This is a genomic window from Streptococcus periodonticum (assembly GCF_003963555.1).
Classification (GTDB): Bacteria; Bacillota; Bacilli; order Lactobacillales; family Streptococcaceae; genus Streptococcus; species Streptococcus anginosus.
This window is the reverse complement of the sequence record NZ_CP034543.1, coordinates 1,780,762-1,837,557: the sequence shown is the minus strand read 5'-3', so window position 1 is coordinate 1,837,557 and position 56,796 is coordinate 1,780,762. Positions and strand designations below refer to the sequence as shown.

General features: G+C 37.9%; 61 protein-coding genes and 2 pseudogenes (2 of these 63 cut by a window edge). 34 read left to right on the top strand and 29 right to left on the bottom strand.

What is annotated here, in order from left to right; translation table 11 throughout:
* Positions 1 to 275, bottom strand: partial view of a hypothetical protein gene (locus tag EHW89_RS09020; RefSeq protein WP_000388454.1) — the 5' portion only. The gene continues 22 nt to the left of window position 1, outside the view; 275 of the gene's 297 nt are visible here — the first part of the coding sequence; it begins with the start codon at positions 273 to 275; the stop codon falls past the left edge of the window.
* A gap of 400 nt (positions 276 to 675) precedes the next feature.
* Between EHW89_RS09020 and EHW89_RS09015 the strand changes: the two genes are divergently transcribed.
* Positions 676 to 1,452 carry a hypothetical protein gene (locus tag EHW89_RS09015; protein WP_000790956.1) on the top strand — a complete coding sequence of 259 codons (777 nt, stop codon included), beginning with the start codon at positions 676 to 678 and terminating at the stop codon, positions 1,450 to 1,452.
* 34 nt (positions 1,453 to 1,486) lie between these two features.
* On the opposite strand, the gene EHW89_RS09010 is transcribed toward EHW89_RS09015, so the two are convergent.
* On the bottom strand, positions 1,487 to 1,822 hold the full coding sequence (locus EHW89_RS09010) for a helix-turn-helix domain-containing protein (RefSeq protein WP_000164875.1): 336 nt from the start codon (positions 1,820 to 1,822) through the stop codon (positions 1,487 to 1,489).
* Positions 1,823 to 1,981: 159 nt separating this feature from the next.
* Here EHW89_RS09010 and EHW89_RS09005 point away from each other — a divergent pair, with 159 nt between their 5' ends.
* The gene (locus EHW89_RS09005; protein WP_126467938.1) at positions 1,982 to 4,852 is read left to right on the top strand and encodes an SEC10/PgrA surface exclusion domain-containing protein; all 2,871 of its coding nucleotides are present in this window, start codon (positions 1,982 to 1,984) and stop codon (positions 4,850 to 4,852) included.
* Between the two features lie 4 nt (positions 4,853 to 4,856).
* Positions 4,857 to 5,324 (top strand): hypothetical protein, encoded by a 468-nt coding sequence (locus tag EHW89_RS09000; RefSeq protein ID WP_000852727.1) that lies wholly within the window; start codon positions 4,857 to 4,859, stop codon positions 5,322 to 5,324.
* Positions 5,325 to 5,605: 281 nt separating this feature from the next.
* Here EHW89_RS09000 and rpmG read toward each other — a convergent pair whose 3' ends face one another.
* Both rpmG and rpmF read right to left on the bottom strand, forming a co-directional pair.
* The gene (rpmG, locus tag EHW89_RS08995; protein ID WP_003026692.1) at positions 5,606 to 5,755 is read right to left on the bottom strand and encodes a 50S ribosomal protein L33; all 150 of its coding nucleotides are present in this window, start codon (positions 5,753 to 5,755) and stop codon (positions 5,606 to 5,608) included.
* A 15-nt stretch (positions 5,756 to 5,770) separates the two neighbouring features.
* Complete coding sequence (gene rpmF, locus EHW89_RS08990; RefSeq protein ID WP_049533400.1) at positions 5,771 to 5,950, bottom strand: 50S ribosomal protein L32; 180 nt, start codon at positions 5,948 to 5,950, stop codon at positions 5,771 to 5,773.
* A 228-nt stretch (positions 5,951 to 6,178) separates the two neighbouring features.
* Here rpmF and hisS point away from each other — a divergent pair, with 228 nt between their 5' ends.
* The 4 genes from hisS to EHW89_RS08970 all read left to right on the top strand — a co-directional run bounded on the left by hisS (position 6,179) and on the right by EHW89_RS08970 (position 10,542).
* Entirely contained in the window at positions 6,179 to 7,459 is a 1,281-nt protein-coding gene (gene hisS, locus EHW89_RS08985; protein WP_126467936.1) for a histidine--tRNA ligase, read from the top strand.
* An 80-nt stretch (positions 7,460 to 7,539) separates the two neighbouring features.
* A complete protein-coding gene (locus EHW89_RS08980; protein ID WP_003027825.1) occupies positions 7,540 to 7,746 on the top strand; it encodes a hypothetical protein in 207 nt (68 codons plus the stop codon).
* A 119-nt stretch (positions 7,747 to 7,865) separates the two neighbouring features.
* The gene (gene aspS, locus EHW89_RS08975; RefSeq protein ID WP_126467934.1) at positions 7,866 to 9,620 is read left to right on the top strand and encodes an aspartate--tRNA ligase; all 1,755 of its coding nucleotides are present in this window, start codon (positions 7,866 to 7,868) and stop codon (positions 9,618 to 9,620) included.
* Positions 9,607 to 10,542 (top strand): YitT family protein, encoded by a 936-nt coding sequence (locus EHW89_RS08970; RefSeq protein WP_126467932.1) that lies wholly within the window; start codon positions 9,607 to 9,609, stop codon positions 10,540 to 10,542. The genes aspS and EHW89_RS08970 overlap by 14 nt, the downstream gene beginning before the upstream one ends.
* Before the next feature lie 219 nt (positions 10,543 to 10,761).
* Here EHW89_RS08970 and pulA read toward each other — a convergent pair whose 3' ends face one another.
* The 6 genes from pulA to EHW89_RS08940 form a co-directional block, all read right to left on the bottom strand.
* Positions 10,762 to 12,843: a type I pullulanase gene (pulA, locus tag EHW89_RS08965; protein WP_126467930.1), complete on the bottom strand. Its 2,082-nt coding sequence runs from the start codon at positions 12,841 to 12,843 to the stop codon at positions 10,762 to 10,764.
* Between the two features lie 13 nt (positions 12,844 to 12,856).
* Positions 12,857 to 13,843, bottom strand: coding sequence for a LacI family DNA-binding transcriptional regulator (locus EHW89_RS08960; RefSeq protein ID WP_022526082.1), 987 nt, complete (start codon positions 13,841 to 13,843; stop codon positions 12,857 to 12,859).
* 10 nt (positions 13,844 to 13,853) lie between these two features.
* On the bottom strand, positions 13,854 to 14,666 hold the full coding sequence (locus EHW89_RS08955) for a DUF1189 domain-containing protein (RefSeq protein ID WP_126467928.1): 813 nt from the start codon (positions 14,664 to 14,666) through the stop codon (positions 13,854 to 13,856).
* 215 nt (positions 14,667 to 14,881) lie between these two features.
* The gene (locus EHW89_RS08950; RefSeq protein ID WP_003026676.1) at positions 14,882 to 15,724 is read right to left on the bottom strand and encodes a sugar ABC transporter permease; all 843 of its coding nucleotides are present in this window, start codon (positions 15,722 to 15,724) and stop codon (positions 14,882 to 14,884) included.
* Between the two features lies 1 nt (position 15,725).
* Positions 15,726 to 17,021, bottom strand: coding sequence for a sugar ABC transporter permease (locus EHW89_RS08945; RefSeq protein ID WP_125442719.1), 1,296 nt, complete (start codon positions 17,019 to 17,021; stop codon positions 15,726 to 15,728).
* Between the two features lie 73 nt (positions 17,022 to 17,094).
* Positions 17,095 to 18,357: an extracellular solute-binding protein gene (locus EHW89_RS08940; protein WP_022526079.1), complete on the bottom strand. Its 1,263-nt coding sequence runs from the start codon at positions 18,355 to 18,357 to the stop codon at positions 17,095 to 17,097.
* A gap of 329 nt (positions 18,358 to 18,686) precedes the next feature.
* Here EHW89_RS08940 and malQ point away from each other — a divergent pair, with 329 nt between their 5' ends.
* The 4 genes from malQ to nrdI all read left to right on the top strand — a co-directional run bounded on the left by malQ (position 18,687) and on the right by nrdI (position 23,695).
* The gene (gene malQ / locus EHW89_RS08930; protein ID WP_126467926.1) at positions 18,687 to 20,210 is read left to right on the top strand and encodes a 4-alpha-glucanotransferase; all 1,524 of its coding nucleotides are present in this window, start codon (positions 18,687 to 18,689) and stop codon (positions 20,208 to 20,210) included.
* A 27-nt stretch (positions 20,211 to 20,237) separates the two neighbouring features.
* Positions 20,238 to 22,496: a glycogen/starch/alpha-glucan family phosphorylase gene (gene glgP, locus EHW89_RS08925; protein WP_126467924.1), complete on the top strand. Its 2,259-nt coding sequence runs from the start codon at positions 20,238 to 20,240 to the stop codon at positions 22,494 to 22,496.
* Positions 22,497 to 22,654: 158 nt separating this feature from the next.
* Complete coding sequence (locus EHW89_RS08920) at positions 22,655 to 23,164, top strand: ABC transporter permease (RefSeq protein ID WP_126467922.1); 510 nt, start codon at positions 22,655 to 22,657, stop codon at positions 23,162 to 23,164.
* A 75-nt stretch (positions 23,165 to 23,239) separates the two neighbouring features.
* Positions 23,240 to 23,695 carry a class Ib ribonucleoside-diphosphate reductase assembly flavoprotein NrdI gene (gene nrdI, locus EHW89_RS08915; RefSeq protein WP_003032317.1) on the top strand — a complete coding sequence of 152 codons (456 nt, stop codon included), beginning with the start codon at positions 23,240 to 23,242 and terminating at the stop codon, positions 23,693 to 23,695.
* A gap of 54 nt (positions 23,696 to 23,749) precedes the next feature.
* Here the strand turns inward: nrdI and argS are convergent, their stop codons facing one another.
* Positions 23,750 to 25,438, bottom strand: a complete 1,689-nt coding sequence (gene argS, locus EHW89_RS08910; protein ID WP_126467920.1) for an arginine--tRNA ligase — start codon at positions 25,436 to 25,438, stop codon at positions 23,750 to 23,752.
* Between the two features lie 103 nt (positions 25,439 to 25,541).
* Here argS and argR point away from each other — a divergent pair, with 103 nt between their 5' ends.
* Complete coding sequence (argR, locus tag EHW89_RS08905; protein ID WP_126467918.1) at positions 25,542 to 25,982, top strand: arginine repressor; 441 nt, start codon at positions 25,542 to 25,544, stop codon at positions 25,980 to 25,982.
* A 162-nt stretch (positions 25,983 to 26,144) separates the two neighbouring features.
* Positions 26,145 to 28,703, top strand: coding sequence for a DNA mismatch repair protein MutS (gene mutS, locus EHW89_RS08900; RefSeq protein ID WP_126467916.1), 2,559 nt, complete (start codon positions 26,145 to 26,147; stop codon positions 28,701 to 28,703).
* A gap of 179 nt (positions 28,704 to 28,882) precedes the next feature.
* Here mutS and EHW89_RS08895 read toward each other — a convergent pair whose 3' ends face one another.
* The 16 genes and pseudogenes from EHW89_RS08895 to EHW89_RS08830 all read right to left on the bottom strand — a co-directional run bounded on the left by EHW89_RS08895 (position 28,883) and on the right by EHW89_RS08830 (position 36,585).
* On the bottom strand, positions 28,883 to 29,341 hold the full coding sequence (locus tag EHW89_RS08895) for a DUF3021 domain-containing protein (protein ID WP_126467914.1): 459 nt from the start codon (positions 29,339 to 29,341) through the stop codon (positions 28,883 to 28,885).
* A complete protein-coding gene (locus EHW89_RS08890) occupies positions 29,338 to 29,778 on the bottom strand; it encodes a LytTR family DNA-binding domain-containing protein (protein WP_003032335.1) in 441 nt (146 codons plus the stop codon). Before EHW89_RS08890 ends, EHW89_RS08895 begins: the two co-directional genes overlap by 4 nt.
* A gap of 550 nt (positions 29,779 to 30,328) precedes the next feature.
* Positions 30,329 to 30,709 carry a type II toxin-antitoxin system HicB family antitoxin gene (locus EHW89_RS08885; RefSeq protein WP_003038371.1) on the bottom strand — a complete coding sequence of 127 codons (381 nt, stop codon included), beginning with the start codon at positions 30,707 to 30,709 and terminating at the stop codon, positions 30,329 to 30,331.
* A gap of 36 nt (positions 30,710 to 30,745) precedes the next feature.
* Complete coding sequence (locus EHW89_RS08880) at positions 30,746 to 30,937, bottom strand: type II toxin-antitoxin system HicA family toxin (protein WP_003038349.1); 192 nt, start codon at positions 30,935 to 30,937, stop codon at positions 30,746 to 30,748.
* Positions 30,938 to 31,071: 134 nt separating this feature from the next.
* Positions 31,072 to 31,185 (bottom strand): annotated as a pseudogene (locus EHW89_RS09560) (phage terminase small subunit P27 family); the annotation flags it as partial.
* A gap of 291 nt (positions 31,186 to 31,476) precedes the next feature.
* Positions 31,477 to 31,905: an ArpU family phage packaging/lysis transcriptional regulator gene (locus EHW89_RS08870; RefSeq protein ID WP_126467912.1), complete on the bottom strand. Its 429-nt coding sequence runs from the start codon at positions 31,903 to 31,905 to the stop codon at positions 31,477 to 31,479.
* Between the two features lie 248 nt (positions 31,906 to 32,153).
* Positions 32,154 to 33,005: an ATP-binding protein gene (locus EHW89_RS08865; protein ID WP_126467910.1), complete on the bottom strand. Its 852-nt coding sequence runs from the start codon at positions 33,003 to 33,005 to the stop codon at positions 32,154 to 32,156.
* A gap of 14 nt (positions 33,006 to 33,019) precedes the next feature.
* Entirely contained in the window at positions 33,020 to 33,811 is a 792-nt protein-coding gene (locus EHW89_RS08860) for a phage replisome organizer N-terminal domain-containing protein (RefSeq protein ID WP_126467908.1), read from the bottom strand.
* Between the two features lie 8 nt (positions 33,812 to 33,819).
* Positions 33,820 to 34,089: a MerR family transcriptional regulator gene (locus EHW89_RS08855; RefSeq protein ID WP_003027800.1), complete on the bottom strand. Its 270-nt coding sequence runs from the start codon at positions 34,087 to 34,089 to the stop codon at positions 33,820 to 33,822.
* 1 nt (position 34,090) lies between these two features.
* Positions 34,091 to 34,426, bottom strand: a complete 336-nt coding sequence (locus EHW89_RS08850) for a hypothetical protein (RefSeq protein ID WP_039677791.1) — start codon at positions 34,424 to 34,426, stop codon at positions 34,091 to 34,093.
* Positions 34,423 to 34,659 (bottom strand): hypothetical protein, encoded by a 237-nt coding sequence (locus EHW89_RS08845; protein ID WP_003027797.1) that lies wholly within the window; start codon positions 34,657 to 34,659, stop codon positions 34,423 to 34,425. The genes EHW89_RS08850 and EHW89_RS08845 overlap by 4 nt, the downstream gene beginning before the upstream one ends.
* On the bottom strand, positions 34,649 to 34,825 hold the full coding sequence (locus tag EHW89_RS09440) for a hypothetical protein (RefSeq protein ID WP_003027795.1): 177 nt from the start codon (positions 34,823 to 34,825) through the stop codon (positions 34,649 to 34,651). The genes EHW89_RS08845 and EHW89_RS09440 overlap by 11 nt, the downstream gene beginning before the upstream one ends.
* Positions 34,822 to 35,100: a hypothetical protein gene (locus EHW89_RS08840; RefSeq protein WP_003027794.1), complete on the bottom strand. Its 279-nt coding sequence runs from the start codon at positions 35,098 to 35,100 to the stop codon at positions 34,822 to 34,824. Before EHW89_RS08840 ends, EHW89_RS09440 begins: the two co-directional genes overlap by 4 nt.
* 342 nt (positions 35,101 to 35,442) lie before the next feature.
* Positions 35,443 to 35,610, bottom strand: a complete 168-nt coding sequence (locus tag EHW89_RS09435; protein ID WP_003075312.1) for a hypothetical protein — start codon at positions 35,608 to 35,610, stop codon at positions 35,443 to 35,445.
* A gap of 4 nt (positions 35,611 to 35,614) precedes the next feature.
* Positions 35,615 to 36,232, bottom strand: a complete 618-nt coding sequence (locus EHW89_RS08835; protein ID WP_126467906.1) for a Rha family transcriptional regulator — start codon at positions 36,230 to 36,232, stop codon at positions 35,615 to 35,617.
* A 152-nt stretch (positions 36,233 to 36,384) separates the two neighbouring features.
* A complete protein-coding gene (locus EHW89_RS08830) occupies positions 36,385 to 36,585 on the bottom strand; it encodes a helix-turn-helix transcriptional regulator (protein WP_003027791.1) in 201 nt (66 codons plus the stop codon).
* A gap of 115 nt (positions 36,586 to 36,700) precedes the next feature.
* Here EHW89_RS08830 and EHW89_RS08825 point away from each other — a divergent pair, with 115 nt between their 5' ends.
* The 8 genes and pseudogenes from EHW89_RS08825 (at position 36,701) to mutL (ending at position 44,654) form a co-directional block, all read left to right on the top strand.
* Entirely contained in the window at positions 36,701 to 37,327 is a 627-nt protein-coding gene (locus EHW89_RS08825; protein ID WP_003027789.1) for a helix-turn-helix domain-containing protein, read from the top strand.
* A gap of 284 nt (positions 37,328 to 37,611) precedes the next feature.
* Positions 37,612 to 38,601 carry an Abi family protein gene (locus EHW89_RS08820; protein ID WP_126467904.1) on the top strand — a complete coding sequence of 330 codons (990 nt, stop codon included), beginning with the start codon at positions 37,612 to 37,614 and terminating at the stop codon, positions 38,599 to 38,601.
* Positions 38,602 to 38,621: 20 nt separating this feature from the next.
* Positions 38,622 to 39,098, top strand: a pseudogene (locus tag EHW89_RS08815) (virulence RhuM family protein); the annotation flags it as partial.
* 75 nt (positions 39,099 to 39,173) lie between these two features.
* The gene (locus EHW89_RS08810; protein WP_106388230.1) at positions 39,174 to 40,097 is read left to right on the top strand and encodes a hypothetical protein; all 924 of its coding nucleotides are present in this window, start codon (positions 39,174 to 39,176) and stop codon (positions 40,095 to 40,097) included.
* Between the two features lie 9 nt (positions 40,098 to 40,106).
* The gene (locus EHW89_RS08805) at positions 40,107 to 40,451 is read left to right on the top strand and encodes an STAS-like domain-containing protein (RefSeq protein WP_070670778.1); all 345 of its coding nucleotides are present in this window, start codon (positions 40,107 to 40,109) and stop codon (positions 40,449 to 40,451) included.
* Entirely contained in the window at positions 40,441 to 40,965 is a 525-nt protein-coding gene (locus EHW89_RS08800; RefSeq protein ID WP_070670780.1) for a type II toxin-antitoxin system VapC family toxin, read from the top strand. Before EHW89_RS08805 ends, EHW89_RS08800 begins: the two co-directional genes overlap by 11 nt.
* Before the next feature lie 502 nt (positions 40,966 to 41,467).
* Entirely contained in the window at positions 41,468 to 42,613 is a 1,146-nt protein-coding gene (locus tag EHW89_RS08795) for a tyrosine-type recombinase/integrase (RefSeq protein WP_126467902.1), read from the top strand.
* 94 nt (positions 42,614 to 42,707) lie between these two features.
* Positions 42,708 to 44,654 carry a DNA mismatch repair endonuclease MutL gene (mutL, locus tag EHW89_RS08790; RefSeq protein WP_126467900.1) on the top strand — a complete coding sequence of 649 codons (1,947 nt, stop codon included), beginning with the start codon at positions 42,708 to 42,710 and terminating at the stop codon, positions 44,652 to 44,654.
* 472 nt (positions 44,655 to 45,126) lie between these two features.
* Here mutL and EHW89_RS08785 read toward each other — a convergent pair whose 3' ends face one another.
* Complete coding sequence (locus tag EHW89_RS08785; RefSeq protein ID WP_126467898.1) at positions 45,127 to 45,636, bottom strand: helix-turn-helix domain-containing protein; 510 nt, start codon at positions 45,634 to 45,636, stop codon at positions 45,127 to 45,129.
* Positions 45,637 to 45,797: 161 nt separating this feature from the next.
* Here EHW89_RS08785 and ruvA point away from each other — a divergent pair, with 161 nt between their 5' ends.
* Both ruvA and EHW89_RS08775 read left to right on the top strand, forming a co-directional pair.
* Positions 45,798 to 46,388: a Holliday junction branch migration protein RuvA gene (gene ruvA / locus EHW89_RS08780; RefSeq protein ID WP_126467896.1), complete on the top strand. Its 591-nt coding sequence runs from the start codon at positions 45,798 to 45,800 to the stop codon at positions 46,386 to 46,388.
* A 10-nt stretch (positions 46,389 to 46,398) separates the two neighbouring features.
* Entirely contained in the window at positions 46,399 to 46,977 is a 579-nt protein-coding gene (locus EHW89_RS08775; protein WP_049517293.1) for a DNA-3-methyladenine glycosylase I, read from the top strand.
* A 102-nt stretch (positions 46,978 to 47,079) separates the two neighbouring features.
* Here the strand turns inward: EHW89_RS08775 and EHW89_RS08770 are convergent, their stop codons facing one another.
* A complete protein-coding gene (locus EHW89_RS08770) occupies positions 47,080 to 47,493 on the bottom strand; it encodes an EamA family transporter (RefSeq protein WP_193552992.1) in 414 nt (137 codons plus the stop codon).
* A gap of 600 nt (positions 47,494 to 48,093) precedes the next feature.
* Here EHW89_RS08770 and EHW89_RS08760 point away from each other — a divergent pair.
* The 11 genes from EHW89_RS08760 to cls form a co-directional block, all read left to right on the top strand.
* On the top strand, positions 48,094 to 49,362 hold the full coding sequence (locus EHW89_RS08760; RefSeq protein ID WP_126467892.1) for a competence/damage-inducible protein A: 1,269 nt from the start codon (positions 48,094 to 48,096) through the stop codon (positions 49,360 to 49,362).
* Positions 49,363 to 49,408: 46 nt separating this feature from the next.
* Positions 49,409 to 50,554, top strand: a complete 1,146-nt coding sequence (gene recA, locus EHW89_RS08755; protein ID WP_126467890.1) for a recombinase RecA — start codon at positions 49,409 to 49,411, stop codon at positions 50,552 to 50,554.
* 86 nt (positions 50,555 to 50,640) lie between these two features.
* Positions 50,641 to 51,039: a transcriptional regulator Spx gene (gene spx, locus EHW89_RS08750; RefSeq protein ID WP_003026638.1), complete on the top strand. Its 399-nt coding sequence runs from the start codon at positions 50,641 to 50,643 to the stop codon at positions 51,037 to 51,039.
* Positions 51,040 to 51,124: 85 nt separating this feature from the next.
* The gene (locus tag EHW89_RS08745) at positions 51,125 to 51,694 is read left to right on the top strand and encodes an SP0191 family lipoprotein (protein ID WP_003026634.1); all 570 of its coding nucleotides are present in this window, start codon (positions 51,125 to 51,127) and stop codon (positions 51,692 to 51,694) included.
* 103 nt (positions 51,695 to 51,797) lie between these two features.
* A complete protein-coding gene (locus tag EHW89_RS08740) occupies positions 51,798 to 52,355 on the top strand; it encodes an SP0191 family lipoprotein (RefSeq protein WP_003026633.1) in 558 nt (185 codons plus the stop codon).
* A 280-nt stretch (positions 52,356 to 52,635) separates the two neighbouring features.
* Positions 52,636 to 52,902, top strand: a complete 267-nt coding sequence (locus EHW89_RS08735; RefSeq protein WP_009569646.1) for an IreB family regulatory phosphoprotein — start codon at positions 52,636 to 52,638, stop codon at positions 52,900 to 52,902.
* On the top strand, positions 52,902 to 53,321 hold the full coding sequence (ruvX, locus tag EHW89_RS08730; protein ID WP_003026628.1) for a Holliday junction resolvase RuvX: 420 nt from the start codon (positions 52,902 to 52,904) through the stop codon (positions 53,319 to 53,321). Before EHW89_RS08735 ends, ruvX begins: the two co-directional genes overlap by 1 nt.
* A 17-nt stretch (positions 53,322 to 53,338) precedes the next feature.
* The gene (locus EHW89_RS08725) at positions 53,339 to 53,650 is read left to right on the top strand and encodes a DUF1292 domain-containing protein (RefSeq protein ID WP_003027765.1); all 312 of its coding nucleotides are present in this window, start codon (positions 53,339 to 53,341) and stop codon (positions 53,648 to 53,650) included.
* A 199-nt stretch (positions 53,651 to 53,849) separates the two neighbouring features.
* Positions 53,850 to 55,091, top strand: a complete 1,242-nt coding sequence (locus tag EHW89_RS08720; RefSeq protein WP_126467888.1) for a bifunctional folylpolyglutamate synthase/dihydrofolate synthase — start codon at positions 53,850 to 53,852, stop codon at positions 55,089 to 55,091.
* Between the two features lie 47 nt (positions 55,092 to 55,138).
* Positions 55,139 to 55,576: an SP_0198 family lipoprotein gene (locus tag EHW89_RS08715; protein WP_126467886.1), complete on the top strand. Its 438-nt coding sequence runs from the start codon at positions 55,139 to 55,141 to the stop codon at positions 55,574 to 55,576.
* 394 nt (positions 55,577 to 55,970) lie between these two features.
* Positions 55,971 to 56,796, top strand: partial view of a cardiolipin synthase gene (cls, locus tag EHW89_RS08710; protein WP_126467884.1) — the 5' portion only. 707 nt of this gene lie beyond the right edge of the window; 826 of the gene's 1,533 nt are visible here — the first part of the coding sequence; it begins with the start codon at positions 55,971 to 55,973; the stop codon falls past the right edge of the window.

Here is a 56,796-nt window from a genome sequence, read left to right as displayed (position 1 = left end):
GATTTAGCTTTTACTGAAAGTGCAGCACGATTTCCGCTTGAGTAAGCATTGATAGAAACATCGTCAAGAATAATTTCTACCAATTCGTCAAATAAAGATGTAAAATCGGTAACATTAACTGCATCAGCTTTGACATTAGTTTGATTAAATCGTCCATCTTTAGTACGTAATCCGATAGACAATTGGGTTTGCCCCGTACGGAGACCAGACGTAAAGTCTTTAACTTCCGCAGCGCCAATAAGGCGACCTTTTATAGTAATTTGTGTAGCTTCCATAGACTACCTCTTTTCTAACCGTTTTATTAAATACATCAAAAAATCCACGGCTTTTCAAATTTATTGAAGATATGTACTAGTGTGTGATAGCTATCTCACATAATTATTGTATAAAAACTAAAAAAATATGTTTACCTAAGAAATGCTATATTTTTGATATAATCTTTTTTGTTTAAAAATTAGGAAACTGTGGAATTTTTGATGAACTCATAACCCCTTGTAAATACTGGATTATAAAGACTATTATTTAGAGATTAAAAAAACTATAATTTAGCATGATAGAGTTTAATCAGGCATCATTATTTTTTGAAAACGCTTTACCCTAAAAGCTTTCTCCCTTCTTGAAATCTCTATATTTTATGTGATAAAATAAGATACTTTAACTTTAGGAGATGTTTCTATGAAAAACAAAATTAAAATAGAAGAACGTATGTTAGTTACAGTGACTCTCAATTTGATGCACAAAATGCAAGATTTTCAAGATTTTAAGAAAGAACAAGGTATTAGCGGAGCTTATGAAGCCAAAGTCGCTTATCTAGTAGAGAACTTGCACGTACATGAAAAAACGGCTGAAAATTTGTTGTCTGGAAAGGTTGTGTCTCATAATAATTATTTAGAAATTTTCCCTTCGTTTGGTTCTGAATCAAATGGTGATACGCAAACAAAATTAGAAAAATTTGCCGAAATAATCTCGAAAGAAATTGAGAACGGAGATGACAATACTGTCAAAGAGGTAAATAGGATACTTTCTGATAAGTTAGATAAGTTAGATTTAAAAAAAATAGTCAATGCGACATTTATCCAATCACTGGAAAAATCCAGTCAGTCTAGTTTAAAAAGCCTAAAAAATCCAAGCAAAAGGACAAAAACTTTGGATTATGCTTGGGTTATCTGGAATAGCTTTTTTTATGACTATATTTCTAAAAGAGATGATCAATATCAAATATTTACTAAATTTAATGTAATAGAAAAAGCAATGGACTACCTCCCTTTAATCGAAAAGATTTTTGAATCAGAAGAAAATCTAGAGGTATTTTGTCAAGTAGCTGAACGAATAGAGTTATTTAAAGAAATACTTCCAGTAGTCAATGAATGGGATGATTGGGAGAATGTGGAAAAGTTTATTAAATCGGTTCAATCACGAAATGGATTTGATAATTATATAGATATAAAATAAGCATGTAAAAAACCAAGTCGTTTTTCGACTTGGCTTATTTTATCTGTTTCAACAATATTCTGAGGGCTTTAATAGTAGGCTCTCTTTTTTCTTTTGGGAGATTTTCAATATCTTCAATGAGTTGCACAAATTCCTTGCCTTTATTCTGATTTTCAATATTGAAAAAGGTATTCACATCAACTTCAAGTGCTTGCATGATTTTTTCAATGGTTTCTATTTTAACGTTTAACTGTTTATTTTCTAAACGGTAAATGTAATTGAAACCTAAATCAGCCTTTTCTGCTAGGTATTCTTGAGTCATTCCATTCTTCAGTCTTAAATGTCTGATTTGTTTAGCAACAAACTCTCTTAAATTCATATTTTTAGTCATGATAGCACCTCTTAACTATCATACAAGTTTCTTTTGATTAAAATACCACCCATTAAAGACTGAATTTCTAAAAATAATATAATACTAAAGACTGTAAATGTGATATAATATTTATAAAACAGTCTTTTGAGACTTATTTATTTAACAAAGGAGAACATTATGTCAAATTTCAAAACTAGTGGTCATGGTACTATTAAGAAGTTACGCACGGGTGCTGTGGTATCTGTATTGGCTTTGTCGTCTGTATATGGGGTATCTACAACGGTAAGTGCGGATGAGGTAGGGGCGACTACTAATAATAGCATTATTAAAACTGTAGAGAAGCCAGACGGTACGGCTACTAAGACGGAGTCAGCTAAGACTGATGCCCCTGTTGCTAAAGTAACAGAACATCAAGTAGCAGAAGCAAAAACACAAGCGGATACTGCTAATCAGGCTGTTGAGGCTCAACAAGGAGTAGTGAATAAGGCAGAGACAGTGGTGAGTGATGCTGATAAAGTTGTTAATGGCACTACAAATCAAATTAAAGAAGTAGAAACAGTTACACCTGCTAAGGTTGATGAAGCTAAACAGGCAGCTCAAACTAAATCAGATGAGCTTGCTAAGGCTGAGGACTCCGTTAAGTCTGCTGAACAGAGTCAGGCTGATACTGCTAAAAAGGTAGCAGACCAAACAACTGTTGTTAATCAGGCTGAGGCTAATGCTAATAAAACTGCAAGTGCTGTGGCTGATGCTCAGAAGAAGGTAGATGACCTTTCTAAATCAACAACTGATACTACTAAGTTGCAAAAAGATGTTGATGACCTTACTAAGAAGGTAGCTGATGACCAAAAAGCCCTAGAAACAGCTAAGCAGTCTTTGGATACTGCTAAGTCTGCTGAAGCTAATAAAGCTAAAGCTATTGAAGATGCTAAGAAAGTTGTAAACGGTGCAACTCAGGTAGCAGAGTCTGCTAAACAGGCATTAGGTGTTGCTAAATCCACTGAAGCTAATTCTACTAAGAAAGTAGAAGACGCTAAAAAAGCTCTTAATGTAGCTAAGGCAGGTACAACTAAACAGGTTCAGGTTGGTACTAAAACTGTAACAACTGGTGGCAAGGCAACCCTTAAGGACGGAGTAGCTAAATCTGAATTCTTTGAATCAAATGGGGTAGTAACTTCTGATGCTTACTTAAAAGCTATTAAGGCTCTGGCAGAGGGTACAGGCTCCTATGCTGATGTTCGTAAAGCTATTACTGATGGTGTAGAGAATGTCCCAGGAAGTTCTTTAGCTGATATTGCAGCACCTAATCGTTCAGTATTTAAAAGTTGGAAAAGTAATTACAATCCGCAATTCTCTAATACAGATTCCACTACTAAGGTATCAGTTCATGATTTAACAGACGAACAATTGACTGACTTAGCTTTGTTCTATACTGCTTTGGTTAATGATTTGCGTTCTAAGGTTGGTACAGAACCACTTAAAGTAACTAAAGAGAGTATAGCAGCTACTAAACAAGCACTAAAAGATTTGTTTAATAAAACATTCCCCGCATATAACAATATGTCTGAAGCAGAGCTCAAGGCTAATGGTTTCTGGGGACCAGAGTCTATTAAAAAAGTAACAGAATCAAATCAAACCCAAGAACACTTAAATTCTGTTCAAGGTTCAGGAAAACTTTTAAATGGTGTAGTAGCTAATCAAGTACAGTACCAAGGACATAATGGTGCTTATCAGACTATGGCTGATTTAAAGGCTAATTTGCTTGCTTTTGTAGGAAATATGCTCTACGGTTCCACTGGTACAGGTTCTAATGTATCAACAGCAGGTACTTCACGTGATAATTTTTCAGATGCTCTTGCTTTGCTTGGTCTTAGTGGTAACTACAACTCAGCTGGGGTAGGTGTAGACTTCTATACAACATTTAATGGTCTGGGGTACTCTGCACCAGCAACTTATGCTTTGATGCTAAACACTAATGGAGAGGCTATCGACAATCCTTACCAGACTTTAACAGGTGGAAAAACAGAGGTTGTTCCTGTTTATGAAACAAAAACCATTGTAGATGAAAAAGCAGTAGCAGATGCTCAAACTAAGTACGATACTGCTGTTAAAGCAGACCAAGATGCTAAAGCTAAACTTGCAGATGCTCAAACTAAGTACGATACTGCTATGAAGGCTTTGGCAGATGCTCAAAAACAACTATCTGACTTGCAATCGGGTAGTGTAGATATTCCTGCTCTTGAAAAAGCGGTAGTAGATGCACAAGCACAGTTAGATGCGGATAAGGCATCATTGCAATCTGCTAAGGAAACACTTGCAGTAGCTAAGGCTAGTGCGGTTGATAAAGCTAATGCTCTTTCTAAGGCTCAGGCTGAACTTGTAAAAGCTAAAGCAGAAAATACTAAAGCTCAACAAGCTCTTACACAAGCTAAGGAAGAACTAGAAGTACTTACCAAAGCTAATGGGGTAGCTAAACAGGCTGTTGAGTCTGCGACAGCTAACCGTGACAAGGTAAAAGTTCTTGCTGATGAAGCTAATAAAAAGTCTCAAGACCTTGAAACGGCTTTAACTAACAAACCAGCTGTACTTAAAGAACTCAATTCTAAACTTGCAGAAGCTCAAACTAAGGCAGCAGCAGCTCGTGCAGAGCTTGAAACTGCTAAAGAAGCACTTTCTAAGTTGCAGGTAACAGCTAAAGAAAAGGTTGCTAAGTACAATGAATTAGCTAAACTTAAAGCTGAACAAGATAAGGCTGAAGCTGATGCTAAGCGTTTGCAAGATTTGAAAAATAAGGCTAATGAAATCCGTAAAAACGGCGGTCAACCTAAAGAAGTTCTTGATGCTAAAGGTAATGTTGTAGATGTTGTTGATGCAGCGGTTAAAGAAGTGCCTACTAACTCTAAGGTAGTTCCTGTAACTTATTCACGGGTTGAAAGAGGCAAGCAACTACCAAACACAGGCTCAAAAGGATCTATGCTTGGTTTACTAGGACTTAGCCTGCTAGTAGGTCTAGGATTGGGATATAAGGGAAAACATAGAAGAGGATAGGAAAATGGCAGAAGTAACAACAATAGTATATCGTCTAGGTAGTCAATATGACGAAAAAATGTCTGCAATTAGCGTCTTTGATGCTCACTTATTCCATGCAAAGTGTCATGGTGATAAAGTATTATTCACTGTGCCAACACAAAATAATACAAAAGTTGGGAAAAAAGTTGAAAAAATCGATAATATTATCCTTACTTTAAAAGACGGTTCAAAATCTTTATTTGCAAAAGTAGATAATCATGGAGTTTTTTCTGAGAAAGACAAAGAAGGAGAACTAAATCCCTATAAACTCCCATCTCAGTGGACTTTATCCGAAGAGATAGAACAAGGTTATACTTGGTTTACTTTAAAGGGGGTAAAAGAAATATCGGAAGAAGAACTAAATTCCTATAAAAGTACGAACGAAAGGGAATATCCACTTTTACAAAGTATATCAGGGGCTTCGTGTCGTATTTATGTAACTGAAAAATAGAATAAGATTCAAAAATCTTCTTACATGGTGTAGGAAGATTTTTATATTCCACAAAGGATTGAAAAGACTATGCTATTTCACTCATTTTTAGGAATGAAAAAAAGCCCTAGGAATCTTCTAGGACTTCTCATTCTTCGATTGTTGACTTTCTTTTTTATTTCAAAAAAGGTTGCCAAAAAGGTTGCCATAGAACTAATTTCAAATGATTTGTAATGAAATTCAAAATTTCAAAAATCGCATGAAATCAAGGCTTTCAGCATGTACTGAAATGTAATGAAACCTTATTTAACCTCTGTAAACACTACATGTTTACGTAATTTTGGTGAGTATTTCTTCAATTGAAGACGGTCTGGAGTGTTGCGTTTGTTTTTAGAAGTAAGGTACAAGCGTTCACCAGATGCTTTGTGTTCAAGTGTGATATTTACGCGCATGATAGCTCCCTTCTATTATTCTGCTGCAGCTTTGGCGATTTTACGTCCTTTGTAGTATCCTTTGAGGGATACACGGTGAGAACGTGAGTAATCTCCAGTAGTTTCGTCAAAATGTACAGATGGAGCTGTAATTTTGTAGTGAGTGCGGCGTTTGTTTTTCTTCGCTTTTGAAGTGCGACGTGCAGGTACTGCCATTTTCTTTATTCTCCTTTTAATATAAGTTCGATTCAATCTCTTTGATTTTCATCAACTGTAATAGTATATCAAAAAAATTTTGTAAAGTAAAGTTACTTGACAGATTTTCTTTTACTTTTTGTAAAATAGCAGAGCGTGCTAGCTTTTCAGAGAAAATATACCGAAACTGTCCTCAAAATCTGCTACTTGTGGTAAAATAATTATATTATATGAATGAAGAGGAAAGCTATGAAATTACAAAAACCGAAAGGGACTCAGGATATTCTCCCTCAAGAGTCTGTCAAATGGCAATATGTAGAAGAATTTGCTCGCAAAACATTTAAAAAATATCATTACGCAGAAATTCGTACCCCACTATTTGAGCATTATGAAGTGATTAGTCGTTCTGTTGGCGACACGACTGACATTGTGACCAAAGAAATGTATGATTTTTATGACAAAGGCGACCGTCATATTACTTTGCGTCCAGAAGGAACAGCACCAGTTGTACGTTCTTATGTGGAAAATAAGCTCTTTGCACCAGAAGTCCAAAAACCGGTGAAACTTTATTATATGGGCTCTATGTTTCGTTATGAGCGTCCTCAGGCAGGGCGTTTGCGTGAGTTTCATCAGATTGGTGTAGAGTGTTTTGGCTCCAACAATCCTGCGACAGATGTGGAGACAATCGCTATGGCAGCTCAATTTTTCAATGAAATTGGTATTCAAGGTGTAACGTTGCAGTTGAATAGTTTGGGAAATGCGGAGAGTCGCGCCGCTTATCGTCAAGCATTGATTGATTATTTGACGCCGTTGAAAGACAGTCTTTCTAAAGATAGCCAGCGTCGTCTGGAAGAAAATCCTCTCCGTGTGCTAGACAGTAAGGAAAAAGAAGATAAACTCGCTGTTGAAAATGCACCCTCTATCCTAGATTATCTAGATGAAGAAAGCCAAACTCATTTTCAAGCTGTGCGTTCGATGTTGGAAGCACTAAAAATTTCTTATGTTATCAATACCAACATGGTTCGCGGATTGGATTATTACAATCATACGATTTTTGAATTTACTGCAGATGTGGCAGGTAATGAATTGACAATCTGTGCAGGCGGTCGCTATGATAGCCTCGTTGCTTATTTTGGTGGACCAGAGACGGCTGGTTTTGGCTTTGGAATGGGCGTGGAGCGCCTGCTTCTCGTTCTTGAAAAGCAGGGTGTAGCCTTGCCGCTGGAGGATAGCTTAGACGTTTATGTTGCAGTTTTGGGAGACGGTGCTAATAACAAAGCTTTGGAAATTGTACAAGCACTTCGTAAGCAAGGATTTATAGCTGAGCGTGATTATTTAAATCGTAAGTTGAAAGCCCAATTCAAGTCAGCAGATACTTTCTCTGCTAAGACTTTGATAACTCTTGGTGAAAGTGAGATTGAAAGCAATCAAGTTACTGTCAAAAACAATCAAACTCGTGAAGAATTGACAGTCAGTTTAAATCAGATTCAAAAAGATTTTCAAACAATTTTTGAACAACTGGGGTTTTAATTTAAAAAGGGAGAAAGCCAGTCGAATGGCTTTTTTCTCTCATAACATAGTAGAATGTTGAAGTAGAAGTGGAGAGAACAATGAAAAAAATAATCATTCCGTCTGTAATTCAGTTTCTAATTGTTTTTTTGATTATAGGAGGAATTGCCTATTTTGTAAGAGGGGATTTCTTTTTTCGGTTTTTAGCACCGATTTTTGGCTTGGCAGCAGGGCTATTGCGCTTAGCATCAAGTTATGTGGTCAAGGTTTTGCATCCTGAATTATATGACAAAGAAAGTAAGAGGTGAGTCGTCATCTTCTTTTGTAAAAATATTACGTTAAGATATGAAGATTTTGAAAAGCATGTCTTCTTTTTCATCGCTTTTGTGGTAAAATAGTAAAAGAATTAAAAGTTTGGAGAATAAAAATGAAACGTTCAATGTATGCCGGGCGTGTTCGTAGTGAACATGTTGGTCAAAAAATCACTTTGAAAGGTTGGGTGTCCCGTCGTCGTGACTTGGGAGGACTGATTTTCATTGATTTGCGTGACCGTGAAGGCATAATGCAGCTAGTTATCAATCCTGAAAATGTGGATAAAGAAGTCATGGAAACCGCTGAAAGTTTGCGAAGCGAATATGTGATTGAAGTGACTGGAAAAGTAGAAGCTCGTACGCAGGCGAATGATAAATTGGCAACGGGAGCTGTTGAACTACACGTGGAGAATCTGACAGTTCTCAATACGGCCCAAACGACTCCATTTGAAATCAAAGACGGTATTGAAGCGAATGATGATACCCGTCTCCGTTACCGTTATTTAGACCTTCGTCGTCCTGAAATGTTGGCAAATTTGAAATTGCGGGCTAAGGTAACACATTCTATTCGCAATTACTTAGATGAGCTTGAATTTATTGATGTGGAAACGCCGTTTCTTACTAAGTCAACTCCAGAAGGGGCGCGTGATTATTTGGTACCAAGTCGAGTGAACCAAGGTCATTTTTATGCTCTGCCACAAAGTCCTCAAATTACCAAGCAACTGTTGATGAATGCTGGATTTGATCGGTATTATCAAATTGTAAAATGCTTTCGTGATGAGGATTTACGTGGAGACCGTCAACCAGAGTTTACACAGGTTGACTTAGAAACTTCTTTCCTATCTGATCAAGAAATCCAGGATATTACAGAAGGCTTGATTGCTCGAGTGATGAAAGAAACGAAGGGGATTGAGGTTACACTGCCATTCCCACGAATGAAATATGATGATGCAATGGCTTTGTATGGAAGTGATAAGCCAGATACACGTTTTGAGATGCTATTGCAAGACTTGACAGAACTTGTCAAGGGAATTGACTTTAAAGTTTTCTCAGAAGCACCAGCCGTTAAAGCGATTGTTGTGAAAAATGCTGCTGATAAATATTCTCGCAAAGATATTGATAAGTTGACAGAGCAAGCAAAACAGTATGGAGCAAAAGGACTTGCTTGGGTGAAAGTGGTATCAGGTGAACTAAATGGACCAGTTGCTAAGTTTTTGAAAGACTTGACAAGTGACTTGACAGATGCTTTACAGCTTGAAGACAATGATTTGGTTCTTTTTGTAGCGGATACGCTTGAAGTTGCCAATGCATCCTTGGGAGCTCTTCGTGTTCGTCTTGCAAAAGATCTAGACTTGATTGATGAATCGAAATTTAATTACCTTTGGGTTGTGGATTGGCCAATGTTTGAATGGTCGGAAGAAGAAGGTCGCTATATGAGTGCGCACCATCCATTCACTCTTCCACAAGCAGACACAGCTCATGAATTAGAAGGTGATTTGAGCAAGGTTCGTGCTATTGCTTATGATATTGTCTTGAATGGTTATGAATTGGGTGGTGGAAGTCTTCGTATTAACCACAAAGATTTGCAAGAACGAATGTTTAAAGCCCTTGGTTTTTCTGAAGAAGAAGCTACTGATCAATTTGGTTTCTTGCTAGAAGCAATGGATTATGGTTTTCCACCGCATGGTGGACTGGCAATTGGGCTAGATCGTTTTGTCATGTTGCTGGCTGGCGAGGAAAATATCCGTGAAGTGATTGCTTTCCCTAAAAACAACAAAGCAAGTGATCCAATGACTCAGGCGCCAAGCATAGTCGACGCTAAACAACTTGAAGAATTAAGTTTACAAGTAGAAACTCATGAAGAAAAGTAAGATTTACAAACGATTGCGTTATTATTTGCGCCGTCTAGCCTATGATTTTAAGTTGATACGAGTACTTAAGAGTATTTCTCGTGAGAAGTACGATGAAAAGATTTCTGCTTCGCTCATTTATGGTTTTCTATCTGCGGTTGCAGTGAATCTTTTCTTTCAACCGGGGCATGTTTATTCAAGCGGTGCGACTGGATTGGCACAGATTTTAGCTGCTTTAAGTACGCGTTTTTTAGGATTTACTATTCCGGTTTCTGTGACTTTCTACCTCATCAATATCCCGCTGATGATTTTGGCTTGGTATCAAATTGGGCACAAGTTTACGGTATTTACTTTTATAACCGTTTCCATGAGCTCGCTGTTTATCCAGTTTGTTCCTGAAGTGACTTTAACGAATGACCCGATTATCAATGCCTTGTTTGGTGGGGTTATCATGGGAATGGGAATCGGCTTTGCCTTGCGTTCCAATATTTCCAGTGGTGGGACGGATATTGTCAGCTTGACGGTTCGGAAGAAAACCGGCAGAAATGTGGGAAATATTTCCTTTATGGTCAATGGCATGATTATGATTATTGCCGGTGTGACTTTCGGCTGGAAATACGCACTATATTCGATGATTACGATTTTTGTGTCAAGCCGTGTGACAGATGCAGTCTTTACTAAGCAAAAGAAGATGCAGGCGATGATTATTACCAGTCATCCCAGAGAAGTTATTGATAAAATTCATAACAAATTGCATCGTGGTGCAACCATGGTTAATGGTGCAGAAGGTACCTACAATCATGAGAAAAAAGCAGTTTTGATTACAGTTATTACGCGTGCTGAATTTAATGAATTCAAGCATATCATGCGTAAAACCGATCCGCATGCTTTTGTATCGGTAGCAGATAATGTTCACATTCTTGGACGTTTCGTAGAAGAATAAAACATCAGATTGGCTAGTTTGGTCAATCTGATGTTTTTTTATATGACTTGCAGTCTGTCTCGCGGCCTTCGGTGCGGGACAAATAGAGGCTGGGCAAAAACAAGCATAAAAGCAAAAAGGCTTAGAATCTGGTTTAAATAAATCTTGATTTTAAGCCTTTTATAATGTCGTTGATTATCTATTTCTGATTAAAAATGGTGTTTTTGCCCAGCCTCACGATTATTTAAGTACGAGAACTTGTTTTGCAGGGACAGTATAGGAATCTCTGTTAGTATTGAGAGGAACGTCAAGGCTGATCTCTGGGTAGTTGATAAAAATAGCTTGTTTATCCTGATTTGGATAGCTAAATGCTTCGTTTCCAAAGTTAATGAGGATTGTGATTTGATCTTCTTTTTCTTTAATTTTATATTCGACCACAGAATCACTTAGCCATTCGACAGAACAGTAATCTTTAATTTCTGTTCTTGTTTCCAAACTGAGGAGCAGATTTGCTTTTCTGAATTGGATCAACTGGCGAACAAAATCTACGTCTTTCTCATATTCAATTGAGCGTAGCCAATCAAGACGGTTGATGGCGTCTTGAGCATTATAAGTATTATCCATGAGGTTTTTACTACGGAAAAACTCTTGCCCGCTGTGAATAAAAGGCACCCCTTGTGCAAGTAAGGAGAGATGCAGAGCGAGACGGGCATTATCAAGCCGTTCCTTCAAATCAATCTTTGGATTTTGAATCGCAAAATAGTCAAAAGCAGTTGCATCGTCATGGCATTCTACATAGTTGATTGCTTGTTGCGGTGCGATAAAGTGCTCAGTACCAGTACCTGAGAAGCCAATATTAGCAGTTAGAACATTCTCTATGGAATTTAGCGAATGAACCTCTGATAATTGTTGCCCTTCTGCAATGGTTGCTTTTATTGTATTGCGAAAATGATCGTTGAAAAATCCATAGCTTGGTAATTTGTCAGCGTTGAATTGATGTGCAAGTCGATTGCTATCGAGTCCCGTATTCATACGCCACCCTTCTCCATACAAATAAACGTTTGGATAAAGCGACTTCAATTCCTCTGCAATCTGCTTCATGGTTTCTATATCTAGAATGCCCATGAGGTCAAAGCGGAAGCCGTCCATTCCATAAAGAGTTAGCCATTGTTTGAGGGAATGCTTAATATAGCTACGAACCATTGCTCGTTCACTGGCTACGTCGTTCCCACAGAAAGTCCCATTTGTTAAATTGGCATTGTGATCATAGCGGAAGAAATAGCCTGGGACGATTTTTTCAAAAGCATAGGTTTTGGGATTGTAGACATGATTGTAAACGACGTCCATGATAACACTAATGTCAGCTTGATGATAAGCAGCGATTGCTTCTTGCAATTCAACGATTCTTGTATAAGGATCATGTGGATTTGTTGCAAAGCTGCCGTCAGGAAGATTGTATTGCATAGGGTCGTAGCCCCAGTTATACACGAGTTCTGGATGGTTTTCATCAACACTGCCAAAATCATACACTGGCATGAGTTGGATATGAGTAATGCCCAGTTGTTTGACATAATCCATTCCCAAAGTGTGTTCTTGCAAATCAGGAGACTCTGTTAGGGACTTGAATTTCCCAGGGTAAGAAAACTCAGCTTCTTTTTGCATGGAAAAATCTCTCACACTCATCTCGTAGATAACAGCTTTTGTTATTGGAATTTGTGTTGCTGCTCGGTGAATTGGGCGAGTAATTTTCTCTGGATTGACAACATAACTAACACCAGAATTGCTTTCAGAAGATAGGGCATAAGGGTCGTGGACTTCCACCCAATGACCATTCACTTTGTGTAGATAGTAATAAGCAGCCCCATCAAAATCTCCAGAGACCTCTGTTTGCCAAACGCCCTTTTCACCAAGTGTCATCGGATAAACTTGATTTTGTAAATGGAGCAAAACTTGCTCGGAAATAGGAGCCCAGAGTTTAAAAGTCGTTACTTTAGGAGTGTAATGAGCTCCTAAGTCATCGCCATCATAAGCAAAGGTCTGGTCAAAAATCGGTTTTCTCACAATATGGCGAAATTGCAAAAAGGTTTTATTGCGATCTTGGTCGTAAATCCAATAATGACTGGTTAAATCTAACGGCTCAAGAGGAGCAAGACTGTATTGCACGAAGTCATCTTGTTCTTCCAGAGTTCTTATCTGTAAGGTTTGTGTGCTATCAACCGTTTCGATTGTAAATTGTAATTGTTCAGTATAAAATTGTTTTTCTAACTCGATCGTGATGAGACTTTGGTCATCTAAGTAGGCTTGGAATGTTCGGAAAGCCATAAACTTCCTTTCTTTATCGTTCGATAATGCGATGTGGAATCAATTGGCGATAGCAAATTTGTCGATTTTCTTTGGTATCATTGATAATTTGTAGAATAGTCTTGAACGAAACCCGCCCTAGCTCTAATGTGTTAATATCTACATAAGCTATTAAATCAAGTTTGGGTTTAATAGAGTCAAAGGCTAGAGTGGGAACAGATAATTGATTTTCATTTAAATAATTACAAACTCCCTCTGCCAGCATACTGTCTGTTGTGATAATAGCATCAATTTTTGTATCATGACTGAGAAGGCGCTTGGTAAATTGATATCCTTTATCTTCCAAAAATTCATTTGCAAAGGCTGTATTTTGAGGGTCAAGCTCTAAATGGTAATCTTCTAGCGCTTTTTGGTATCCTTTATAACGATCTTGTGTCACAAATAACCTTTTACTACCACCAATAAAAGCAATATTGCGGCAGCCTTTTTTGATAAAATATTCTGTTGCATCATATCCGGCTTGAATATTGTCATTGTTCACCAAAGGAATGAATGGCGAAAGAGATTTTCCTAAAATTAAGAAAGGAAATTGTTCTTCGCTGACCATTTTCACTAATGGATCATTTTCCTGAGAATAGAGAAAAATGAGTCCGTCCACACGTTTTCCTAGAACCATTTGGGAAATAGCTTCCATGCGTTCTTTTTCATTTTTCCCGGTCGCAATTTGAATAGCGTAGTGAAACTCAGAAGCTACCTGAGCAATCCCGCGAAAGACTGAAGGAAAAAATGGATTTTGATAAAAAGCATCGGAATCATCAGGTAAAACAACACCAATGACTTGTGTGTAACTGCTAACAAGACTACGTGCATTAAGATTAGGATGATAATTCAATTCCTTCATAGCTTTACGGACTCTTTTTTTGGTCTCATCGCTGATGCTGGATTTATTTTGGACAACACGGGTAACGGTAGAAGGCGAAACTCCTGCCAATTTAGCAACTTCTTTAATAGTAACTCGCATAAAAAACCTCCTACTTTTTCATTTTTTCATCACGGAAATGTGTCCGATAGAAAATAATGACGAGATAAAGAACAAACAGAATGTTTTGAATGGTAATCATAGTGGTCATGGCTTGACCAAACAATAACCCTGCCGCGACAGCAATCAATGTTGGCAAACCTAAACAATTCAAAGCAAAATGATAGCATTCTTTGACGGTTTTAAAAGAAAAAAGACGAGATTTTTTCGTTAAGTAAAGGAAAAAAGTGGCACCTAGAAGGACAATAAAGAAGTTTAATGCCAATAGAAATCCTGAAATCAGAATCAAAAATAGACTGACGGTAACACGATTTTGTTGAAACCAATCTTGTGAAATGGCGGCACTGAGCGACTTTTTATTTTTTAGAGCAGCTTGATTGATATACTGATATTGAATGTTTGCCAGTTTTCTTCCTTTTTTACTAATAACCAATTGCTTTGGCTCAAAAGCAAGGGTCAGCTTTTCTCCTAAGGCTGTATTCCCTTTTCCAAGAAGGACAGTTCCTGCTTTGCTATTGTGAGTTGATTGCTGACCAGCATAGCTGAATTGATGATTTTCTATTTTAGCATTCTCTGTGATATCGTCCATTACTTCCTTTGTAACAGGGTCAAAAACACCATCTACAAAAGTAGTGAGTGGATAAGTCTTGAGAGACGCGTTTTGCACAGCAACTGGTATCATAGATAAGGAAATTAAAAAGATGCTTGTAAAAATCAATTGACACCAGGTCAGTAATTTTCGGTTGGCAAAAGGCTTTTTAAAACCGTAAATACTAGAAAAATAATTAAATGGATAAGGTAGCATAAGACACTCTTTCTAAAAATTTATGGGAATTATATACCTGTTTACACAACTACAAAGTATAGTTGTCAAATTTACAAAAATCTTATTTTAAGATACTATATATTGTGATTAGTGTAAAGTGCTATATAGTTCCCAAATTTATAATCAGGTAATGGCTAATAAAGCAAAGTTTATTAGCTATCATACAACTATAAATAAAAGAGGGTGGGACAAGATTATCCCTTGTCGCCACCACTTGTTAAACCAGATACAAAGTTCTTTTGTAGGAAGAAGAATAAGATACAGATTGGCAGAGCAATCAAGATAGCACCTGCTGAGAAGTAAGCAATCTTCAAATTCTTCACATCACTAACAAAGGTTTGTAAACCAACAGCAACTGTATAGAATTCTTTTTCACGAAGTAAGAAACTAGATAAGATGTAGTCTCCGAATGGTCCCATGAAAGCCCAGAGAGCTTGTACAGCAATCATTGGACGAACGAGTGGCAGTACAATTTGCCAGAAGCGTCTGAAGTGACCAGCACCGTCCAATTTAGCAGACTCATCAAGTGAGATAGGCACTGTATCGAAGTACCCTTTCATGAGCCAAGCGTTCATTGGGATACCACCGCCGACATAAAGGAAGATGAGGAACCAACTGTGGTTGAGCGCATTTAACATCAAAGCCATAACGAAGAAGGCGGTCAGGGCAGCCATTGTTGGTACCATTTGAATGATTAAGAAGAAGACCAGACTTTGTTTTCTAGCTAGGAAATTATAACGACTATAAGCGTAACCAGCTAGTACAACTATACTTGTTTGGATAATCATTGTCAAGATAGCAATGATTAAAGTGTTAAAGTACCAAGTCCCATAAAGAGTTTCAGTAAAAAGCTTGCTAAAGTTTTCTAGGCTAAAATTAATATCTGTATCTAGCTTAAACGCAAGGACATTCCCTGTCTTGAAAGCAGACATAATCGTAATCAAGAGAGGATAGATAATGATAATAGATAAAGCCACTAGATAGAAATAAGTTAAAAAGTGGTTTAAACGGCGTTTAAATTTAATAGAATTATTCATCTTACACATCCTTCATATCAAATGCATGTAGTTTCTTGAACGCAATCATGGAGATTGAAATCACGATAAGAGAAATGATAAGTGTTACCGCAGCGGCCATTGAGTATTGAGGAGCTGCACCTGTCGTTAAACGATAAATCCATGAAATGAGGATGTCAGTCGAACCTGCACCACCACCAACTGTACCAGGACCGCCATCATTAAAGAGGTACATGATAGAGAAGTTGTTGAAGTTGAAAGTATACTGACTGATGAGTGTAGGGGCAGCAACTGCTAAAATCATTGGGAAAGTGATATTGCGGAATTTTTGCCATGCATTTGCACCATCAATGTAAGCTGCTTCGTAAAGATCGTTTGGAATGGATTGCAAGATACCAAGTGTCAATACATAAATGTAAGGGAAACCAAGCCAACCTTGCATCATAATTAGAGCAATTTTAGTCCAGGTTGGATCTGTTTTCCAAGGAATCAGATGTCCATTTAAGAATGGCAATAGTTTACCAAGAAGCGGAATGACTTGGGTATTGATCGCACCGATACTATCGTTGAACATGTTACTGAAAGTTAAGATAGTGATGAATGCTGGGACAGCCCAAGGCAGTAGGAAGATAACGCCGAAAATGCGTTTTCCTTTAATAAATGGTTGGTTTGCAATAATAGCGGTAAAAATACCAATAACGATTTGGACAGTTGAGGCAGTCAGTGCCCAGATAATAGTCCAACCAAGAACGGCTCCGAAAGCAGAGCGGAAAGTGCTAAGTCGCCAAATATTAGTGAAGTTTGTCACGCCAACCCAATCCAAGAGCTTGGTTGGAGGCAGATGTTGGAAATCATAGTTTGTAAAGGCGATTAAAAGAGTGACCAATACAGGGAAAATGATAGCAAAAGTCATTGCAATATATGAAGGAATAATCAATAGGTAAGGAAAACCATTAGCGTAAATTCCTTTTAACATATCTTTGAAAGTCGTAGGAACTGGATAATCATTATTCCAACGTTTCGCAATAGTATAAGCATCTTTTAGATTGAGAGCATAAAAGATGAAATAAACAATGACAAGAATAAAGTGGAATGCACCACGAATCAGCATGAAAAGAGAGTTATCGCGTCCAGGCACCTCACCGAGAGTAATTAAGTTTCCTAACTCAGGAGCAGCAATGGCGAAAAAGTAAATCAAAAATAAAATGGTAACTCCTAAAAAGATAGCCCCTTTTGCTTTTTGTTTATTATAAATTTGCCCAAGTCCTGGGATGAGGGAGAGCAGCAATGCTTTACGTGGCTGTTGTTGTGTAGTCATCAGAGCCTCCTTTGTCTAAAATATAGAACTCGACTGGTGCTGCCAATCGAGTTCTATCCTACCTCAATCTGTTTTATTTTTTACCAAATTTTTGATCGATAGTATCTTTAATCAATTTCACGGCATCATTTGCAGCAGTTTTAGCATCTTTTTTACCACTTACAGCATCAAAGAGCATACTTGCTGCTGGATCCCATACAGTACTCATTTCAGAGATATTTGGCATAGGTTGAGCAGATTGGAACTGTTTAACAACAGCTGAAGTCAATTCATCATTTTTACCTTCAGCATATTTACGAGCTTCTGTATTAGCAGGTACTTCGTTTGTAGCATCATAGAAAGCTTTTTGTTGATCTGTTGATGTCAAGAAGTTGACAAATTTTTGAGCTGTTTTGGCATTTTTAGATCCTGCAGGGATGACCCAAGCTTTACCACCACCAAAGGTTTGATAGTTTTTACCATTTGGAAGTGTAGGAATAGTGGCAACACCATAGTTCACTTTAGCTTCTTTAAATGATGCAGCTTTCCAAGGGCCTTCAATGATAGCAGCTGTTTTACCTGATTGGAATTGAGTTTGAATTAAGTTTGCGGCACCTTTAGTATCTTGCATTCCTTTTGGCCATTTTTCGTACCAAGATTTAGCGTATTCAATACCTTTAATAGAACCGTCATTTGCAAGACCGATGTCTTTAGGATCGGTACCGTTCTTACCAAATACGTAACCACCGTTACCAGCTAACAGACCGTAAGCATAATAGAAGTTTGTCCAGTCCGCGAGGAAAGCAGTTGTTTTGCCATTTTCGTTAGCAAAAGCATATTTGCTGTCTTTTGCCAGTTCTTCTAATTCAGCAAATGTAGTTGGAGCTTTAGAAACAAGGTCTTTATTGTAGTACATTACTAATGTTTCGATAACAGCAGGTGCGCCATAAGTCTTACCTTTTGTAGTTACGAGTGCTTTTGTTGTGTCATCAGTCATTGAACCTTTGTCAAGTTTCACTTCTGAAAGTTGGCCGTCCGAACCGAGACTACCTACGCGGTCATATGGAGACATCATAACGTCTGGAGCTTTGCCAGATTGGTTGTCAAGTGAAAGATTTTCAAGACCTTTAAGTTGGTCGCCAGTTTTAATAGTAACTTTTGTTCCATTTTCTTTTTCAAAAGCAGCAGCAGCTTTCTTCATGTAGCCTTCGTATTGTTTTTCTACGTAAACAGTGAGGTTTTTACCATCACCAGAAGAAGCTGATTTATTATTTTTGCTACCGCAAGCTACTAGTAACAAACTAGCTAATCCTACAGTTCCAAGAACTGCAACACTTTTCAACATTTTATGTTTCATGATTTATTCCTCCTAAAGAATAAAATAATAAGATAACAATTTAAAATAGTTTACGCAAACGTTTTCTTAAACTATGCTTAAGTATACCACAAATAGAAAACGGTTGCAACACTTTTTTAAAAAATCTTGAAAATTTTTTATTTTTCACTCCAAAAATCTTGAAAAAATATAGAAGAAAATGATTCAATTGTCCAAAATATTTTAAAATTTTATAAAAAAACTAGAAAAATGGTTGCACACAGGTCGGAATTAAGTTATAATCAAATCAACGCAAACGTTTTCGTTAAATGAATGCAAAATTTAACAGAAAAATTTATTGAGGTGATAAGATGAAAGAGCGTCAAAGTGGTGTTCTCATGCATATTTCTTCTCTTCCAGGGAAATACGGAATCGGCTCATTTGGAAAAAGTGCTTACGATTTTGTGGATTTTTTGGTAAGAACAAAGCAACGCTACTGGCAAATTTTGCCTTTGGGCACGACCAGTTATGGAGATTCTCCTTACCAATCATTCTCTGCATTTGCGGGAAATACACATTTTATTGATTTTGATCGACTGGTTGAAGAAGGACTGCTTGTAAAAAGTGATCTTGAAGGGTTAGACTTTGGTCAAGATCCAAGAAAAGTAGATTATGCGAAAGTGTTTAACAATCGCAGGCCTGTTTTGGAAAAAGCTGTGAAACGTTTCTTAGAACGTGGAGACTTAGCAGCCTATGAAAAATTTGTAGCAGATAATGCGTCTTGGCTTGAAGTATTTGTTGAATACATGGCGATTAAAGAGTATTTCGACTTGAAAGCTTGGACTGAATGGCCAGATGCAGCGGTACGTCATCGTGAAGCGTCTAGCTTGGCAACTTATCGCGAAAAGCTAGCTGATCGATTGACCTATCATCGTGTTACGCAATATCTCTTCTTCAAACAATGGTTAGAATTGAAAAATTATGCTAACGAACATCATATTGAAATCGTTGGCGATATGCCAATCTATGTGGCAGCTGATAGCTGTGATGTTTGGGCGCAACCGCATTTCTTTAAAACAGATGAATTAGGACAGCCTACATGTGTAGCAGGATGTCCGCCAGATGAATTCTCTGCGACCGGTCAACTTTGGGGAAACCCAATTTATGACTGGAAGGCAATGGATGAAGATGGGTATAGCTGGTGGATTGAACGCTTGCGTGAGAGTTTCAAAATCTACGATGTGGTTCGTATCGATCATTTTCGTGGTTTTGAATCTTATTGGGAAATCCCTGCTGGATCCGATACAGCCGCTCCTGGTAAATGGGTGAAAGGTCCTGATTATGCTTTGTTTAAAGCTGTGAAGGAAGAATTGGGTGAACTAAACATCATCGCCGAGGACTTAGGCTTTATGACCGACGAAGTGATTGCTTTGCGGGAAAAAACAGGCTTCCCTGGTATGAAAGTCACTCAATTCGCCTTTAATCCAGAGTCTGAAAGTATTGATAGTCCACATCTTGCGCCTAACAATTCTGTCATGTACACAGGTACGCATGATAATAACACGGTACTTGGTTGGTATCGCGATGAAATTGATGATGCTACACGTGAATATATGGCTCAATACACCAATCGTAAGGAATATGAAACAGTACCTCATGCTATGTTACGGACTATCTTTGCTTCTGTCAGCTTTATGGCAATTGCAACCATGCAAGATTTACTTGAATTAGACGGTTCAGCTCGCATGAACTATCCATCAACTATTGGTGGAAATTGGTCCTGGCGTATGACAGCAGATGAATTGAATCCTGTGGTTGAAGCAGAGTTATATAGCTTGACGAAAACATATCGTCGTGTAAATAAAAAATTATTAAATCATGAAAATGAACTCTAGTGTTTGTTTTCTAGTCTAGGAGAAAAAATGTCAAACTTACAAGAATATATTAAGAAAAATTATCAAAAAGGAATTGCTGAATGTAGCAATGAAGAATTGTATATTGCCCTTTTAAACTATACAAAATTGGCTAGTGCACAAAAGCCAGTTAATACTGGTAAAAAGAAATTGTATTACATTTCAGCAGAATTTTTGATTGGAAAACTGTTGTCAAACAACCTCATCAACCTTGGCCTTTATGATGATGTCAAAAAAGAATTAGCAGACGCTGGTAAAGACTTGATTGAAGTGGAAGAAGTCGAATTAGAACCTTCACTTGGTAATGGTGGTTTAGGACGTCTGGCTGCTTGCTTCCTTGATTCTATTGCAACACTTGGTTTGAATGGAGACGGTGTAGGTCTGAACTATCACTTTGGTCTTTTCCAACAAGTATTGAAAAATAATGAGCAAACAACAGTACCAAACTTCTGGTTGACAGAGCAAAATTGGTTAGTAAAATCAAGCCGTAGCTATCAAGTACCATTTGCTGATTTCACTTTAACATCAACTCTTTATGACATTGATGTGCCTGGTTATAAAACAGCTACTAAAAACCGTCTTCGTCTGTTCGACCTTGACTCAGTAGATGCAAGTATCATTGAAGATGGGATTGACTTTGATAAGACAGATATTGCTCGTAATTTGACTCTATTCCTTTATCCAGATGATAGTAATAAGCAAGGTGAATTGCTCCGTATCTTCCAACAATACTTTATGGTGTCAAATGGTGCACAATTGATTATTGATGAAGCGATTGAAAAAGGTAGCAATCTTCATGACTTGGCTGACTATGCTGTTATCCAAATCAACGATACACACCCATCTATGGTCATTCCAGAGATGATTCGTCTTTTGAAAGAACGTGGTATTTCTCTTGATGAAGCAATCAATATCGTTAAGAATATGACGGCTTATACAAACCATACCATTCTTGCTGAAGCGCTTGAAAAATGGCCGCTTGAATTCTTGGAAGAAGTTGTTCCACACTTGGTTCCAATTATCAAAGAATTGGATAAGCGCGTGAAGGCTGAATACGCAGATCCAGCTGTTCAAATTATTGATGAACATGATCGTGTACACATGGCTCACATGGACATTCACTATGGATATAGTGTCAATGGGGTTGCTGCTCTTCATACAGAAATCTTGAAAAACTCAGAACTCAAGGCCTTTTACGATATTTATCCAGAAAAATTCAACAATAAAACAAACGGAATCACCTTCCGTCGCTGGCTCATGCACGCAAATCCACGTTTGTCAAATTACATTGATAGCTTGATTGGTCGCGATTGGCACCATGATGCTTCAAAATTAGAAGACTTACTTGAATTTTCTGGTAAGGCTGATGTGAAAGCTGAACTTGAAAAAATCAAAGCTCACAACAAACGGAAGTTAGCTCGTCACTTGAAAGAGCACCAAGGTGTTGAAATCAATCCTGAATCAATCTTTGATATCCAAATCAAACGTCTTCACGAGTACAAACGCCAACAAATGAATGCTCTTTATGTCATTCACAAATATTTGGATATCAAGGCTGGAAACATTCCTGCGCGTCCAATTACAGTCTTCTTTGGTGGGAAAGCTGCTCCAGCATACACGATTGCGCAAGATATTATTCATTTAATCCTTTGCTTGTCAGAAGTAATTGCTAACGACCCAGAAGTTTCTCCATACTTGCAAGTCGTCATGGTTGAAAACTACAATGTAACAGCAGCTAGCTTCTTAATTGCAGCCGGTGACATTTCTGAGCAAATCTCCCTTGCTTCTAAAGAAGCTTCAGGTACTGGTAACATGAAATTCATGCTAAATGGTGCTTTAACGCTTGGTACTTCAGACGGGGCAAATGTTGAAATTCATGAATTAGTCGGCGATGACAACATTTATATCTTCGGTGAAGATTCTGAAACAGTTATTGATTTGTATGCCAAAGAAGCTTATAAGTCAAGTGAATTCTATGCTCGTAAAGCAATCAAACCGCTGGTTGATTTCATTGTCAGTGATGCTGTTCTTGCAGTTGGTAAGAAAGAGCGCTTGGAACGACTTTACAATGAATTGATCAACAAAGACTGGTTCATGACGCTTCTTGACTTGGAAGACTATATCGAAACAAAAGAACGCATGTTTGCGGATTATGAAGACCGTGATGTCTGGCTTGAAAAAGTTCTTGTCAATATTGCAAAAGCAGGTTTCTTCTCTGCTGACCGTACGATTGCTCAATATAACGATGAAATTTGGCATTTGAACTAGTTCAATAGCAAATAGGCCCCTTGATTGGTAGTTGAGGGGTTTTTGATTGAAAAAATAAAGGACACTGGTGAAACTTTTGTTTATTTTTGTTGCCATTTTTGACTGCTTACGTTATAATAAATAAAACTGAAAACTTTTTCACAACGAGGAGGATTATTGTGAAAAAACGACCAATTTATCTATATGTCTTGCTAACACTATCAGCCATTCTATCATCTTTTACATTTGTAGGAACCTTTTTTGGCAGTGAAAAAATAACGAATACAAGTTCTTATAAAGGATTGTCTGAAACGGTTGTGAAGCAAATCGTGGAAGTAACTGAAAGAAGTCTTGTCTTTCTTCATAATATTCCGCATAAAATATTAGTTATCCTTTCCATTCTACTGTTGATTGCTGCCATTGTGTTTATCGTCAAGAAAAACATTCTATACGCTAATTTTGCCTATATTGCTTATGTGCTATTAGGAATTATTGGGACAATTTACAATTATATCGGTGGTATGCCACTCAACAATCTTTATAAAGATCAAACGATGCGTGCCACAGCAATCTCATCGACAAGAGTTTTGACTATTATTTATTTTGCATTTAATATTCTTTTTCTTGTTATTGTCTTTTTCAAGATGAAACGGCAGCAACAAGACTTAGCAAAAGAAGAATTACAATAGTTGACAAAACATATCTATCAGCTTAAAATTTTAAGAGAATGATAGATGTGTTTTATTTTTAGAAAGTGAGAAAATATGAAGATTTCCTTGGTTTATATTAGCTTAAGTGGGAACACAGCGAGTTTTATCAAACGTTTGTCCACTTTTTTGCAAGAGCGACATGAAAATGTTGAGATTGAGCAGGTGGATATAAAAGATATGGTGAAAGAGGAGCGACCATTTTACGCCATGTCTCAGCCCTTTGTAGCCTTTTTACCAACCTACTTAGAAGGTGGAAATGGTTTGGATAATGGAGATGTAGAGATTCTTACCAATGATTTAGGTGACTTTATCGCTTTTGAAGAGAATTACAAGCGCTGTTTTGGCATTGTTGGTAGTGGTAATCGTAATTTTAACAACCAATATTGTTTAACAGCTAAGCAGTATGCAGAGCGATTTGGCTTTCCAGTCTTGGACACATTTGAACTTCGTGGCTTGAATGAAGATGTCAAACGAATTGGTCTGAAAATTGAAGAATTATACGGAATGTAATAAAAAATCCTATCGTTGTAAATACCGATAGGATTTTTTGATAGGGTTAGAAAATTACATTTTTTCTGGAGTATCAACGCCGAGAAGACGAAGAGATTCTTTTAGAACAACAGCTGTTGCGTAGCTGAGAGCCAGACGGCTGTCACGTTCAGGGCTTTCGTCCAAGATACGAGTGTGTGCGTAGAATTTGTTAAATGCTTGTGCAAGACTGATCGCATATTTTGCAATGAGTGATGGGTCATAATTGTCAGCTGCACGTTTGACAACACGGGCAAAATCTTGTAGCAGTTTAATGATTTCCCAACTTTCAGCATCATCTAGGCTGTATGTTGCTTCAGCACTTGGCTTGAAGTCAGCCTTGCGAAGGATTGATTGGATACGTGCATAAGCGTATTGGATGTATGGAGCTGTTTCTCCTTCAAAGGATACCATGGCTTCCAAATCAAAGTCGTAACCGTTGCGACGGTCTGTTTTTAAATCGTAGAATTTAACAGCTCCTACCCCGACGGCACGAGCAACAGCTTCTTTGTTTTCAAGGTCAGGATTTTTGGCTTCAATTTGTGACTGAGCACGATTGATAGCTTCTTGAAGGGTTGGCTCAAGAAGGATGATATTTCCTTTACGTGTAGACAATTTTTGGCGGTTCTTTGTTACCAAGCCAAAGTCTACATGAATCATATCATCGCTCCAGTCAAATCCCATCTTCTTCAAAACGGCTTTTAATTGTCTAAAGTGATTAGCTTGTTCTTGACCTACAGCATAAATGTTTTTAACGAAGTTGTAAGTGCGAGCACGGTACATAGCTGTCGCAATATCACGTGTAATGTAAAGTGTTGCTCCGTCAGATTTCTTAATCATAGCTGGTGGCAGATTAACATCATCAAGGTTGACAATGCTAGCTCCTTTAGACTCTTCCAACAATCCTTTTTCTTCAAGGATTTTGATACCTTCGTCCATCTTGTCATTATAGAAGGCTTCACCAGCTAGACTATCGAATTCAACGCCAAGCAATTTGTAGATACGGTTAAATTCTTTCAGACTTTCGTCGCGGAACCATTGCCACAATTCAGTAGCTTCAGGATCACCGTCTTCTAATTTTTTGAACCAGAGGCGACCTTCATCATCAAGCTCAGGATCTGTTTCGATTTCCGCATTGATACGAACGTACAGTTTCAGCAATTCATCAATTGGATTTGCTTCGACGGCTTCTTTGCTACCCCATTTTTTATAGGCCACCATTAAAAGACCGAATTGTTTTCCCCAGTCACCTAAGTGATTGATTTTAATGGTGTTGTAACCCAATTTACGGAAGATATTAGAAAGGGCATCACCGATAACAGTTGAGCGCAAATGACCAACTGAAAATGGTTTTGCAATGTTTGGACTGGAGAGGTCAATGGTGATATTTTCTCCATTTCCTTCATTTTGCTGCCCATAGTTATTTCCTTCTTTTACAATTTCTTTGATAACTTGAGCTGAAATTTTTGATTTATCAAGGAAGAAATTAACATAAGGACCAGTTGCCACTACTTTTTCAAAGTTTGTTGAGTCAATTTTTTCTGCAATATCTGCTGCAATCGCTTGAGGCGCTTTTCGTTCTACTTTCGCTAAAGAAAAGGCAGGAAAAGCGATATCACCTAAATCTGAGCTTTTGGGTTTTTCTAGTAAATTTAAAATAGCGTCTTGGTCTAAGCTGTCAACGACCTTAGCCAATTCACTTGCAATCAATTGTTTATTATCCATGGTTTCTCCTTTGGTCTTTTACTAGTATTTTAACATATTTTTTGACGAATCTTCAATTTTTTTGGTATAATTTTGAGTATAAATATACATTATTGAGGATAAAATGAAAAAGAGTGAACGTCATAAACTAATTAAGCGAATGATTAAGGAAGAAAAACTGAGTACACAGAAAGATATTCAGGATCGTTTAAAGGCACAAGGCATCGTTGTAACACAGACAACCCTCTCTCGGGACTTACGTGAAATTGGATTGACGAAAGCCAAGAAAAACAATGAAGTTTATTATGTTTTAGCAGATGAAACAAATAAAATCGATTTGGTTGAATTCTTGTCTTATCATGTAGAGGGTGTTTCTCGGGCTGAATTTTCCTTGGTTCTTCATACTCGCTTAGGAGATGCTTCTATTCTGGCTAACTTTGTGGATGCTAATAAAGGCGAGCTGATTTTAGGAACGGTAGCAGGGGCTAACACGCTTTTAGTGATCTGTCGTGATACAGCAGCTGCAAAACAAATGGAAGAGCAGCTCCTTGAGAAAATGCATTAAGAGGAGAAGATGATGGAGCTGAGATAGAAGCGCTCAGCTTCCTTTATTTATATAGTTCTAATGACAAGATGTAGTGTGAGTGGGATGACGAAATCAAGTGTCTCCGAAATATTTAATTTCTGTCCGACTCTCATTGCTATTTAATAAACGGAAAGGCTGAGAATGACAAAAGAAAAACTATCTCCGGGAATGCAACAGTATTTAGATATAAAAAAAGATTATCCAGATGCTTTTTTGCTATTTCGTATGGGAGATTTTTATGAATTATTCTATGAAGATGCGATCAATGCAGCACAGATTTTAGAAATTGCTCTGACTAGCCGTAATAAAAATTCGGAAAATCCAATCCCGATGGCAGGAGTTCCCTACCATTCGGTGCAACAGTATATTGATGTTTTAATTGAAGCAGGCTATAAAGTTGCGATTGCAGAGCAAATGGAAGATCCTAAAAAAGCGGTTGGAGTAGTCAAACGCGAAGTAGTACAGGTGATTACGCCGGGGACAGTAGTTGATTCTTCAAAACCAGACAGTCAGAATAACTTTTTAGTGGCTTTGGATAAGCTGTCAGGTATATATGGGCTGGCTTATATGGATGTGGGAACGGGTGAATTTCAGGTCACAAGTCTTAGTGACTTTAACATGGTCTGTGGAGAAATCCGAAACTTGCGAGCGCGTGAAGTGGTCTTAGGGTATGAATTGCCTGAAATGGAGCGCCAAGTATTGGAGATTCAAATGAATCTCCTTTTATCGCAAGTAGAAACTACATTTGATGATGTTCAGCTACTAGGAAAGGACTTGTCACCGCTAGAGCACCAAGTAGCTGGAAAGTTATTACAGTATGTTCATAAAACGCAGCTACGTGAGCTTAGTCATTTGAAACAAGTTCATCATTATGAAATCAAAGATTTCTTGCAGATGGACTACTCAACTATGGCAAGTCTGGATTTAACAGAGAATGCTCGGACAGGAAAGAAGCACGGTAGTCTGTATTGGCTGATGGATGAGACTAAGACAGCTATGGGAACGCGATTGTTGAGAGCGTGGATTCAACGTCCGTTGATTGATAAAGAGCGAATCGTCAAGCGGCAGGATGTAGTGCAAGTCTTTTTAGATCATTTCTTTGAGCGCAGTGACTTATCAGACACTCTCAAAGGAGTGTATGATATTGAGCGTTTAGCCAGTCGGGTTTCGTTTGGCAAGACCAATCCGAAAGATTTATTACAACTTGCTGCGACATTGAGTCATGTACCACAAATTAAGGGAATCTTAAAAGGAATTAACAGCGCAGTTTTGGAAGATTTGATTGCCAAATTGGATGAAATTCCTGAATTGGCGGCCTTGATTCAGTCAGCAATTTCGCCGGATGCTTCAAATGTCATTACAGAGGGTAATATTATTAAAACAGGTTTTGATGAAACCTTGGACAAGTATCGAGTAGTCATGCGAGATGGAACGAGCTGGATTGCAGATATTGAGGCGAAAGAAAGAGAAGCTAGTGGAATTAACAACCTGAAGATTGATTACAATAAAAAAGATGGTTATTATTTTCATGTCACAAATTCCCAGCTTGAACACGTTCCCAGTCATTTTTTCCGCAAGGCAACTCTGAAAAATTCAGAGCGTTTTGGTACGGAAGAACTGGCTCGTATTGAAGGGGAGATGTTGGAAGCGCGTGAAAAATCAGCTAATTTGGAATACGAGATTTTTATGCGCATTCGTGAGGAAGCTGGTAAATATATCAAACGCCTGCAATCCTTGGCGCAAACTCTGGCAACGGTTGATGTGCTGCAAAGCTTTGCAGCTGTAGCAGAAAAGCAACATTTTGTGAGACCAGAATTTATTGAGCAGCGCTCTATCCAAATTGATAAAGGGCGGCATGCGGTCGTAGAAAAAGTTATGGGTGCACAAACCTATATTCCTAACAGCATTTCAATGGATGAAAATGTCAACGTTCAGCTAATTACAGGTCCAAATATGAGTGGGAAGTCAACCTATATGCGTCAATTAGCGATTATTGTTATTATGGCTCAAATGGGCTCTTATGTTTCAGCTGAAAGCGCTCAATTGCCGATTTTTGATGCAATCTTTACTCGAATTGGTGCAGCTGATGACTTGGTTTCTGGACAATCAACCTTTATGATTGAAATGATGGAAGCGAACCATGCTATTTCTCAAGCAACAGAAAATTCACTTATTCTTTTTGATGAGTTAGGAAGAGGAACAGCGACCTATGATGGCATGGCGCTTGCTCAAGCTATTATTGAGTATATTCACAATCAGACAGGAGCCAAGACACTTTTTGCGACTCACTATCATGAGTTGACAGAGCTGTCAACTAGCTTGACACAACTAGAAAATGTCCATGTAGCAACCATGGAGAAAGATGGTCAAGTGACCTTCCTTCATAAGATTGAAGCTGGACCTGCTGATAAATCTTATGGGATTCATGTAGCAAAAATTGCAGGTTTACCAAATGATTTGCTGATGAGAGCAGACCAGATACTAACACGATTAGAAGATCAAGCAAATGAGAAGTCATCTCTCAATCATTTTAATAAGGAAGCTAGTGATGGCAAGGAAAATCAAGTAGCTGAGCAGATGTCTTTATTTACAGAAGCAACCGAATCACCTATTTTAGACGAGTTGCGCCAGTTGGACATTTATAATATGACCCCAATGGAAGTGATGTTGGCTGTGGCAGAGATAAAGAAGAAACTTTAAAATGTTGAAGCTATAGTGGATGTGACTGGCTAACAGCTTAATTTGCTGAAATGTCATACCAGAATTGCAGCTAGGGTCTAATCTTCAAACCACAACAATTTAGTAAGCTATGATCGTTTTCTATCAATCTGTTGGACTCAAATAACCGCCGTGAATTTTTTCACAGCGGTTATTTCTTGCTATTTGCTTTGTTTGTTTAAGTGATGATTGATTTGCTCAATTTTCTTTTTAGTCAGATAAGACAGGATTGTCCAAAGGATGAGATAAACAACAGTAAATTCTAAAATCAGCTGTAAGATGAAAATGGGTTCACTTGGGAACCAGCCAGCTAATAGAGCTAGGGGGATAAACCCTAAAATCATAAGCCCATAATGACAGATTGTTGCTTTGAGAATGCTCCAATCTTTTTTGAAAAGCTCTTTCCCTAAGCTAAAGAGCAAGCCGATTAGACACCATATCGCTGCGCAATAGAGAACGACTAAGGCGCCGTGAATATGATGCTGTTCCATCCAAAGACCAACTGCTGAATAAGGGTTGAGCGGATGATAGACAGGTGCAAAAAAGTAAGAAAAGATGACGGATAGGAGAAGCCCGATAACAATACCTCCTAGAGTATCTCTGAATAATGTTTTTTTCATAGCTGTAATTTCTCCTTTATAGCTTTGAGATAACGGCGAGATGAATAAGTTATCTGACCGTTTTTTAGTGTAATCTGAATCAGACCGCTGCCGGTCAATTTCAGATGATCGATCTGTTTGGTATTGATGATTTCAGATTGGGAAATCTGTAGAAAATCAGCAGGAAGCAATTCCAAAACTTGATAAAGTGGAAGCCCTAAGTGATAATTGTCTGTTACTGTTTCAGCCCAAACTTGGCGATTTTCAATATAAACCCGCTGAATTTCAGTAGTATCTAATAGGTAAATCTCTTCCTCTTTTTTGGCTCGAATAACTTTGTTTTTATCGAGTTGTTGAGCAAATTTCAGCAGTTGCTGAATGGCATCTGACAAAGCCGGTGCTTCGATAATGACTTTTTCCTCTGAAAACTTTTCGTCAATATGCAATTGAACTTTCATAAACATCCCTTCTTTCCAGATGTTGGTTTGCTGCTGATTTTCGTTAATACCAAGAGGTCACTAACTACCTCCCTCTTCCTAAATCTATTAAATATTATTTCGACTAGGAAAACAAGGACTTTTACCTAAGTGGTTGCTTTGCTTGTCTATTTGGTTCTTTCTAGGAAATGATGTGTGTTCCCCTCACACCGGACTTCTGATAGAAAAACAGCTTTATGTTATAATAATAGCTAGAATACTTACGGAGAAAACTATGTCAAAAATTATTGAACTAGGAAATAGATAGTTTTACAACTCATTGACAGCTCTTAACCATTGATATTACTGGGTTTTATCAATATTATGTAATATTAGAAGTTGTTAGAAAATCCTTAAAAGTCCACAAAAAGGTGAACAAAAAAGACCTTTACAGGTCATTTACAATATGAGTTCAGCAGGCAAGAACTAGCGTAGTGAATAGCTACGCTTTTTAGTTGCTTGTAGCCTTGCTGATAAGATTATTATACCATGTCATCACACGCATTTCTGTTGCTGCGCATGCTGACTGTGTCTAGGCTTGTAACTTTGTTTCTAGGGCTTGAGTTAGCACCTCAGAATAATTTACTTTTTCACGATCCGCTAATCTTACTAGCCATTCAGGGACAGTCACATTCTTTCTAACGGCTTTATTGTTGCGAATAAACGGGGTAGGGTCTGCTTGTATCATGCTAACAAAGCCGTCTTTAACGGTTAAAGCCATGATGTCGCTAGGCTTTGGCATATCTAATCCTTCGTCTATGTAAGCAGCTAAAACACTCTCAAGCATTTCACGGGCATTTTTCAAGGCTTCTTCAACATTTGCCCCTTGTGTGCCTCCTCCAAACTCTGGAAATTCTACCCAATAAGAACCGTCTTCCTCTTTATGAAAAATTGCTGGATATGATTTTAACATAGTCTGTTACCTCCAAAAAATGAAAGATAAGGGGGATTATTTCAGCCCCAAATCTTTCAGGATTTTGCTTTCTAGCCCTCTTCCTAAATCCTTGTTTCCATGGATTGGGATAGTCACTATATAATCAAAATCTTCATGTTTGAAATGGTGATGGCTGCCGTTCTGTCGGATTTCTACCCAACCGTTTTTCTCGGCTAGCTTTGCCATTTCTTTTCCTGTAAGTGGCATAGTGTACGTTACCTCCTTACATTTTCTATTATACACATTATGCGCATAAAAGCAAGCGGAAAGAAAAAGTTTTTTAACTGATAGCATATATAAAATATTACAGTTTAGCATTTGGTTATAGATTGATAACAAGGTTCTAAAAACGGAACGATTTTGCGCCAAACCTCGCTAGCTACCTTTCCCAAGTAGTTCGGCGGGTCGCTGGGTAAACGCCCCTTGTTCTGCCGATAATAAGGATTTTTAACCAAGCGAACTCACCTCCTAATCCGTCCCCCATGACACCCCTTAAAAATCTGAAAAATTGGCGCGTGATGTAAGATGATATCTTGTCGCGGCTCTCTTGCTCTCGCAAGGGTGCGGGGGGGTGTTTTAAAAATTATTTTTTCTTTCTTGTCATCTCAAAAATTTCAAAAAGGGAATTTTTTGCACAGAAGAGGGCAGCGTCCTTTTATTCCAAATAACCTCTACCCCGTTCAAAAAAATAGGGGGCAAATAGCCCCTGTATCTTGGTTTGTATAAATACTGTTTCAACCCGTTACTTAAGGTTTAAATACAAGCAATTCACCGGCTTTATACCATTCCGCAAACTCTAATAATGCCTTGCTTTGTTCTCTGTAAAATTCCGATTCAGACAAGTCTAATTCCATGTATATACAGATATTGCTACACTGTCTTGCTTTGCAAAATCTTCTAATCAATATTTCTTTGTACATATCACTAGAGAGCAAACTAATAGCCTTGTCTATCTCTGCTTTCTCTCTTTCTGCGTCTAGCCTTTTTACTACAAAGGTTTCAAGTCCTTTGCTTGGCTGATTGTTCTTGCTACGTGGTTGGTCTGAAAAAGCACTGGCGCTCCGCAAAGTGTATTCACTCCCAGCAATTCGACACAAACGGCGATAAGTCTGTAAAATCTTTTTAGCCTTGGCTTGAGTTGCTTTTTCGTCAATCTCTCTAAACAATTCCAGCATGTTTTATCTCTCCTATGATATAATAGAGTTATCGAATTTATACCAAAAGGAGCTAGCACAAGCTGGCTTTTTTTGCTATTTTCTGCGCGTGTTCTTTGGATTATCCATGACTCAAATAGTTATTTTCTCTTTGTTCGTTCTTTGTTCAATCACGCGCTATCTTGTTAGATCCTATATTCAATACCTTACCAAAAGCCCGCTTAATTTTCAAGTCTAGCTAAACAATAAAAGAGGCACGCGCCTCTTTGTTATTTCTTAACTTGTTTAGTCTTTAATTGTCGAATTGAATACCGCTTATCTTTGATACTATAAATCCTGAATGAATTCCCCTCTAAACCCTTGAGAATGCGGCTATAGTTACGTTCGTTATACACTGTTTTTAATTCATCACCGCTTAGATTGGTATTGATAATTGTATTCTCACGATTGTTAAGTATATCAAATAATAAATCCTGTTCCCAATCGTTCTTAGGTTTAATCACCGCATTCTTTGCCCCTAGATCATCAATGATAAGGTAGTCAGGCCTTTTCAAGAGTTCCACGGCATCAGATTTAGTAAAAGCTGCATTCTTGCCATAAGTCCAACCATCTTGAATTTTATTAACAATATCTGTAAAGGTTACAAACAGAACGCTTTTAGGCTCATTTTTAGCCTTACTGTCCTCGTTGATAGCTTTAGCCATAGCAACACTTAGATGACTTTTTCCAACGCCTGTAGAGCCTGTAATCAGCGTATTTCCATTCATACCCTCTAGGTACTTCTTTACCTGATTTTGAGCAAAGGCTAATAGTTGTTTCTCCTCTTGTGTCTCGACTATGAAATTGTCAAATGTTGCTGTTTTTAACTCATCAGGGATTACACTATCACGCATTAGGACATGATAAGTTTTTTGATAGACTTGTTGGTTTGTGGCTTCGTTAGCTAACTCTTGTTCTTCGCGCTGTATATTCTCTCTGACACATTCAGGGCAAAACTCTTGCAACTTACGTTCATCACTTCCCCTAATAGGTGTTGATATTTGCCAATAGTTCACGTTATGAATTGAGCAGACCTTATCAAGTATTTTTCTATTTTGATACTCTTTGAACTGTTCCTTCATGTTTTCACCTCCTCCTAAAACGGGACATCAGGGAAGTTGTCCTGTGTTGGTTGTGCTAATGGCTGTTTCTTAGCCTCGTAAGCTGCTTGATTTTGTTTGACTTGCTCGATAGTCTTTAATCCTTGACCTTGCCAACGTTCAAGTATTGAGCGCGTGTATCTAATAGACCTACCGTTGTTCAATATGGTTTGTTCAAGAGCATAAAGTAACAAAGTCTGGCCGTGAGTAGCTAGCAAGTCTTCAACCTCTGTCACCATTGTGCCACTAACAGACATTTCACCAAAAGCCTCTTTTAGTTTTTCAAAGATAATATTTTTACCAGCTTCACCAGCTTTTTCTTGCTCTAGCTGTTGCTCTATCTCTTTCTCTATCTCTTTCTCTATCTCTGTTGGACATGAGTTGGAATTTGTCAAACTTTTTTGGACTTCTTCCAATCCCTCTTTTTTTCTCTGTTCTCGTTTATAACTTGCCCAGTTGGTCTCACTCATTACCATAGCCTTTGCCTGAGGCATTTCTGCATTTTTATCCTCATCAATTTGAATTAAACCGCATTTTGTAAAATATGCTATAGTCATTTCAATATCATCTTCTGAAACATCTAGCTTTAAGGCTAATTCTGCTTTTAAACTATCAAAGTATCCCTCGTAGTAAAGAATGCAGTCACTATCAAGACTTTCAAGCATAAGTCTGATATATATAACTGTCATAGTGTAACCACCCGGTAAAGTTTTAAGTCTCTTGATAAAGATATTATCAAAAAACTTTTTATCAATTTTTAGCCAAAAATAAACTTTTGTTTTTGCCATTGTTCCCCCTAATCTACTCCCAAAAATATCAGAATATCACTTACTTTATAAAAGACTTTGCGAGTGTCTTCTAGTGGTGGGCGATATCGTTTTAAGCCTGCTTTTTCCCAACGTGCCAAGGTTTTGGATTTTATCCCTAGTTCCTCCTTAACCTGTTGGGCTGTCATTAGTCCAAGCTGTCTTGGCTTTGGCTGCGTGTAAGACTGCAGAAAGTTAGAAAGCAAGGTTAGGGCTTCTGCCTTTAGTTGTGTTTCTGTATCTAAGCTAAATAATGCCATACTAACTGCCTTTCAAATATTTGTCTTGTTCGTTCAAGTCCGCATACATGAGGGCGCTGATTCGCTTTTGCTCATCTTGTCGCTGCCTATCTAGTGCTCTGATACCTGCCAGACGTTCGCTGTCATTTGCTGGGATATAGTAACCGCCTGCTAGGTCACGGCTTCCACAAATAGCGATATGATACTTAATTACTAAACCGCGGATAATGCCTCGAACGGTTCGGATATCTAACCCTGTGAGCTTGACAATCTCTTTGCCTGCGCGTGGTCTTTCTGCTCCCTGCGGGATAAGAGCAAGCACGCGTTTATAATTCTCTGGTAAAATTGGAAGCTTCATTCAATCGTCTCTCTTTCTTTGCTGGCTAGGATAATCTGCCCTCTTTCCCACATATCGCAAAAATCCATTAAAGTTTCTAAAACTCGTTCTAGTTGGTTTCGTTCCTCAATACTGTAACAGTCAAATTTATCTTCTAGAGAAAAATCTAACATAGTCTGATAGGCTTCTTCTAGCCAAATACCAAAGTTCTTAGCTCTTTCATTTGCAAGGTCAAACTCTTTTTTATCTGCCATGTTCTGCCTCCATAACCTCTAGCCATTTTTCAATTTTTCTGAGTTGCTTTTTAGTGATATAGCCCCTCCGCTTGTAAGCAATTGCCCAAGCATTAAACAGTTGAGTACAAATACCAGCAAGAAAGAAAAGTAGTAGCGTTAAAATTGCGCCTAGTAGTTCGCTCATTTGTTTAATGCCTCCAGTTCCTTGGGTTTGTCATTGTTTAATAGCAGAAAGGCAATTTTGTCTAGTCTTTGGCAAAGTTTTTCGTTTTGTGCATAAGCAGTCTCAATATATTTCTTAGCTATCCAGTTAAAGGTCGCTGTATCCACTTTTTGCGTTATCTCTAAGGCTTCTAGAGTTAAGTTATTCATTTCTAAGCTGTTCATGATGTCAGTTAGTTCACTACCTAAGTCGATTAGTTTTTCAGTGCTCAATAATACTGTTGTTGTTTTCGTCATGGTGTTTTACCTCGTTTAAATTTTCTTGTATTTATGCCCTTTTTAAGGGTTAGCGCCCTCCGTATGGTCAAAATATCCTAGATATGGTATAATCTAGCTATAAATCTTTACTAAAACCCTTACGGCTTGCCTGCTGTATTGTTTTAGTATTTGTGTGAAAGGCTTCCTACTTGGTCGGTTGGTTAAGCCTTTTTGTTTTATTCTGTTTTTAAGCACTCTAATAGGCGTTTTGAGCAGTTGAAACGGTTAGGGGTATAATTATACCCTTGAGACATTTCAAGTTGATTTTGGCTATATCTTATTGGCGAAAATCAGCTTAAAATCGATTCTATCGCTTGCTGCTTATTCAGCTTTTGAGTTATCGTTATCTTTTAAAATATTTTCAAGCCCTGTTTTGATAAAATAAAGGCTAGTTAGTGCTTGTTTTTTATCACCTTGTAAAATAGCATTGTCTGCAAGGTCAATCATAGCGTATAGATGAGCTTTTTCTTGTTCGTTTGATAGATACATTTTTTTATACTCCTTGTTGTGGTCTAAAGACCATGGATTTTATTTCCTGATAAGTCATGCCTAGCTTAATCATAGCAATAGCCATATCTTCTAAGTCTTGAAATCTGGCTAGCTCGGTACTGGTTAGGCTATCAATGCCATTATAGCCACCACGCGCCGCCATCAGTTGGCGCTTATTCATACCGCTAGCACCTTTCAGTAAAAGATTGTTCATTGTACTGTGAGCATGCTTAGGAGCAACCAGCCATATCTCTATACTGTCGTGTAAGGTTTTGCGTTTAGGTCGCTCTAAAGCACGCTGCAGCTTAAACTCTGCCACCTCGTCCCGCATTTCAAAGAATGCTTTGACAAGATTTTCTTTAAAGTTTGCGACTTGCTTGGTGTTTTTTAAGAATGTAATCAGCAAAGTTGCTTGTTGCTCGTTCAGTCGGTAAAGCTTTTCGGGTCTACCCCGCCCATTTAATTTACGCATTTCAAATGCGATTATTCCGTATCTTTCTAAGCGGTCTTTACGCTTTCTAATATGCTCTTGTATAGCGTGATGACTAATAGCAGCACATTCAGCAACTATCTCGCTAGTAGTGTACGGCTCTTTCTTGCCGTCCATGTAAACTAATTCCATTGTTTGGCTCCTTTTTATTCTGGTCGGAAATTTCTTCCGAGTAGTTCAATCCCCAGTGGTGAAGCGCCACTTAAGAAATCTGTAAATGTAGTGTAGTATTGCGATTGTGTCTCTCCTTCCTATGTGTTTAAAATACTTTTGCATACTTTTTCTCAAAAAAATATGTCTTCAATGGTTATGTCAGGAAACAATGGTAATAACAAAGTTTTAAACTTTAACTTTTCAGAATCAGAAAAAGAATTTTTTCCACTCTCTTTATTGTAATAAGCTTGCTTACTTATGCCCAATTGTTTTCCTAATTGTTCTTGAGATAAACCCAACATATTTCGATAACCTTTTATCTTATTTACCATTTCACACCTCCTTTACTTTTGCATACCTTGATTGTAACCAATATTTTTTAAAAAGTCAATACTTTTCTTTACTTAAAAACAAAAAATAGTTATAATTTAAATACGAGGTAAAAAAATGGAAGTGAATAATATTGAAGTAGGAAACCGAATTAAAAGTATTAGACTTGACCAAGGTGCAACTATGGAGGAATTTGGCAAAGCATTTAATACCAGTAAGGGGACTGTTAATAATTGGGAAAAGGGGCGTAATTTGCCTAACAAAGAAAATTTGTTAAAAATAGCAAAACTAGGAAATCTCAGCGTTGAGCAGCTATTATATGGCAGTTCTGCTAGAAGTCGATATAACTGGGACTATATCCTAGATTACATGGAAAAAACTAAAGAAGAACTAGATGAAGAAGCTTTTGAAAATACCAAACAAGCTATCGATAGTGCATTTTTTATCAGATCAGACTTGAATGATATTATAAATCTATATAACTATAATCTCCGAAATCCTATTCCTGCTAAGGATTTAAACGGTATGAAAAAATTCTACGAATCACAGGCCAATCTCTTAGAGGAATATATTTCTAGTCTTGACTATACAGAGAATAATATGGATATGATCATGGATTTGGAGATTGAAGCTAACTTTAATCGGAGATATATAGACAGAATTGACCGATATCAAAAAACTGGGATTTGGGCAGAAGACTATCTTGAAGAGTTAGAAAAATTCAAGAAAAGTCAAGAGAATTGAATAATAGCAACAAAAAAGACAAGCTAGTTTAATAGTACCTAACTGAAAATAAGCGAAAAGTTTAGGCAATTACATAACCATTATATCACTTTGGAGTTTAAAAACGATTGATAGCTTACCCACGCACCACACGGGAAAGGAACTGAATCAGCATAAAATTTTACAAAATAAACGCAAAAATATTGACGAAAACATAAAAATATTTTACAATGGAGGTACTTAAGGAATAGCTTTCGGAAAAACCTAAGGGTCCCGATTGCGGAAGGCATCTCCAGTATAAGGAGGTGTCTTTTTTGGTTCGTCCATTCAAAAACGTACATGAACAACTAAATATTTTACACAATAGAGGACTTAAGCTAACGGATTACCAAAATAATAAACTTTATCTAATGACCAATAATTACTATTCAATTATCAATGGATATAGTCGATATTTTTGGCAAACAACAAATAAGTATTTCCCTGGTACCACCTTCGATGATATTTCCATGTTGTATTTTCTAGATAGAGAGCTTAAGTTTATTTTCTTAAAGGCTATTTTGGAAGCTGAAAAACATCTAAAATCAATAACTGCATATACATTAGCAGAAAAGTATAAGGATAATCCCACGGATTATCTATCCACGGACTTCTATACTTACGACTCCAATAGTAGAAACCAAAGTCGAGATGTTACATTTTTGGTAAACAGATTTCAAAAAATCATTTCAAAATATAATAGACAACTTGGAAACAACCCAATAAAGAACCATCAAAGAAATCATGGCGGAATCCCCTTCTGGGTTATGGTGGAACATCTTACATTTGGAGAGCTAAAACTTGTAATCAAATATCTTCCAGCAATTCAAAATACAATTGCCAAACGTCATTACACCTTTATTTCTGAAAAAATGGCAATACAATCATTTTTTACCGGAAATGTACTCTTGTCCTTTATTGAAAACATTTTTGAAATTCGTAATATTAGCGCCCATGATTCACGACTTTTAGATTTCAAATGTAAAAATAACCTTGTTTATTTTCCAACTTTACATGACCGCTACGGAATTCTTCCTAACTCCCCTAGAAGTGACGTATATAATACATTCTTAACATTACAATGTTTTTTAAGTAAAACACAATATGCAATCTTACATAATACGGTATTGAAACGCCTTTTTTATCTGGACAACTACCTTTCAAAAAGAGGGTACCCAATCCATACAAATACTATTCTGAGTACGCTCGGTTTTCCTGATAATTGGCATGTCATCACTATGAAACTACCACAATAATAAACCACAGAAAGGAAGCCATGAACGAATTACAATTTTTAATCTATTCAGCAGATAACAACCAAGAAACAGCTAGCGTTATTATACGCGGGGAAACTATCTGGGCTAGTCAGAAAGAAATGGCTAGGCTGTTTGGTGTTGGTGTCCCTGCCATTAGTAAACACTTAAAAAATATCTTTGAAGAGGGAGAATTAGAAGAAAAAGTGGTTGTTTCCAAAATGGAAATAACCACAAAACACGGTGCAATTGCTGATAAAACCCAAACTAAGGATGTCAGCTACTACAATCTTGACGCCATTATCTCCGTAGGTTATCGGGTCAACTCTCAAAAAGCCACGCGCTTCAGACAATGGGCTACTTCGGTACTGCGTGAGTACATGATAAAAGGCTTTGCTATGGATGACGAACGCTTGAAACAAGGGGGAAACCTCCTAGGAAAAGACTACTTCCGCGAACTCTTGGAACGTGTCCGCTCTATCCGTGCTAGTGAGCGAAAAAGCCACAAAATTTCGACAACATGGGGGTGAGCATATGATACAAGAAGAATTTAAAAAAATAGTGGGGATGTGAGTATGACAGATTACGAAATTTTTTTACCAAGGATACTAGATAATGAATATGATAACCTGAATGAACTCTATCACCAATTAGACGATATTTTACCTTACTTATCAAACGAAGACGAAGTGTATTTTAACTTTGAAAATATCCGCTGGATAAATGCTGAAATGACTGTTTTTCTAGGGATGTTGTTCAGTGCTGTAACAGATAGAGGGGCAGATGTTTACGCCGTTATAGAGAACCTCTCTTTAAAATCAAAAGAAATACTTCTAAAAAATGGCTTTTTAAAGCATTTCGGCTTAAAATATGAGTTAGCCGATACCTACAACACCACCATACCATTTTTTAGAGAAACGATAGAAAGAATTGACGAAATTGACGAATATATAGATGACGAGCTTTTAAGACAGATCCGAAACAAAACTTCTGAAGAGTTTTTAGGAGAGATAAAAGAAGCTCTGTTGGAAATTATACACAACGTTCGAGACCACTCGCACTCAGATGTCTTATATATGTGCGGGCAGCACTACCCGCGGAAACCTAGAGGAAGTCAAGACGGCACTATATCTTTCGCTATATCGGACAATGGGATTGGAATGATAGAAAACATCAAAACCAAAGGACATTCCTTTTCTAAAACAGAGGATTACTTTGAATGGGCTTTTGACAGAGGGACGTCTACCAAAGAAAGATATGACAGTGGCGTAGGATTGTATGAACTCAAGAAAAAGCTCCGAGGAAAAGGAGAAATAAAAATAGTCTCCAATAACGGATATTATCACATCGATAAAACGGGTGATATTACTTTTTTAGAGTTCCCATTTAACGTCTCAGGGACGCTTGTTATTATCACCTTTTTCCTTGATGATTGTCAAAATCCTTCCCTTTCTGATACAATAGATTTATCAGGACTACTAGAAGAATGGTTTTTATAAGGAGTACACATGAAAACACTAAATATCGCTGAGATCATCAATAATAAATCAGCTATCCTAGATGAAACTGGACAAATTGTTTTCCAAAAAATTAAAGAATATGTTGAGAAAGACGAGCCAGTTATACTAGATTTTACAGGTATAGAAATTCTAACCACAGCATTTCTAAACCTCGCTATCGGCCAGCTTTATGACCTAAAACCAACAAACGAACTCACAAAGCTAGTGAAGATAAAACGGTCATCAGTTAGTGAGTCTCATTTCCAAAAAATAGGTCTTGTTCTATCTAACAGTAAAGAAAAAAGACAAGAGTTATCCGATTTGCAAGATGAGGTAATGCAGGATGGCTATTGAGAAAGATTTGAATACTTATACCTTGAATCAAGGTGAGACTTTCATCGTTGATACCAATGTCTGGATATATCTCTTCTCGCCATTTTCTACCAATAGCTTTGGTTATCAAAAATTCTTATCCGAAGCACAAAATAAAAATTGCAAGCTCTTTATCAACTCGCAAATCATTTCAGAATATATCAATGTCATTTGTAGAACCGCTTACGAGAACTACGCAAGAACTTATAGATTGAATAAGAATAATTTTAAGTTCAAACGTGATTATCAACAGACTTCAGACTTCTCACACTACTATCAACTAGCTTGTGAAAGTGTAAAAAATGAAATCTTAAAGTACAGTGAAATTTTACCAATCAAACAATCGCATATCGATAGCAGTCTAAATGACTATGACCAAATGAAAGACTACAATGACTTGCTTTATACAAAAATGTTAACAAGTGACATAAAAATTGTTAGTCATGACAGAGATTTTGGAAATCATCCTGAAGACATTATCTGGATACACTATTAAAAAACCTCACACTCGCCATCGCCAAACGTTGAGTGTGAGGAAAACATGTATAAGAAACAACCGTTCAAAAGGTCGTTTTCTTGTACCTATTTTACCAAGAAATGAGGTGAAACGCAATTTAGATAGAGAAATTAAATAATTAAAGAATGTTGAAAAAATATCTGAACGTTAACAAAAAATCTTACGCAAAAGGTTTGGATGTTAGAGTGACAAGTAAAACAAGGATTGTAAAATTCAATCTATAGAAAAACAAATCAAGCACCTATCGGATCAATAGTCTCATACCCTCACAATCTCATTTATTGACCTAGATTATTTACCTCAAAACATGCCATGTTTTAAAACGTAATATAAGCCCGTTTAAGCGCTTGTTTTCTTTTCTGGTATAAAATTTACCGTCTTACATAAAACAAACGAAAATAGGGGTATTCTCGTAGCTCCTAGCATGATATAAACCCAATCTAAAACTTTTACGGCTTGCCTGCTGATAGAAAGGGATATCATGAGAATAACAGAAGTCAAAAAGAAAAACGGTACAACTGTATACCGTGCTAGTGTTTATCTCGGTGTTGACCAGGTAACAGGTAAGAAAGTAAAAACCAGCGTAACAGGACGGACAAGAAAAGAGGTTAAATCAAAAGCTCAACAAGCCCAGATAGATTTTAAACTGAATGGCTCAACCATTCAAAAGGCAGTCATGGTCAAGAATTTTCAAGAGTTGGCCGACATATGGCTAGAAAGCTATAAACTGACCGTTAAGCCTCAAACCTATGAGGCGACATTGAGCAATCTAAGAACCCATATTTACCCAGTTTTTGGGAACAGACAACTAGACAAGATAACGGCTAGTGATATACAAGTTTTTATCAATCAGTTATCAAGATATTTTGAAAACTTTGTGACAATACGGTCAATCATCAGGAGGATTTTTCAGCAAGGAATATTGCTGCAGCTTGTCACTAATAACCCAGCTAGAGATATTATACTTCCTAGAAGACAAAAGAAGGCTGATAATAAGGTAAAGTTTATTGCTCCAGATGATTTGAAGGCTTTTCTTGATAATCTAGAAAAGAAGCAGTACAAGCGTTATGGTTTGTATTATGAGTATGTCCTCTATCATTTGCTCTTGTCTACAGGGTTACGGATCGGTGAAGCTTGCGCCTTAGAATGGACTGACATAGACCTTTATAAGAATACAATCACCGTAAATAAAACGTATAACAAAGGCTTAAAGGCAGTTAGTACAGCCAAGACCAAGTCAGCTAACCGAACCATTAGCATAGACAAGAAAACGGTCAATATGCTGCGTCTATACAAGAATAGGCAACGCCAGCTATTTTTCGAAACCGGGGCGCGTGCTCCGTCTGTAGTCTTTGCCACCCCTACAAGAGAATATTTTGATTTGGCAATTAGGCAAAGCGCTTTAGATACCCGTTGTAAAGAAGCAGGTATCCCTCGCTTTACCTTTCACGCTTTCCGCCATACTCACGCTAGTTTATTGCTGAATGCTGGTATCTCATACAAAGAATTACAATATCGCTTAGGTCATGCCAATATTACAATGACCTTAGACATTTACAGCCACCTATCAAGAGACAAAGAAAAAGAAGCAGTAGCTTACTTTGAGAAAGCCATTAGCTCCCTTTAGTCCACAAAAAGGTGAACAAATTGTGTTTTTGATAGTTGTAAACATCATCAGAACCTTATTAAATCAACGTTTAGAAAGGGTAAAACCAAAAACTATGTCAAAAATTATTGAACTACCAGAAAATCTTGCTAATCAGATTGCAGCGGGTGAGGTTATTGAGCGACCTAGCAGCGTTGTCAAGGAGTTAATAGAAAATTCTATTGATGCTGGTGCCACTCAGATTATAGTTGAGATTGAAGAAGCGGGACTCAGGAGCATTCAAGTCATTGATAATGGTGAAGGAATTGAGCATGAGGAGGTTTCCTTGGCTTTGCGGCGGCATGCTACTAGTAAAATCAAGAAACAAGCCGACCTTTTTCGAATTCGGACATTGGGCTTTCGGGGCGAGGCACTTCCATCCATTGCCTCTGTTTCACGTTTGACGATTGAAACTGCGACAAGTAGTGGTGCACATGGAACGCGTGTAATTGCTCAAGGTGGAGAAATTGAAACTGTAGAACCAAGCAGCTGTCCTAGGGGCACCAAAATCAAAGTGGAAGACCTTTTTTTCAACACGCCTGCTCGCTTGAAATATATGAAAAGTCAACAAGCGGAACTATCTCATATTGTAGATGTGATTAACCGTTTGAGCTTGGCTCATCCGGAGGTCGCTTTCACTCTTGTTAATGACGGTAAAGAGATGACACGGACAGCAGGAACAGGAAATCTGCGTCAAGCAATTGCTGGTATTTATGGACTGACAACAGCCAAAAAAATGATTGAAATTTTAGCATCTGATTTGGATTTTGAAGTATCAGGCTATATTAGTTTGCCAGAATTAACAAGGGCTAATCGGAATTACATTACTATCCTCATCAATGGTCGCTACATCAAGAATTTCCTACTCAATCGAGCTATTTTAGATGGATATGGTAGCAAGCTCATGGTGGGACGTTTTCCGATCGCTGTGATTGATATTCGGATTGACCCATATCTTGCTGATGTCAATGTTCACCCGACCAAGCAAGAAGTGCGGATTTCAAAGGAGCGAGAGCTCATGGTCTTGATATCGCAAGCTATTGCTGCAAGTTTGAAAGAGCAAGATTTGATTCCGGACGCATTAGAGAATTTAGCCAAATCAACTATTAACCGAGCAATTAAGCCTGAGCAGACCAGCCTCCCTCTCAAAGAGAACCGACTTTATTACGATAAAGAAAGAAATGACTTCTTTGTGAAACCACAAGTGTCAGAAGCTCAACCTTCTTTTGAGGAATCTGCCCGATTAGACCAACAATCTGCTGATACAGATGAACTCAATTCAAAAGTTGCTTCTGTCAAATTTGCAGAAAGGCAATCTCCTTCTTACAATCAACTAGATCATCCAGAGCTGGATCAGGCGAGCTTAGAGAGAGCTTTAGATAAGCTAGATGGAGAAGAAACTTCAACGTTTCCAGAATTGGAATATTTCGGGCAAATGCACGGCACCTACCTTTTTGCTCAAGGAAACGGTGGTCTTTATATTATTGACCAACATGCAGCTCAAGAGCGAGTAAAGTACGAATATTACCGCGAAAAAATCGGAGATGTAGATGCTAGTCAGCAGCAGCTTCTGGTTCCCTATATCTTTGAATTTCCAGCTGATGATATGTTGCGTCTGAAACAACGAATGGCTCTTTTAGAAGAAGTGGGGATTTTCCTAGAAGAATATGGGGCTAATCAATTCATTCTCCGTGAGCATCCTATTTGGCTCAAAGAAGAGGAGATCGAGTCGGGTATCTATGAGATGTGCGATATGCTACTTCTAACCAAGGAAGTCTCTATCAAGAAATATCGCGCTGAGCTGGCTATTATGATGAGTTGTAAACGTTCTATTAAAGCCAATCACAGCTTAGATGACTATTCAGCACGTGATTTGATTTTTCAGTTATCACAATGCGACAATCCCTACAACTGCCCTCACGGTCGTCCCGTTTTGGTCAACTTCACCAAATCTGATATGGAAAAAATGTTCCGTCGGATTCAGGAAAATCATACCAGCCTGAGAGAATTGGGCAAGTATTAAAACTATTTATAAAAGCTCTAAAACAGAGAGTTTGGGACAAAAAGATTTCAATTTTTAAAAATCTTAATTATTAAGCCCTTCAAATCTATAATTAAATGCGAAAAGCGAACAAAGCAGAATTCTGATTTGTTCGCTTTTTATATTTGAGGTCGGACTTTTGTCCCAGCCTCCTCCGCACAGCTCGAAAGGTTTGGGGAACCCTTCGAGGCTGGAAATAAAGTCAAGTGAAACTTGGGTCAAAAGGACTGGAAAAGTTGAGTTATCAACGTATTAGAGTCCACTCAGCAGTGATTGATTGGCACTAAAGTGCCTAATCAATTGTGCATGGGAAACTCTACATTGACTAAAGTCACTAGAGCTTCTCCAAATCACTGCGTCTTATAATTCTGACTATATAAACAAAAGAAGCTGAACACTTTTGTCTCAGCTTCTGTTTTTAAGATTTTATCTGTAATTGAGTTTCAGCAGTGATTTAAGATGTTTGGCTATAGGAATGGGGTTCTTGATGTTCAGCACTTCCTACTCTAAAGTTAGTTATCTGGTCCAAGTAAGTTTTCTTGATGGTCAGATACCTCTTGCAAGATAAGGCTGCGCCGACAGATAGAAAGAAGAGGAAAAAGATGAGGGATGGATTCCAGGGAAGATAGAGTCCTCCTGCGAAAAAGAAGAGGGTGATGGCCAGAAAGAGGATATAGAGGACGTTGACCAGACCAAAGCTTCTGACCTCCTGTTGATAGCCCTCGCTTTCCGAAGTAGTCCACTTGGATCTGGCTTCTTTCTCATCTGCTTGATCCAGTAGCAGATAATCCGTCGTCACCTGAAAGATTTTGCTCAGTTCGATGACCTTCTCGATTTCCGGCAGGGCCTGAGCAGATTCCCACTTGGAGATGCTCTGCCGGGAGACATTGACCTTTTCCGCCAGTTGATCCTGAGACCAGCCTCTTTCCTTTCGCAGTTCAAAAATTCGTTTATTGATTTGCATTTGCTAAATCTCCTTTCATATTTCTCTACTTGTATTGTACCATGATTGAGAGAACTTGAACATATAGCCAGCTTTCCTTTTTGTCAACCGGAGGTTGCGCTTTTATTTGCAGTTTCTGCGCTCAGAATATGATATACTAAAAGGGTTAAAAAGGAGAAGTCATGTACGAATATTTTAAAGGAATTTTAAGTAAAATCACAGCCAAATATATTGTAGTGGAAGTGGGGCAAATTGGCTATATCCTGCATGTGGCAAATCCTTATGCCTATTCAGGTCAGGTCAATCAGGAGATTCAAGTTTTTGTTCATCAGGTGGTCAGAGAGGATGCCCAGCTCCTCTACGGTTTTCGCACAGAGGATGAAAAGCAGCTTTTTCTCAATTTGATTTCGGTCTCTGGCATTGGACCCGTTTCTGCTCTTGCGATAATCGCTGCCGATGATAATGCCGGTTTGGTGCAGGCCATTGAGCAGAAAAACATCACTTATCTGACAAAATTTCCTAAAATTGGCAAAAAAACAGCCCAACAAATGGTGCTGGACTTAGAAGGCAAGGTTGTGGCAATAGGTGCTACTCCTAAGCAAGTTGCTGTTGCAGCTACTAGTGACAATCAAGAATTGGAAGAAGCCATGGAAGCTATGGTGGCTCTGGGCTACAAGGCGGCTGAACTCAAGAAAATTAAGAAATTCTTTGAAGGAACCAATGATACCGCGGAAAACTATATCAAATCCGCCCTCAAAATGCTGGTAAAATAAAGGAGAAAAGATGAAACGATGTAGCTGGGTAAAAGAGAATAATCCTTTATATATCGCCTATCATGACCAAGAGTGGGGTCGTCCTTTGCATGATGAGCGGGCTTTATTTGAGTTGCTCTGCCTAGAGACTTATCAGGCAGGACTATCTTGGGAGACCATTCTCAATAAACGAGCAGCCTTCCGACAAGCTTTTCATGGCTATGATGTTCATCAGGTGGCAGTCATGACAGATGCGGAGTTAGAAGGTATTTTACAAAATCCTGCCGTCGTCCGAAATCGTCGGAAAATCTATGCAACACGTGCTAACGCCCAAGCTTTTCTGAAAATACAGGCAGAGTTTGGCAGTTTTGATTATTATCTCTGGTCTTTTGTAGACTTTACACCGATTGACAATCCTGTCAAGGACTACAAGCAGATGCCCTCCAAGACTCCATTGTCTGAAAAACTGGCTAAAGATATGAAGAGACGAGGCTTTGAATTTGTAGGACCAGTCTGTGTCTATTCTTTCCTGCAGGCGGCAGGTCTTGTCAATGACCATGAGGAGACTTGCGATTTTAATTCAGCAAGAAAAACAATCAAACGATTTTAATAGCTTTGCTATCTTTTATGTGAGTAGTCGGTGCAATATTTATTGACCGATACTGTTTTATATTTTTCGTAATATTGCTGTATTTATGATGATATGACATCACTACAAAACCATGACCAAAGTTCCAATCGTAATCAAAATGCTGCCAATCAAAGATTTCATAGTAAAATCCTCGTGGAAAAAGATAAAAGCAAGAATGAGTGTGAGGACAACACTAAGCTTATCAATAGGAACGACCTTGGAGACTTCTCCCTCCTGCAATGCTCGGTAATAACAGAGCCAGGAAGCGCCCGTCGCTAATCCAGATAAAATCAAGAAAATCCAACTTTTCTTGCTGATGTTAGCGAGACCGAGTTGCCCTTTGGTCAAAAAGACCATACACCAAGCCATTAAAACAACGACCACTGTCCGAATAGCTGTTGCTAGATTAGAATTGACGCCAGAAATCCCGATTTTGGCTAAGATAGATGTCAGTGCTGCAAATAAAGCAGAAAGAAATGCAAAAACTGCCCACATCATTAAATCTCCTTAAATGTTTTGTTTTCTTTATTTTATCACATTTGATTCTATCTAACACAGCAAACTAAAGGCACTCAGGCAGTACAAAATTGTCTGTTTTTTATATAAACCCTAGTTTTGCTAAGCTAATCCTCATTTTTGAAGAGGCTGGGGCGAAAGTCTCCAACTTCAAAGTATATAAAGCGATAAATCAATGACGTAGTAGCTGATTGCTCAAAGCACGGCTTTGTGGTGATGCGAAGCAAGTCTCAGGGTATTAGCTTTTCAAGCTCGCAAAAACACTTTTGACGAAAACTTTATTTTCTTTATCCACCGTCTCAACAGTCTCCCAGACTGTTGAGCAAGCTTGCGGAGGTGAGATTACGAACTAAAAATTTTCAAGATGAGTTCTACCTCACTCCCATAATCGAGGTAATCATATTATTGATGTGACACAATTATAGTTATAAATTAGAAGGCTGGCAATTCCAGACTTTTTCTTTTTGAAAAATTCTTAGTCTTATCAATTTGCTTACAGATTCTTTTCTTAAAATGAAGTTTTTAAGATTTTTTATGATAAAATAAGACCAAATTGCGAATAGTAAAGTAGGAGGTTCTATGAAAGCAGAAATTATTGCTGTGGGTACTGAAATTCTGACAGGTCAGATTGTCAATACAAATGCCCGATTTTTATCGGAAAAATTAGCGAGTCTGGGTGTAGATGTATATTTCCAAACAGCAGTTGGAGATAATGAAGCTCGTCTGTTATCCATTTTAGAAATTGCTCGAAATCGTAGTAATTTGGTCATCTTAACTGGAGGATTAGGCCCAACAGAAGATGACTTGACTAAGCAGACTTTGGCAAAATTCTTAAATCGTAGGTTGGTATTTGACCGAATGGCTACGGAGAAATTGGACCGCTTTTTCGCAAGTCGACCGAATTATGCTCGAACACCAAACAATGAGCGACAAGCTCAGATAGTGGGAGGCTCGACTCCTCTACAAAATGAAACTGGGCTTGCAGTAGGAGGCGTGATTGAGGTCAGTGGCGTGACCTATGTTGTTCTACCTGGTCCGCCTAGTGAATTAAAACCTATGGTGAACAATAAGCTGGTTCCACTTTTAGCGACTGGTCAAAAATTGTATTCAAGAGTCTTACGTTTCTTTGGTATCGGTGAAAGTCAATTAGTAACCCTTTTAGGAGATTTAATTGATAATCAGACCGATCCGACCATTGCTCCTTATGCTAAGACGGGAGAGGTGACATTGCGATTGTCCACCAAGGCTACTAGTCAAAAGGAAGCAGATATTAAGTTTGCTCATTTAGAAAAGAAAATTTTAGCAGTACAGACTTTTGAGAAACAACATTTAGTAGACCTTTTCTACGCTTATGGAGATGATAATTCTCTGGGGCAAACAGCTTTTGAACTGCTGAGAAGAGCAGAAAAGACCGTCACAGCAGCTGAAAGTTTGACCGCAGGACTCTTTCAAGCGACTTTGGCAAACTTTTCTGGAGCCTCCAATGTCTTTAGTGGTGGCTTTGTTACCTACAGTATGGAGGAAAAGAGCCGAATGCTGAGCATTCCCTTGGCAGACTTAGAAAAGCATGGGGTAGTTTCAGCTTTTACAGCGGAGAAAATGGCTGAGCAGGCAAGAAAATTGACCGCTAGTGACTATGCGGTGAGCTTGACAGGTGTGGCAGGTCCAGACAGCTTAGAAGGACATCCAGCAGGGACAGTTTATATCGGCCTAGCAACCACAGAAGATGTTCAGTCTATTAAGGTTAATATTGCGGGTCGCAGTCGGACAGATGTACGTAAAATAGCCGTTCTGCATGCTTTCAATCTGCTGCGAAAAACTTTATTAAAAAACGAAAACATGCTATAATAATTAGATAGGCAAAAAATAATTTATCACTATATAGGAGAAATAAATGGCGAAAAAACAAAAAAAATTAGAAGAAATTTCAAAGAAATTTGGCGAGGAACGTCAAAAAGCGCTAGATACTGCACTTAAAAATATTGAAAAAGATTTTGGTAAAGGAGCGATTATGCGCCTAGGTGAGCGCGCTGAACAAAAAGTTCAAGTCATGAGTTCAGGTAGTTTGGCATTAGATATCGCTCTTGGTGCAGGAGGGTATCCAAAGGGGCGGATTATTGAAATCTATGGACCAGAGTCTTCTGGTAAGACGACCGTAGCTCTTCATGCAGTAGCGCAAGCTCAAAAAGAAGGCGGTATTGCAGCTTTTATTGATGCAGAACACGCTCTCGACCCGGCTTATGCACAAGCCCTTGGAGTTAATATTGATGAACTCTTACTTTCTCAGCCAGACTCTGGTGAGCAAGGCCTTGAGATTGCTGGGAAATTGATTGACTCTGGTGCGGTAGATTTGGTAGTTATTGACTCCGTGGCAGCCCTCGTACCACGTGCTGAGATTGATGGAGACATTGGAGATAGTCACGTTGGCTTGCAAGCGCGCATGATGAGTCAAGCTATGCGTAAATTGTCTGCTTCTATCAATAAAACGAAGACAATTGCGATTTTCATCAACCAACTGCGTGAAAAAGTTGGTATTATGTTTGGAAATCCAGAAACAACACCTGGTGGTCGTGCCTTGAAATTCTATGCGTCTGTTCGTTTAGATGTTCGTGGAAATACCCAAATCAAGGGGACTGGTGATGAGAAAGATACCAATGTTGGTAAGGAAACCAAGATTAAGGTTGTGAAGAATAAGGTTGCTCCGCCATTCAAGGAAGCTTTCGTAGAAATCATGTATGGTGAAGGAATTTCTAAAACAGGCGAGTTGATTAAAATTGCGACAGACCTTGATATTATCAAAAAAGCGGGTGCTTGGTATTCTTATAATGATGAAAAGATTGGTCAAGGGTCTGAAAATGCTAAGAAATACTTGGTAGATCATCCAGAAATTTTTGATGAAATTGATTATAAAGTTCGAGTGCATTACGGTTTGATTGAGGATGATGCTGAAGATGAAAAAAATGCAGAAGCAACTAAATCAGCAAACAAGGTGGAGGAAGTCACACTAGATTTGGATGACACGATTGAGATTGAGGAATAATTTTTTAAAAATAGGTCGCAAGACGGAGGGATTTTGTGGTATAATATAGTATGATAATAGTACCGTGTGGCGAAAGGAGTACTTACATGATTACAATTTATACTGTCTCAAGTTGCACTAGTTGTAAAAAAGCAAAAACATGGCTCAATGCTCACCAGTTAACTTATAAAGAACAAAATCTTGGTAAAGAAGGAATTACAAAAGAAGAGTTATTAGATATTCTAACAAAAACTGAAAATGGGGTTGCAAGCATTGTTTCTTCAAAAAATCGTTATGCAAAAGGCTTAGGTGTAGATATTGAAGAATTAAGTGTGAGTGAAGTGATTGACTTGATTATGGAAACTCCACGCATCTTGAAAAGCCCTATTTTAGTAGATGACAAGCGCCTACAAGTGGGCTACAAAGAAGATGATATTCGTGCATTCTTACCTCGCTCGGTTCGTAATGTTGAAAATACAGAAGCGCGTTTACGCGCGGCCTTGTAAAGAGTGGAATTTCCACTCTTTTTTTATTTCGATGTTTATTGATATTAAAAATATGATAAAATAAAGAATGAGGAGGAGTTAATCCATGAAAAGAAGCCTGATTCTATTAACCATTATTCTTACAGTCTTAGCAGGATGTGGTCAAAAAAAAGAAACAAAATCAAAAACAAGCAAGCAATCAATTGATAGTACGTTGCCAGTTATTGCAAACGCTGAAAAAGAAACAGTTGTGACAAAAACCTTATCATTCCCTAAAACAGCTGAAGGGATTCAACAAACACAAACAATTACTTACAAAGGCGATCAATTTTTAAGTTTAACGATTGAGCAAATCATGCCGATGAAAGAAGAAATGAAAAAAGTAGTTGCGGAAGTTGGAGTTGCTGAAGCGCAAAAATTATTGGAGAAATCTTTGGCTGAAGATGAAAAATTTACACAAGCAAAAAGTTTGGAAGGTTTTTCGACCTCTTTGGAAATTATAAATGATCAAGAATTGAAGCGAGTTCATACTTTTGATTTTCAAGTTTTGGATGTTAATAAGGCCGCTGATACTGAATATTTAAAAAATATGAAATTAAAAGAATTTTTAAAAATGAAACCAAAAGAATATGTTGAAAATCAGATTGCGAGTGGTGCAACGGAAGTCAATCAATAACTGTCAATCATTGGTTGCCTTTTTAGACAGGCCGTTTTGACAACGCTTACAAAAGATGGTATACTATTCTTATAAAGCTCTAAAATACAAGGAGGATATTTTTATGAGAAAATCGGTTGTTTTGTTAGGAGCAAGTTTGTTGCTGCTCACAGCTTGTGGTCAAAAATCCGGTCAGAATCAGTCAGGGGATAGTAAGACTGGTTCGAGTGTTGTGAAAAAGGATTCTGTTGTGACCAAGTCTTTTCAACAAAAACAGACTGTCCAAGGGATTGAACAAACACTTACGCAAACTATTTCTTATGAAGGAAAAACCTTTAAGAAGTTTGTGATAAATCTTGAACAAATACTTCCTGAAAATATGAAGAGTGTATTAGCGGGTCAAGATTTAGAAAGCACTAAGCCGCACTTGATTTCTGCTTTTGAAAAGGCCGCAGGATTGGATAAATTTAAGTCTTTGGGCGGTGTTGATGTTAAAACAGACATTACAAAAGACTATATTATTAAAGTTACAATCAATATTGATATGAGCAAAATCAACCTTGATGAAGCATCAAAACTAGATACATATGGCTCTATGTTTTCAACTATTAAAAATTTAACACCAAAACAATATATTGAGTCTGTCAAGGCAGCTGGAGCTAAAGAAGTTGCAAATCCATGATTTTATAGGTGTATAATGAAACAAAAAGAGGCTGGGACAAAAGTCCTTAACCTCGTCAGATTTTTATGAGTTTCTTGCAAGTTGCAGCGGTTGAGTGGGTTCTATGCGGTTGATAAATCAACCTTTACAGCCCTACTCAACTGTGCGGGGGTGGGACGACAAAATCAAATTTCTTCGAAATTACCGATTTTTGTCCCACTCCCTTTTTCAACCTCTTTCATTTGTGAAAAGTATTGAAATGTGCTATAATATGGATATTCTAGTGAAAGAAGGTGTAATTGTGGGATTTACAGATGAGACAGTACGTTTTAATCTTGATGATTCAAACAAAAAAGAGATTAGTGAAACATTGAAAGATGTCTATGTGTCGCTGAATGAAAAGGGCTATAACCCAATCAACCAAATCGTAGGATACGTGCTTAGTGGTGATCCTGCGTATGTACCTCGCTACAATAATGCACGAAATCAAATTCGTAAATATGAACGTGATGAGATTGTAGAAGAATTAGTTCGTTATTATTTGAAAGGGCAAGGCATTGATCTCTAATGAGAATTATGGGGTTAGATGTTGGTTCAAAAACAGTTGGTGTCGCAGTTAGTGATCCACTTGGTTTTACAGCTCAAGGACTTGAAATTATTCCTATTGATGAAGAAAAAGGGGAATTTGGTTTTGATCGTTTGAGTGAGCTTGTAAAAGAATATAAGGTTAATAAGTTTGTTGTAGGACTCCCTAAAAATATGAACAATACAAGCGGACCACGTGTAGAAGCAAGTCAAGCTTATGGTGCTAAGATTGAGCAATTATTTCATTTGCCAGTTGAATACCAAGATGAGCGTCTAACAACGGTAGCTGCGGAGAGAATGCTGATTGAGCAAGCGGATGTGAGCAGAAAGAAGCGAAAAAAAGTGATTGATAAGCTTGCAGCACAGCTCATATTGCAGAATTATTTAGATCGAAATTTTTAATAAATAAAGGAGAAAACATGGCACACGATCATAACCATGACCATGAACACGAAGAACGTGAGTTGATTACGCTAGTAGACGAGCAAGGAAATGAAACTTTGTTTGAAATTCTCTTGACCATTGACGGAAAAGAAGAATTTGGGAAAAACTACGTTCTATTGATTCCAGCTAGCGCAGAAGAAGATGAAAATGGTGAGGTAGAAATTCAAGCCTATTCGTTTACTGAAAATGAAGACGGAACAGAAGGCGATTTGCAACCAATCCCAGAAGACTCTGATGCTGAATGGGACATGATTGAAGAAGTTTTCAATAGCTTTATGGAAGAATAAAAATTGCGTACACTAGCTTTTCATATTACAGACGATGAAGAGATTGAAAGGCTGTGTGAATCGTTATTTTATGGTATACGAATGAGTGGTTGGTTAATTCCCATGTGGAGCAAGAGTTCCAGCCATTCAAGTAAATTGTGGGGTGTGACATGAACCAAAGTCTGGTTCTGTTTCACTCCCTTTTTGCTGGGAGAAGAATATGAATGAAATTGAAACGTGGCTAGAAAGTCGCATTGGTTTAAATTTTCGCTCTGGCTTAGAGCGAATGAGACAGGCGATAAGTCTTTTAGATCATCCAGAAGAAAATTATCCCATTATTCATGTGACAGGAACGAACGGAAAAGGCTCAACGATTGCTTTTATGAGTCAATTATTTGCAGAGCATAAAAAGAAGGTGGGAACCTTTACGTCACCTCATATGGTGAGCATTTATGATCGGATTTGTGTCAATCATAAACCAATCTCTGACAAGGATTTTGTTAGAATTGGGCGCCGTGTTCAAGCAATGGAAAGGCAACTTTTGCGGACACAAGATTCATTATCTTATTTTGAAATTTTAACACTCATAGCTTTATTGTATTTCGAAGAAGAGCAGGTAGATGTGGCTTTAATTGAGGTGGGAATTGGTGGACTTTTAGATGCAACAAATGTAGTGATAGGAGATGTTGCGGTTGTAACGTCTGTAGGATTGGATCATCAAGAAACATTAGGAGACTCCATAGTAGCAATTGCGGAGCAGAAAGCAGGAATTTTCAAGAAAAAGGAACGAGCTGTTATCGGGCCGCTGGCTGAAGAAGCCAGAAGGGTCTGCGAATTGCGCGCAGATGAGTTGGGAGTTGTTTTGTATGAATACGGTAGGGATTTTTCATTTTCAAAAGGACAATTTTCTAATCAAGATAAAATGATAGTTGGTTTACAGCTGGGTCTCAAAGGTACTTATCAGGAAGAAAATGCAGCTGTTGCTTTGCAAAGTTTTCTTTTATTTATGAAACAGCAAAATTGGCAACCACAAGTAAAATGGATACGCAAGGCTTTGCAAGAGACCCATTGGGAAGGGAGACTGGAATATTTTGAGAGAGGAATTTATTTGGACGGGGCTCACAATTTACCCGCTTTGTCACGTTTGGTGGAGTTTATTCGCCAGCAAGGACAAAAAGAAATCTTTCTCTTATTCGGTGCTTTGAAACGCAAAAATTATCAGGGGATGCTGTCTTATCTTCAGCAGGAATTGCCTCATGTGCAGTTGTTTGTAACGACTTTTGAGGATGACGGTGCAGCAAATGAACAGGACTTTACAAATGGTCTCTACATTGCCTCTTATCAGGACTTTATCGAACAATTTATTAAAAGCGCTAATGACAATCAGCTCCTTTTTGTAACAGGTTCTCTTTATTTTATTGCGGAAGTTCGTGCTTTTCTTTTGGAGAAAGAAATTGACTGATTAGAATGGTGAATGGTATAATAGAAATGCAGGTAAAGGAGGGGAAAATGGCACATTTAAAGAAATTCAGCTACGTCACATTTTTTCTGATAGGACTTATCATTTTGACATCGTGTACCAAGTCTAACCAAACTTCACCGTCCTCTCAATCTGTCTCAAGCAGCCAATCAACTACAGTCTCAAGTGAGAGTAGTGATTCGCCAACTATTGCAGAAAATTCGTCAGAAAAATTAGACGGTACTTATAAAGGTATGGACGAAGAAGATGAGATTACTTTGGTTATCAAAGGAAATGGTGGTACGTGGACAGAAAAAGAGCCAAACGGTAAAGAGAAAGTAAAACAGGTGAGCATTGATCCGACAAATCAGCGAATGACGATTGGTGATGACATTGAGCGTTATATGATTGATGGCAAACAGTTAACGATTGAGGATATTGAGCAAGAAAATGGAGAAAATGATACGGTCGTTTTAACGAAGCAATAACTTGTCTAATGTTGGTGCAAAATTTCTTGATAAAAATTTGATATGAGTTTGCGAGAACAAGGACGCGTTGGACTTTAAGTTTATTGATTCATACAAGTCGATATGAGAGGCTGCATTTGTTTTAGTGAATTATTCACAAAGGGGCTTGCTTCATGAACTTTATCTGTTGCTTCTAACCGCTTTCTAAATTGGTAGTGGACAACAATCAGTATTCTAGTTAAAATGTAGAGATAGGGGGTAGGAGAGAAAGTGGCTGGTTACGAACCACAACTTTTCTTTTACTCTTTTTTGCTCTAATGAAAAAATACTTTGAATATCGAAGAATGAGTGATTCTGGCTTGATTTATTAGGAAATCCCCGTTATACTAGTACTAAGTAAAAACAGGGAGAGAAAATGAATCTTAGGAAATTTCAGCTATTGATGTCAAAATATGGTTTCAGTATTATTATCATGTTACTAGAACTTGCGCTCATTTTTTGGTTTTTCTTTTGGCTTGGTCGCTGGACACCTACTTTATGGATTGTCTTTGTGATTTTATTCAGCTTGGCAACGATTTTAGCGATTGTCAATCGTTCAATGACACCGGAAAGTAAAGTAACTTGGCTCTTGGTAGCGTTTGTTCCAGTCATTGGTCCCTTGCTTTATTTGATGTTTGGCGAGCGCCGATTATCCAGAAGTGAACTGAAACAGCTAAAAAATATGGATCAGATGAAATTTCGTGAGGACAATAGCTATGAGTTGCGGTTAGACTTGAAAAAAACAGATAAATCAGCTTACGGGATTATTAAGTCGCTTCTCAGCATGGATCATAATGCGGATGTTTACGACGGCACGGAATCGCAATTTTTCCCTTTGGGAGAAGAGATGTTCCAGAAAATGCTGGAAGATTTACGCAAAGCAGAAAAATTTATTTTTTTGGAATATTACATTGTGGAAGAAGGTATCATGTGGAATAGTATTTTGGATATTCTGCGTGAAAAGGCAGCCCAAGGTGTGGAAGTGAAAATGCTCTATGATGACATTGGCTGTATGGCAACTCTTCCGGGAGATTATACCAGCCGATTGCGGGCTATGGGGATTGACGCTCATAAGTTTAACAAAGTGATTCCGCGGATGACGGTGGCTTATAATAATCGAGATCATCGGAAAATTCTCGTCGTTGACGGGCAGATTGGCTATACTGGTGGCATCAATCTGGCAGATGAATACATCAATCACA

Coding starts and splice junctions, on each gene's coding strand:
- EHW89_RS09015 (WP_000790956.1), top strand. CDS start 676: ATGAAAAACAAAATTAAAATAGAAGAACGTATGTTAGTTACAGTGACT.
- EHW89_RS09010 (WP_000164875.1), bottom strand. CDS start 1,822: ATGACTAAAAATATGAATTTAAGAGAGTTTGTTGCTAAACAAATCAGA.
- EHW89_RS09005 (WP_126467938.1), top strand. CDS start 1,982: ATGTCAAATTTCAAAACTAGTGGTCATGGTACTATTAAGAAGTTACGC.
- EHW89_RS09000 (WP_000852727.1), top strand. CDS start 4,857: ATGGCAGAAGTAACAACAATAGTATATCGTCTAGGTAGTCAATATGAC.
- rpmG (WP_003026692.1), bottom strand. CDS start 5,755: ATGCGCGTAAATATCACACTTGAACACAAAGCATCTGGTGAACGCTTG.
- rpmF (WP_049533400.1), bottom strand. CDS start 5,950: ATGGCAGTACCTGCACGTCGCACTTCAAAAGCGAAGAAAAACAAACGC.
- hisS (WP_126467936.1), top strand. CDS start 6,179: ATGAAATTACAAAAACCGAAAGGGACTCAGGATATTCTCCCTCAAGAG.
- EHW89_RS08980 (WP_003027825.1), top strand. CDS start 7,540: ATGAAAAAAATAATCATTCCGTCTGTAATTCAGTTTCTAATTGTTTTT.
- aspS (WP_126467934.1), top strand. CDS start 7,866: ATGAAACGTTCAATGTATGCCGGGCGTGTTCGTAGTGAACATGTTGGT.
- EHW89_RS08970 (WP_126467932.1), top strand. CDS start 9,607: ATGAAGAAAAGTAAGATTTACAAACGATTGCGTTATTATTTGCGCCGT.
- pulA (WP_126467930.1), bottom strand. CDS start 12,843: ATGGCTTTCCGAACATTCCAAGCCTACTTAGATGACCAAAGTCTCATC.
- EHW89_RS08960 (WP_022526082.1), bottom strand. CDS start 13,843: ATGCGAGTTACTATTAAAGAAGTTGCTAAATTGGCAGGAGTTTCGCCT.
- EHW89_RS08955 (WP_126467928.1), bottom strand. CDS start 14,666: ATGCTACCTTATCCATTTAATTATTTTTCTAGTATTTACGGTTTTAAA.
- EHW89_RS08950 (WP_003026676.1), bottom strand. CDS start 15,724: ATGAATAATTCTATTAAATTTAAACGCCGTTTAAACCACTTTTTAACT.
- EHW89_RS08945 (WP_125442719.1), bottom strand. CDS start 17,021: ATGACTACACAACAACAGCCACGTAAAGCATTGCTGCTCTCCCTCATC.
- EHW89_RS08940 (WP_022526079.1), bottom strand. CDS start 18,357: ATGAAACATAAAATGTTGAAAAGTGTTGCAGTTCTTGGAACTGTAGGA.
- malQ (WP_126467926.1), top strand. CDS start 18,687: ATGAAAGAGCGTCAAAGTGGTGTTCTCATGCATATTTCTTCTCTTCCA.
- glgP (WP_126467924.1), top strand. CDS start 20,238: ATGTCAAACTTACAAGAATATATTAAGAAAAATTATCAAAAAGGAATT.
- nrdI (WP_003032317.1), top strand. CDS start 23,240: ATGAAGATTTCCTTGGTTTATATTAGCTTAAGTGGGAACACAGCGAGT.
- argS (WP_126467920.1), bottom strand. CDS start 25,438: ATGGATAATAAACAATTGATTGCAAGTGAATTGGCTAAGGTCGTTGAC.
- argR (WP_126467918.1), top strand. CDS start 25,542: ATGAAAAAGAGTGAACGTCATAAACTAATTAAGCGAATGATTAAGGAA.
- mutS (WP_126467916.1), top strand. CDS start 26,145: ATGACAAAAGAAAAACTATCTCCGGGAATGCAACAGTATTTAGATATA.
- EHW89_RS08895 (WP_126467914.1), bottom strand. CDS start 29,341: ATGAAAAAAACATTATTCAGAGATACTCTAGGAGGTATTGTTATCGGG.
- EHW89_RS08890 (WP_003032335.1), bottom strand. CDS start 29,778: ATGAAAGTTCAATTGCATATTGACGAAAAGTTTTCAGAGGAAAAAGTC.
- EHW89_RS08885 (WP_003038371.1), bottom strand. CDS start 30,709: ATGTTAAAATCATATCCAGCAATTTTTCATAAAGAGGAAGACGGTTCT.
- EHW89_RS08880 (WP_003038349.1), bottom strand. CDS start 30,937: ATGCCACTTACAGGAAAAGAAATGGCAAAGCTAGCCGAGAAAAACGGT.
- EHW89_RS08870 (WP_126467912.1), bottom strand. CDS start 31,905: ATGCTGGAATTGTTTAGAGAGATTGACGAAAAAGCAACTCAAGCCAAG.
- EHW89_RS08865 (WP_126467910.1), bottom strand. CDS start 33,005: ATGAAGGAACAGTTCAAAGAGTATCAAAATAGAAAAATACTTGATAAG.
- EHW89_RS08860 (WP_126467908.1), bottom strand. CDS start 33,811: ATGGCAAAAACAAAAGTTTATTTTTGGCTAAAAATTGATAAAAAGTTT.
- EHW89_RS08855 (WP_003027800.1), bottom strand. CDS start 34,089: ATGGCATTATTTAGCTTAGATACAGAAACACAACTAAAGGCAGAAGCC.
- EHW89_RS08850 (WP_039677791.1), bottom strand. CDS start 34,426: ATGAAGCTTCCAATTTTACCAGAGAATTATAAACGCGTGCTTGCTCTT.
- EHW89_RS08845 (WP_003027797.1), bottom strand. CDS start 34,659: ATGGCAGATAAAAAAGAGTTTGACCTTGCAAATGAAAGAGCTAAGAAC.
- EHW89_RS09440 (WP_003027795.1), bottom strand. CDS start 34,825: ATGAGCGAACTACTAGGCGCAATTTTAACGCTACTACTTTTCTTTCTT.
- EHW89_RS08840 (WP_003027794.1), bottom strand. CDS start 35,100: ATGACGAAAACAACAACAGTATTATTGAGCACTGAAAAACTAATCGAC.
- EHW89_RS09435 (WP_003075312.1), bottom strand. CDS start 35,610: ATGTATCTATCAAACGAACAAGAAAAAGCTCATCTATACGCTATGATT.
- EHW89_RS08835 (WP_126467906.1), bottom strand. CDS start 36,232: ATGGAATTAGTTTACATGGACGGCAAGAAAGAGCCGTACACTACTAGC.
- EHW89_RS08830 (WP_003027791.1), bottom strand. CDS start 36,585: ATGGTAAATAAGATAAAAGGTTATCGAAATATGTTGGGTTTATCTCAA.
- EHW89_RS08825 (WP_003027789.1), top strand. CDS start 36,701: ATGGAAGTGAATAATATTGAAGTAGGAAACCGAATTAAAAGTATTAGA.
- EHW89_RS08810 (WP_106388230.1), top strand. CDS start 39,174: ATGACAGATTACGAAATTTTTTTACCAAGGATACTAGATAATGAATAT.
- EHW89_RS08805 (WP_070670778.1), top strand. CDS start 40,107: ATGAAAACACTAAATATCGCTGAGATCATCAATAATAAATCAGCTATC.
- EHW89_RS08800 (WP_070670780.1), top strand. CDS start 40,441: ATGGCTATTGAGAAAGATTTGAATACTTATACCTTGAATCAAGGTGAG.
- EHW89_RS08795 (WP_126467902.1), top strand. CDS start 41,468: ATGAGAATAACAGAAGTCAAAAAGAAAAACGGTACAACTGTATACCGT.
- mutL (WP_126467900.1), top strand. CDS start 42,708: ATGTCAAAAATTATTGAACTACCAGAAAATCTTGCTAATCAGATTGCA.
- EHW89_RS08785 (WP_126467898.1), bottom strand. CDS start 45,636: ATGCAAATCAATAAACGAATTTTTGAACTGCGAAAGGAAAGAGGCTGG.
- ruvA (WP_126467896.1), top strand. CDS start 45,798: ATGTACGAATATTTTAAAGGAATTTTAAGTAAAATCACAGCCAAATAT.
- EHW89_RS08775 (WP_049517293.1), top strand. CDS start 46,399: ATGAAACGATGTAGCTGGGTAAAAGAGAATAATCCTTTATATATCGCC.
- EHW89_RS08770 (WP_193552992.1), bottom strand. CDS start 47,493: ATGTGGGCAGTTTTTGCATTTCTTTCTGCTTTATTTGCAGCACTGACA.
- EHW89_RS08760 (WP_126467892.1), top strand. CDS start 48,094: ATGAAAGCAGAAATTATTGCTGTGGGTACTGAAATTCTGACAGGTCAG.
- recA (WP_126467890.1), top strand. CDS start 49,409: ATGGCGAAAAAACAAAAAAAATTAGAAGAAATTTCAAAGAAATTTGGC.
- spx (WP_003026638.1), top strand. CDS start 50,641: ATGATTACAATTTATACTGTCTCAAGTTGCACTAGTTGTAAAAAAGCA.
- EHW89_RS08745 (WP_003026634.1), top strand. CDS start 51,125: ATGAAAAGAAGCCTGATTCTATTAACCATTATTCTTACAGTCTTAGCA.
- EHW89_RS08740 (WP_003026633.1), top strand. CDS start 51,798: ATGAGAAAATCGGTTGTTTTGTTAGGAGCAAGTTTGTTGCTGCTCACA.
- ruvX (WP_003026628.1), top strand. CDS start 52,902: ATGAGAATTATGGGGTTAGATGTTGGTTCAAAAACAGTTGGTGTCGCA.
- EHW89_RS08725 (WP_003027765.1), top strand. CDS start 53,339: ATGGCACACGATCATAACCATGACCATGAACACGAAGAACGTGAGTTG.
- EHW89_RS08720 (WP_126467888.1), top strand. CDS start 53,850: ATGAATGAAATTGAAACGTGGCTAGAAAGTCGCATTGGTTTAAATTTT.
- EHW89_RS08715 (WP_126467886.1), top strand. CDS start 55,139: ATGGCACATTTAAAGAAATTCAGCTACGTCACATTTTTTCTGATAGGA.